The 56,152-nt window shown below is 59.7% G+C and carries 54 protein-coding genes, 1 pseudogene and 1 riboswitch (1 of these 56 cut by a window edge); of the genes and pseudogenes, 25 read left to right on the top strand and 30 right to left on the bottom strand.

Annotated features, from left to right (window positions below):
- On the top strand, positions 1-1,785 hold a 1,785-nt coding region (locus U5L73_RS08325), incomplete at its 5' end, for an AAA family ATPase (RefSeq protein ID WP_322561950.1).
- Positions 1,782-3,110 carry a 5-methylcytosine restriction system specificity protein McrC gene (locus U5L73_RS08330; protein WP_322561951.1) on the top strand — a complete coding sequence of 443 codons (1,329 nt, stop codon included), beginning with the start codon at positions 1,782-1,784 and terminating at the stop codon, positions 3,108-3,110. The genes U5L73_RS08325 and U5L73_RS08330, both read left to right, overlap by 4 nt.
- Before the next feature lie 292 nt (positions 3,111-3,402).
- Here the strand turns inward: U5L73_RS08330 and arfB are convergent, their stop codons facing one another.
- The gene (arfB, locus tag U5L73_RS08335) at positions 3,403-3,810 is read right to left on the bottom strand and encodes an alternative ribosome rescue aminoacyl-tRNA hydrolase ArfB (protein ID WP_322561952.1); all 408 of its coding nucleotides are present in this window, start codon (positions 3,808-3,810) and stop codon (positions 3,403-3,405) included.
- A gap of 62 nt (positions 3,811-3,872) precedes the next feature.
- Here arfB and U5L73_RS08340 point away from each other — a divergent pair, with 62 nt between their 5' ends.
- Positions 3,873-4,022, top strand: a complete 150-nt coding sequence (locus U5L73_RS08340) for a hypothetical protein (RefSeq protein ID WP_322561953.1) — start codon at positions 3,873-3,875, stop codon at positions 4,020-4,022.
- 19 nt (positions 4,023-4,041) lie between these two features.
- Here the strand turns inward: U5L73_RS08340 and U5L73_RS08345 are convergent, their stop codons facing one another.
- From U5L73_RS08345 to U5L73_RS08355, 3 genes are all read right to left on the bottom strand, one after another.
- Positions 4,042-4,959, bottom strand: a complete 918-nt coding sequence (locus tag U5L73_RS08345; RefSeq protein WP_322561954.1) for a PfkB family carbohydrate kinase — start codon at positions 4,957-4,959, stop codon at positions 4,042-4,044.
- Entirely contained in the window at positions 4,956-5,900 is a 945-nt protein-coding gene (locus tag U5L73_RS08350; protein ID WP_322561955.1) for an ABC transporter permease, read from the bottom strand. Before U5L73_RS08350 ends, U5L73_RS08345 begins: the two co-directional genes overlap by 4 nt.
- 87 nt (positions 5,901-5,987) lie before the next feature.
- Entirely contained in the window at positions 5,988-6,944 is a 957-nt protein-coding gene (locus U5L73_RS08355; RefSeq protein WP_322561956.1) for a sugar ABC transporter substrate-binding protein, read from the bottom strand.
- Positions 6,945-7,109: 165 nt separating this feature from the next.
- Here U5L73_RS08355 and U5L73_RS08360 point away from each other — a divergent pair, with 165 nt between their 5' ends.
- From U5L73_RS08360 to U5L73_RS08390, 7 genes are all read left to right on the top strand, one after another.
- The gene (locus tag U5L73_RS08360; RefSeq protein WP_322561957.1) at positions 7,110-7,898 is read left to right on the top strand and encodes an ATP-binding cassette domain-containing protein; all 789 of its coding nucleotides are present in this window, start codon (positions 7,110-7,112) and stop codon (positions 7,896-7,898) included.
- The gene (locus U5L73_RS08365; protein WP_322561958.1) at positions 7,892-8,329 is read left to right on the top strand and encodes an RbsD/FucU family protein; all 438 of its coding nucleotides are present in this window, start codon (positions 7,892-7,894) and stop codon (positions 8,327-8,329) included. Before U5L73_RS08360 ends, U5L73_RS08365 begins: the two co-directional genes overlap by 7 nt.
- 39 nt (positions 8,330-8,368) lie before the next feature.
- The gene (locus tag U5L73_RS08370) at positions 8,369-9,046 is read left to right on the top strand and encodes a transaldolase family protein (RefSeq protein WP_322561959.1); all 678 of its coding nucleotides are present in this window, start codon (positions 8,369-8,371) and stop codon (positions 9,044-9,046) included.
- A gap of 97 nt (positions 9,047-9,143) precedes the next feature.
- Complete coding sequence (locus U5L73_RS08375; protein ID WP_322561960.1) at positions 9,144-10,688, top strand: cryptochrome/deoxyribodipyrimidine photo-lyase family protein; 1,545 nt, start codon at positions 9,144-9,146, stop codon at positions 10,686-10,688.
- A complete protein-coding gene (locus U5L73_RS08380) occupies positions 10,685-10,825 on the top strand; it encodes a DUF2256 domain-containing protein (RefSeq protein WP_313875729.1) in 141 nt (46 codons plus the stop codon). The genes U5L73_RS08375 and U5L73_RS08380 overlap by 4 nt, the downstream gene beginning before the upstream one ends.
- 14 nt (positions 10,826-10,839) lie before the next feature.
- A complete protein-coding gene (locus tag U5L73_RS08385) occupies positions 10,840-12,171 on the top strand; it encodes a DASH family cryptochrome (protein WP_322561961.1) in 1,332 nt (443 codons plus the stop codon).
- A complete protein-coding gene (locus tag U5L73_RS08390; RefSeq protein ID WP_322561962.1) occupies positions 12,168-13,730 on the top strand; it encodes a cryptochrome/photolyase family protein in 1,563 nt (520 codons plus the stop codon). The genes U5L73_RS08385 and U5L73_RS08390 overlap by 4 nt, the downstream gene beginning before the upstream one ends.
- Positions 13,731-13,744: 14 nt before the next feature.
- Here the strand turns inward: U5L73_RS08390 and U5L73_RS08395 are convergent, their stop codons facing one another.
- Positions 13,745-14,335, bottom strand: coding sequence for a hypothetical protein (locus U5L73_RS08395; RefSeq protein ID WP_322561963.1), 591 nt, complete (start codon positions 14,333-14,335; stop codon positions 13,745-13,747).
- A 233-nt stretch (positions 14,336-14,568) separates the two neighbouring features.
- Positions 14,569-16,104: a DUF3369 domain-containing protein gene (locus U5L73_RS08400; RefSeq protein WP_322561964.1), complete on the bottom strand. Its 1,536-nt coding sequence runs from the start codon at positions 16,102-16,104 to the stop codon at positions 14,569-14,571.
- Positions 16,105-16,168: 64 nt separating this feature from the next.
- On the opposite strand from U5L73_RS08400, the gene U5L73_RS08405 reads away from it, so the two are divergent.
- The 7 genes from U5L73_RS08405 to ntrC all read left to right on the top strand — a co-directional run bounded on the left by U5L73_RS08405 (position 16,169) and on the right by ntrC (position 23,627).
- Complete coding sequence (locus U5L73_RS08405) at positions 16,169-16,918, top strand: 16S rRNA pseudouridine(516) synthase (RefSeq protein ID WP_322561965.1); 750 nt, start codon at positions 16,169-16,171, stop codon at positions 16,916-16,918.
- A gap of 4 nt (positions 16,919-16,922) precedes the next feature.
- Positions 16,923-17,777 (top strand): EI24 domain-containing protein, encoded by an 855-nt coding sequence (locus U5L73_RS08410; protein ID WP_322561966.1) that lies wholly within the window; start codon positions 16,923-16,925, stop codon positions 17,775-17,777.
- Entirely contained in the window at positions 17,774-18,580 is an 807-nt protein-coding gene (locus U5L73_RS08415) for a competence/damage-inducible protein A (protein ID WP_322561967.1), read from the top strand. The genes U5L73_RS08410 and U5L73_RS08415 overlap by 4 nt, the downstream gene beginning before the upstream one ends.
- 227 nt (positions 18,581-18,807) lie before the next feature.
- A complete protein-coding gene (gene glnA / locus U5L73_RS08420; protein WP_322561968.1) occupies positions 18,808-20,223 on the top strand; it encodes a type I glutamate--ammonia ligase in 1,416 nt (471 codons plus the stop codon).
- A 186-nt stretch (positions 20,224-20,409) separates the two neighbouring features.
- Entirely contained in the window at positions 20,410-20,922 is a 513-nt protein-coding gene (locus U5L73_RS08425) for a hypothetical protein (protein ID WP_322561969.1), read from the top strand.
- Between the two features lie 78 nt (positions 20,923-21,000).
- Positions 21,001-22,050, top strand: coding sequence for a nitrogen regulation protein NR(II) (gene glnL, locus U5L73_RS08430; RefSeq protein ID WP_322561970.1), 1,050 nt, complete (start codon positions 21,001-21,003; stop codon positions 22,048-22,050).
- Between the two features lie 29 nt (positions 22,051-22,079).
- Entirely contained in the window at positions 22,080-23,627 is a 1,548-nt protein-coding gene (ntrC, locus tag U5L73_RS08435) for a nitrogen regulation protein NR(I) (RefSeq protein ID WP_322561971.1), read from the top strand.
- Here the strand turns inward: ntrC and U5L73_RS08440 are convergent.
- From U5L73_RS08440 to U5L73_RS08455, 4 genes are all read right to left on the bottom strand, one after another.
- Positions 23,593-24,384 carry an exodeoxyribonuclease III gene (locus U5L73_RS08440; protein ID WP_322561972.1) on the bottom strand — a complete coding sequence of 264 codons (792 nt, stop codon included), beginning with the start codon at positions 24,382-24,384 and terminating at the stop codon, positions 23,593-23,595. The genes ntrC and U5L73_RS08440 overlap by 35 nt on opposite strands.
- Positions 24,385-24,543: 159 nt before the next feature.
- Complete coding sequence (locus U5L73_RS08445; protein WP_322561973.1) at positions 24,544-24,858, bottom strand: BON domain-containing protein; 315 nt, start codon at positions 24,856-24,858, stop codon at positions 24,544-24,546.
- Between the two features lie 55 nt (positions 24,859-24,913).
- Complete coding sequence (locus U5L73_RS08450) at positions 24,914-25,078, bottom strand: DUF1328 domain-containing protein (RefSeq protein ID WP_322561974.1); 165 nt, start codon at positions 25,076-25,078, stop codon at positions 24,914-24,916.
- 118 nt (positions 25,079-25,196) lie between these two features.
- Positions 25,197-26,552 (bottom strand): CHASE3 domain-containing protein, encoded by a 1,356-nt coding sequence (locus U5L73_RS08455; protein WP_322561975.1) that lies wholly within the window; start codon positions 26,550-26,552, stop codon positions 25,197-25,199.
- Positions 26,553-26,608: 56 nt separating this feature from the next.
- On the opposite strand from U5L73_RS08455, the gene U5L73_RS08460 reads away from it, so the two are divergent.
- Complete coding sequence (locus U5L73_RS08460) at positions 26,609-27,241, top strand: response regulator transcription factor (protein WP_322563471.1); 633 nt, start codon at positions 26,609-26,611, stop codon at positions 27,239-27,241.
- A 5-nt stretch (positions 27,242-27,246) separates the two neighbouring features.
- Here the strand turns inward: U5L73_RS08460 and U5L73_RS08465 are convergent, their stop codons facing one another.
- Positions 27,247-27,690: a response regulator gene (locus U5L73_RS08465; RefSeq protein ID WP_322561976.1), complete on the bottom strand. Its 444-nt coding sequence runs from the start codon at positions 27,688-27,690 to the stop codon at positions 27,247-27,249.
- Between the two features lie 140 nt (positions 27,691-27,830).
- Between U5L73_RS08465 and U5L73_RS08470 the strand changes: the two genes are divergently transcribed.
- Complete coding sequence (locus tag U5L73_RS08470) at positions 27,831-28,046, top strand: glycine zipper 2TM domain-containing protein (protein ID WP_322561977.1); 216 nt, start codon at positions 27,831-27,833, stop codon at positions 28,044-28,046.
- Between the two features lie 12 nt (positions 28,047-28,058).
- Here U5L73_RS08470 and U5L73_RS08475 read toward each other — a convergent pair whose 3' ends face one another.
- Positions 28,059-28,565 carry a dihydrofolate reductase gene (locus U5L73_RS08475; protein ID WP_322561978.1) on the bottom strand — a complete coding sequence of 169 codons (507 nt, stop codon included), beginning with the start codon at positions 28,563-28,565 and terminating at the stop codon, positions 28,059-28,061.
- 11 nt (positions 28,566-28,576) lie between these two features.
- The gene (locus U5L73_RS08480; RefSeq protein WP_322561979.1) at positions 28,577-29,425 is read right to left on the bottom strand and encodes a thymidylate synthase; all 849 of its coding nucleotides are present in this window, start codon (positions 29,423-29,425) and stop codon (positions 28,577-28,579) included.
- 164 nt (positions 29,426-29,589) lie between these two features.
- Here U5L73_RS08480 and U5L73_RS08485 point away from each other — a divergent pair.
- Positions 29,590-30,897 (top strand): annotated as a pseudogene (locus U5L73_RS08485) (malic enzyme-like NAD(P)-binding protein); the annotation flags it as partial.
- Positions 30,898-30,945: 48 nt separating this feature from the next.
- Here the strand turns inward: U5L73_RS08485 and U5L73_RS08490 are convergent.
- The 3 genes from U5L73_RS08490 to U5L73_RS08500 form a co-directional block, all read right to left on the bottom strand.
- Positions 30,946-32,103 (bottom strand): MFS transporter, encoded by a 1,158-nt coding sequence (locus U5L73_RS08490; protein WP_322561980.1) that lies wholly within the window; start codon positions 32,101-32,103, stop codon positions 30,946-30,948.
- Positions 32,104-32,188: 85 nt separating this feature from the next.
- Complete coding sequence (locus U5L73_RS08495; RefSeq protein ID WP_322561981.1) at positions 32,189-33,625, bottom strand: FAD-binding oxidoreductase; 1,437 nt, start codon at positions 33,623-33,625, stop codon at positions 32,189-32,191.
- Positions 33,622-34,035: a DUF2069 domain-containing protein gene (locus U5L73_RS08500; RefSeq protein WP_416221284.1), complete on the bottom strand. Its 414-nt coding sequence runs from the start codon at positions 34,033-34,035 to the stop codon at positions 33,622-33,624. Before U5L73_RS08500 ends, U5L73_RS08495 begins: the two co-directional genes overlap by 4 nt.
- Positions 34,036-34,127: 92 nt before the next feature.
- On the opposite strand from U5L73_RS08500, the gene U5L73_RS08505 reads away from it, so the two are divergent.
- Positions 34,128-35,366 (top strand): YihY family inner membrane protein, encoded by a 1,239-nt coding sequence (locus U5L73_RS08505; RefSeq protein WP_416221327.1) that lies wholly within the window; start codon positions 34,128-34,130, stop codon positions 35,364-35,366.
- 266 nt (positions 35,367-35,632) lie between these two features.
- Here the strand turns inward: U5L73_RS08505 and U5L73_RS08510 are convergent, their stop codons facing one another.
- The 4 genes from U5L73_RS08510 to U5L73_RS08525 all read right to left on the bottom strand — a co-directional run bounded on the left by U5L73_RS08510 (position 35,633) and on the right by U5L73_RS08525 (position 38,863).
- Positions 35,633-35,926 carry a hypothetical protein gene (locus U5L73_RS08510; RefSeq protein ID WP_322561983.1) on the bottom strand — a complete coding sequence of 98 codons (294 nt, stop codon included), beginning with the start codon at positions 35,924-35,926 and terminating at the stop codon, positions 35,633-35,635.
- A gap of 463 nt (positions 35,927-36,389) precedes the next feature.
- Entirely contained in the window at positions 36,390-36,716 is a 327-nt protein-coding gene (locus U5L73_RS08515) for an Mpo1-like protein (RefSeq protein WP_322561984.1), read from the bottom strand.
- Positions 36,717-36,725: 9 nt separating this feature from the next.
- Positions 36,726-37,547 carry an alpha/beta hydrolase gene (locus U5L73_RS08520; protein WP_322561985.1) on the bottom strand — a complete coding sequence of 274 codons (822 nt, stop codon included), beginning with the start codon at positions 37,545-37,547 and terminating at the stop codon, positions 36,726-36,728.
- A 2-nt stretch (positions 37,548-37,549) separates the two neighbouring features.
- Positions 37,550-38,863, bottom strand: a complete 1,314-nt coding sequence (locus tag U5L73_RS08525) for an O-acetylhomoserine aminocarboxypropyltransferase (protein ID WP_322561986.1) — start codon at positions 38,861-38,863, stop codon at positions 37,550-37,552.
- Positions 38,864-38,967: 104 nt separating this feature from the next.
- Between U5L73_RS08525 and U5L73_RS08530 the strand changes: the two genes are divergently transcribed.
- Positions 38,968-39,435 (top strand): CBS domain-containing protein, encoded by a 468-nt coding sequence (locus tag U5L73_RS08530; RefSeq protein ID WP_322561987.1) that lies wholly within the window; start codon positions 38,968-38,970, stop codon positions 39,433-39,435.
- On the opposite strand, the gene U5L73_RS08535 is transcribed toward U5L73_RS08530, so the two are convergent.
- Positions 39,432-40,649, bottom strand: a complete 1,218-nt coding sequence (locus tag U5L73_RS08535; RefSeq protein WP_322561988.1) for a polyhydroxyalkanoate depolymerase — start codon at positions 40,647-40,649, stop codon at positions 39,432-39,434. The genes U5L73_RS08530 and U5L73_RS08535 overlap by 4 nt on opposite strands.
- 144 nt (positions 40,650-40,793) lie before the next feature.
- On the opposite strand from U5L73_RS08535, the gene U5L73_RS08540 reads away from it, so the two are divergent.
- A complete protein-coding gene (locus U5L73_RS08540; RefSeq protein ID WP_322563473.1) occupies positions 40,794-41,450 on the top strand; it encodes a glutathione S-transferase in 657 nt (218 codons plus the stop codon).
- A 21-nt stretch (positions 41,451-41,471) separates the two neighbouring features.
- Here U5L73_RS08540 and U5L73_RS08545 read toward each other — a convergent pair whose 3' ends face one another.
- Positions 41,472-41,894 (bottom strand): cupin domain-containing protein, encoded by a 423-nt coding sequence (locus U5L73_RS08545; protein ID WP_313875764.1) that lies wholly within the window; start codon positions 41,892-41,894, stop codon positions 41,472-41,474.
- A gap of 119 nt (positions 41,895-42,013) precedes the next feature.
- Here U5L73_RS08545 and aroC point away from each other — a divergent pair, with 119 nt between their 5' ends.
- Both aroC and U5L73_RS08555 read left to right on the top strand, forming a co-directional pair.
- A complete protein-coding gene (gene aroC / locus U5L73_RS08550) occupies positions 42,014-43,108 on the top strand; it encodes a chorismate synthase (RefSeq protein ID WP_322561989.1) in 1,095 nt (364 codons plus the stop codon).
- On the top strand, positions 43,105-44,313 hold the full coding sequence (locus tag U5L73_RS08555; protein ID WP_322561990.1) for an MFS transporter: 1,209 nt from the start codon (positions 43,105-43,107) through the stop codon (positions 44,311-44,313). Before aroC ends, U5L73_RS08555 begins: the two co-directional genes overlap by 4 nt.
- On the opposite strand, the gene U5L73_RS08560 is transcribed toward U5L73_RS08555, so the two are convergent.
- The 8 genes from U5L73_RS08560 to gcvH form a co-directional block, all read right to left on the bottom strand.
- Positions 44,270-46,771, bottom strand: coding sequence for an EAL domain-containing protein (locus U5L73_RS08560; protein WP_322561991.1), 2,502 nt, complete (start codon positions 46,769-46,771; stop codon positions 44,270-44,272). The genes U5L73_RS08555 and U5L73_RS08560 overlap by 44 nt on opposite strands.
- A complete protein-coding gene (locus U5L73_RS08565) occupies positions 46,771-47,691 on the bottom strand; it encodes a phosphate/phosphite/phosphonate ABC transporter substrate-binding protein (RefSeq protein ID WP_322561992.1) in 921 nt (306 codons plus the stop codon). Before U5L73_RS08565 ends, U5L73_RS08560 begins: the two co-directional genes overlap by 1 nt.
- 76 nt (positions 47,692-47,767) lie before the next feature.
- On the bottom strand, positions 47,768-48,850 hold the full coding sequence (locus U5L73_RS08570; protein WP_322561993.1) for an ionic transporter y4hA: 1,083 nt from the start codon (positions 48,848-48,850) through the stop codon (positions 47,768-47,770).
- Positions 48,851-49,076: 226 nt separating this feature from the next.
- Entirely contained in the window at positions 49,077-49,664 is a 588-nt protein-coding gene (locus U5L73_RS08575) for an outer membrane beta-barrel protein (RefSeq protein ID WP_322561994.1), read from the bottom strand.
- A 231-nt stretch (positions 49,665-49,895) separates the two neighbouring features.
- The gene (locus U5L73_RS08580; protein ID WP_322561995.1) at positions 49,896-51,284 is read right to left on the bottom strand and encodes an L-serine ammonia-lyase; all 1,389 of its coding nucleotides are present in this window, start codon (positions 51,282-51,284) and stop codon (positions 49,896-49,898) included.
- Between the two features lie 33 nt (positions 51,285-51,317).
- On the bottom strand, positions 51,318-52,541 hold the full coding sequence (locus U5L73_RS08585) for a D-amino acid dehydrogenase (RefSeq protein ID WP_322561996.1): 1,224 nt from the start codon (positions 52,539-52,541) through the stop codon (positions 51,318-51,320).
- 170 nt (positions 52,542-52,711) lie between these two features.
- Positions 52,712-52,807: riboswitch (glycine riboswitch) on the bottom strand.
- 78 nt (positions 52,808-52,885) lie between these two features.
- On the bottom strand, positions 52,886-55,798 hold the full coding sequence (gcvP, locus tag U5L73_RS08590) for an aminomethyl-transferring glycine dehydrogenase (RefSeq protein WP_322561997.1): 2,913 nt from the start codon (positions 55,796-55,798) through the stop codon (positions 52,886-52,888).
- 99 nt (positions 55,799-55,897) lie between these two features.
- Positions 55,898-56,152, bottom strand: partial view of a glycine cleavage system protein GcvH gene (gene gcvH / locus U5L73_RS08595; RefSeq protein ID WP_322561998.1) — the 3' portion only. It continues 117 nt past the right edge of the window; only the last 255 of its 372 coding nucleotides appear in the window; its start codon lies beyond the right edge, outside the window — the gene reads right to left on this strand; the stop codon is at positions 55,898-55,900.

Here is a 56,152-nt window from a genome sequence, read left to right on the forward strand (position 1 = left end):
TACTCAGAACACGACACCAGCAAGATCTACGAAGCAGCGCAGACCTTCCGCGACAACTGCCTGCTCCGCGACGGCTCGCTCGTTTTTGAAGGCGCTGCACTTTGGCAAACCGACCTGTTGGAGCGCATCCACAAGGCGTTTGTGGCTACGCCAGACGAAGGTGATCGATCCTTTATCGACAAGTTCAGGGATCAGGTCAAACCAGCCGGGCAGGACGTAGTTCGCCTTGCTGGCGAACTTCTCTGCGTGTACTTCTTGTTCCCGTCGAGCGTAGGGGGCTTCCGAAAGCGGCAAGTTGTCAATGAAGTGTTCGGATGGGTCGGGGACAGTCTCCCCGACACCAACCTTGTGTCCAAGGCATTTGAGCGCGGCATCGGTAGTGGCGGTCAGGGCTACAACACCCGTCGCCCGTTCGAAATAGCTTTTCTTATCGAGTTCGCAATTGCCTGGAAGAAGCTCACCCCCGCCGAGCAGCAAGAAATAGCAGCTGATCCGTGGCGCTTCCAAGCGCTTGTCGAAGGCATCGATGATGCAGAGTCAAAGCAACTCCGGCACATGTTGCTCCACCTGCTGTTCCCTGACTCCTTCGAGCGCATCGCGAGTGGAAACCATAAGCGCCGAGTCATCGCTGCGTTCTCCGGACTGATCACAGATGAGTCGGACAATGAAGACCAGAACCTCTTGGCAATCCGGCGCGCCCTCGAGGCTTTGCTACCGAAACGCGATCTGGACTTCTATTGGGCACCACTGGAGGCCGCGTGGTACGACAACAGCGAAGGCGGCCCAGCGGAGGGTGCACCACTCGAGGTCATTCAGCACAAGAAGCAGATCGTGCTGTTTGGGCCGCCGGGAACTGGAAAGACGTTTCGCGCCAAGCGGCTGGCTGACAGGGTCATCCGTTCAGCGGCGCTATCAAAAATGGGCCCTGCGCTCTACTTTCAGTCGCAGACAGACATCGAGGTGGCCATCAAGAACAACGTACACCGTTTGCAGCTTCACCCCTCCTACAGCTACGAGGACTTCGTGCGCGGTCTGCATATCTCGGACACCGGAGCAACAGAGTACCGTGCTGGTTACCTGCCCCGGTTGATCGAGGACATCGAGAGGCAGCCCAGAGAGAATCGCTTGCCGCACGTACTGATCCTCGACGAGATGAACCGCACCGACTTGAGTCGGATGCTGGGCGAGTGCTTCTCGTTGTTGGAGGATCGAAACCAGACTATCGAATTGCCAGCGCGCAACGGGAACGGCGAAACCCTCAAGTTGCGGATTCCCGATGACCTATTTGTGATTGGAACGATGAACCTGATCGACCAATCCATTGAACAGATCGACTTTGCGCTACGTCGCCGCTTCCTGTGGCTGTTGTGTCCTTTTGATGCCGATGCGCTGCTGGGTGCTGCCGAAGCAAAGTGGAATGACCTCAAATGCGGCCTTGCTTGGGATCGAGTTGAAGCTGATTTTCGGCGACTGGCAGGAGCGGCCACAGCCTTGAATCGCGAGATTCACGACAGTCCCCTGTTGGGTTCGCAGTATGAAATCGGACACACCTACCTACTCGATGTGGTCGTGTTTCTCCGGAACTTCCTTGGCCTGCGTCCGACACGCAAGCAGAACTACCTGTGGAACAAGAAAGGCGATGCGCTTGATCCTGTCACTCAGGTCTGGAATCTGTCCCTGCGTCCGCTCTTGGAGCAGTACCTGGCCGGACTCGATGCCAACTCGCGCAACGCTGAACTTGAAAGGCTGGCCAAGGTGCTTCTCAAGCCTACGGTGGTTGAGTGAAACTGATCGCTAAGGATTGCTCGCCGTTGAACCCGCAACCAACGGCGGCAGAAGCTGATTGGCTGCGCAGGGTTGCAGCGAGCGTTCGCGCCGGTGATTTCGTCGTCCCGATCTCAGGCGACCGCGATGATGACGAGCCAATTGTGTACTGCTCGTGGGATGGTACGTGGTGGGCTGGCCGGTATGTCGGCTCTCTGTCGTTCGAAGGACGCAGTTTGGTAATTGAGCCACGCTTCGGGCTTGCCACCTTGAGGAACTGGTTGTTCGAAGCGACTTCGGTTGTACTGACCGAATCGCCAGGACGGTTGCGCCATGACGAGTCCTTCATCGCGCAGTTGTTGGCATCAGTCTGGGCGCACGGGTTTGTCGAAGCCGCACGGCACGGACTGCCCGCTCTTAGTCGGGATGTAGCGACCAAGGGCCCAACGATCCGTGGGCGACTGGATGTCGCCGCCTCGATTCGATTGATCGCATCTGCTAGCAGGGAAGTCGTCTCCGTCCGATCAGAACGGTCGTTGGATCATGCGGCATCAGATGCAATCATTGCTGCCTATGGAGTTCTGCGACGGTGGCTCGGCGTTCCTGACGAGCAGTGGATGCCCGCCCGGGCAAAGGAACTCATCCCTCATCTCATGGCTGTCACCGGCCCCCGCCCTCGTGTGCCCACGAAAGCCGAACTTGACCGGATTCGTTACACGCCGATCACAGCGGGATTCGCACCGATTGCTGAGTTGTCGCGCCAAATCGCGAATCGCCGGGGGCTGGCTGCCGATGTTGATGCCAGCGGTGAGACTAAAGGCGTTCTCCTTGATGTGGCCGAACTTTGGGAGATGTACGTTCTAAGCGTTCTCCGGAGGTCGGCGACTCCCTTGTCCGTGAAGCACGGAACGCGGGAGAGGGATGCGTCCAAGAAACTCCTCTGGAGTGACGTCAATGGTCAGGGGCTAGGCACGTTGATCCCTGACGCGATCCTCTCCGCAGGCAACGATGTCCAGGGCGTGGCTGACGCCAAATACAAATCCCTCCATCCGTCTGCGAATGCGCCGAACGGCCCGCAGCGCGAAGACCTGTATCAGATGGCGGCCTACCTAGGTCGATTTGCCCCTTTGAACGGCAAGGCGGCATGGGGCCTGCTTGCATACCCTGATGACCCGTCTCGACCAACCGTTGCACCAGCAGAGCAATACAGTCCGTGGGGCCTCGATCACGGGAAGAGGGTCGTTTTCACCTCACTACCCCACGACGCGGAACGGGCGACGGAAAAACTGCGGGGGCTGATTTCCCAGATGACATCCGAGCGATCCGCTTTGCGTACTCAAGCCTGACCATGGATATCCGGAACGATGTGCACTCAGTGTTGGCCGCAGGCGGAATTGAATTCGGCCAAATACTCAAATTCACGCCCTCAAGATCAAAACCTTGCTATCCTGTTCGGGATGCGGACGCGGGTTCGGTTCCGTATTCCACCACCACTCTCAATGAAAAAGCCGCTTGCTGGCGACAGCAGGCGGCTTTTTTCTGTTTGGATGTTTTGTCTAAAACCCGCTGCTAGCACCTATCGGATATGCACAAGCTGCTCCTGTTTTGATAGCGTCTCCGGGAGCCGACTATTGACGACTACTCATCTCCGCGATTGCTGCGGGCTCGCTTGATGCCACTGCGTCCGACTTTGTCTTCCCGTCTGCGCACGCGGGATCCGAAGGTGGGTCGCGTCGCCTTACGTAGCACTGGTTCAATGGCAGCGGCCTCCAGGATGGCGCGCAAGCGTTCGTAGACATCCTGGCGGTTGAGTTCGCGGGTCCGGTGCTGCTGGGCTTTGAGAATCAGGACTCCATCCCGCGTAATGCGGCTATCCGCGCTTTGCAGTAAGCGTTCTTTCATGGCGTCCGGTAGTGAAGAGCCCGGAATATCGAAGCGCAAATGGATGGCGCTGAAGACCTTGTTGACGTTCTGGCCGCCGGCGCCTTGAGCGCGGATGGAGATTAGCTGTGCTTCAGCGGCAAGGCGGTCAAAAAGAAAAGCCACGGTGGGGTGTTTAGGCGGTTAGACTGCCTCGCACCATACCACTCCCGAACAAGGACTCTCCCATGGCCAAAGGTCAACAAAAATCCAATAAAGAGTCCAAGAAGCCCAAGAAGGACAGTACTGCCCCTAAACCCTTGTCCAGTGGGGAACCGGTGCGCGCCGCGGTGACGACGGCGGTGATGCCACGTGGCAAGCTCAAAAACAAGACCTGACGAATCAGGCCTTTTAGGTTTACAGAAGCGCTTGAGTTTCTGAGTAAGTGGGGGGCTGGCAGCCCGCCCTCGAACAGTTGATGGCCGCAGCCTGCATAGCTTCCGTCAAAGTTTGATTCACTCGCCCTTCGCCATCGGCGTTGAGAACCCAGTCACCCAGGCAATTGCCCCAAAAAGTGTCGCCTGCGCCTACCGTGTCGACCACGTTCGTACGTGGCACGTCGGCATCTGCAGAAGCGCCGTCGACTTCCAGCCAGGCGCCTTGGCCGCCAAAAGTCAAAGCGATTCTGCTGGCACCCTGGTCGCGGAACAGAGCTGCAATTTGGGCACCTTGTGCGCGGCTCGGGGCGTGCACACCGAGCAACTCAAGGTCTTCGTCGCTGGCTTTGATCCAGTCTGCCAGCTTGGCGACTTGTTTTACGGCTTCCACATAGGCGGCAAGATCAGCAGCGAGCTTGGGGCGCAAATTCACATCTACGCTGATGGTCCAGCCCAAATCCTTGGCGCCTTGCAGGATCGCTAGTACCTTGGTGTGCTCTGGTGGCACCAAAAGCAGGGACCCGGTGTGGAGCACGCCGGGTGGATGGGCTTTGAGCATGGACAGCACGCTGTTGACGGTGTAATCCCGGTCCGCAATGCCTTCGCGATAAAAGCCATAGCTGGGTTGGCCGTCCGTAATCTGTACCACGGCCAGGGAGGTCGGCAGACGGCTCTCACCGGCCAGCACCTGGACGCCGTCTTTTTTCAGTTGCTGGCCCAGTTGCTGTCCGAAGTGGTCGGTAGAGAGCGGGTTTACATAGCCCACAGGTGCTCCCCGTAACGCCGCTGCGCGAGCCATGTTGTAAGGGCTGCCCCCCATGTAGGGGCGCAGTGTTCCATCGGGCTGCGAGAGGCAGTCCATCAGCGCTTCGCCGAGTACCCAAATAGATGCGGTCATTTTTTCAAGAGTCGTTGACGACGGATCACATCAATCCAAACAGCCAAAATCACCACCGCGCCGATGGCCATCATCTGCTTGAACTGCGAAATTTCCATCAAGTTCATGCCATTGCGGATCATGGTGATCAACACGGCGCCCAGAAGACTGCCCCAGATACTGCCACGTCCGCCAAAGAGTGAGGTGCCGCCCAAGATAACTGCCGCTATGGCATCCAGCTCGAACATCTGGGCCATCTTGCCGCTGGAGGAGTCCATGCGTGCCATCAGTACCAGTGCACCCAAGGCGCAGCTTAAACCCGACACCACATACACGCCTAACTTGTACCAGCGGATGTTGATACCCACTTGACGTGCACCCATTTCATTGGAGCCCATCGCGTACACATAACGGCCCAGTTTGGTGCTGGACAGAATGAAGGCCATCACCACGAAGAAGATTCCGGTGATCCAAATGGGCATCGGGACGCCTAGGAGCTGCCCGTAACCGATGAAGGGTAGGGGGTCCGGCATGCCGGAGTTGTCAAAGCCACCAGTGGATTCGAAAGCAAGACCCCGCCACAGAGTCAAGCCACCCAAAGTCACAATGAAAGAAGGGATGCCCACAAAAGCAACCAGATAGCCATTGAACAGCCCAACAGCAGCACCGATGGCAAAAGCGGCTGCGATACACAGGTAGGGGTCAACGCCCAATTTGACCATCATGTGGCCGGCAACAGCACCTGCTAGCGCGGTCAATGCACCCACTGCAAGGTCGACACCACCGGTCAAAATCACAAAAGTTTGGCCGCCCGCCAGCAGGGCGATTACCGAGGCCTGCACCAGAATGTTGGATAAATTGCCAGTGGTCAGAAAGTAGGGTGATGCTGCACTTAGCAAGGCCCCCAAAACCAAAACGGCCACTAAGGCTCCATACCATTCTTGGCGGGTGATGGACTTCATGAAATCAATTCCTCAAATAAAAAAATGACGACCGCTTTGCAGCGGTCGTCTGGGCCCGGTGGTCACCCACTGGGCGGGTGCAAAAACTTATTTCACTTTCATGAACTGCGCCACGCCAGAGTCTTTGGCGAACTGGTCCACGTTGGAAGGCAGCACCAGGAAGGAGCCAGTGTCGATGCGAGCGTCTACCTTTTTGCCTTCAGCAGCGGCAATCGCTGTTTCGACACCTACTTGGCCGATTTTGGCCAACATTTGCGCAGCGTTGGCAGACTGCCAGCGTTGCTTCATCATGTCCAGACCGCCGGGGGAGCCGTCAAAACCAGCGATCTTGACGTCGCCGGCTTTCTTGCCTGCAGCCATCAGGGCTGCTTTGGCACCGAGCGCGCCGCCGTCCCAAGCACAGGCAATCACCTTGACGCCGGGGTTGGCGCGCATGGCAGTTTCAACGCCGTTTTGCGCCATGGTTTGATCCCACGTTGTGGAGACCTCTACCACTTTGACGTTCTTGCGCTTGGCATTCAGGCCGTCGAGAAAGCCCTTTTTGCGCTCTTGACCTGTCGATTGACCCAAATCGCCTGTGATGTAGATCACGGTGTCGCCGTCTTTGACCTGCTCGGCAGTCCAGTCACCTTGCACCATTGCGGCCTTGATGTTGTCGGTTGCCACATACGAGGTGATTTTGGCGCCGGAGATGCCGGTGTCTACCGCCACCACTTTGATACCGGCCGCCAATGCTTTGTTGATGGCAGGGGCAATGCCTGCGCTGTCCACCGGAGCAATTGCAATCGCGTTCACTTTGCGCGTGATCATGTCCTCGACGATCGCCAGCTGCTTGGAGAGCTCGCCTTTTTCTGCTGCCAATTCAATGAATTTCACGCCGGCCTTTTGACCAGCTTTCTTAGCGCCACCGTTGATCAGGGTCCAACCTTCGTTGGTATTGCCATTGGTGATGTAGGCAATAGTGGTTTCTGCGGCAGCGGCAGACATCAGGCCGGCGGTGGCCATCGCGATGGCCAAGCGGCCCAGCATGCGTTTGGTGATCATTCGTTATCTCCGTTGTGGTGTGGATTAGCAGCTGTGGTGGATTCCATGGCTTGCTGGAGCCAAATTACAGCAGAGTTTTATTTAATTAAATCTAGTAGTTTTACTAATACGATTCCGTGTCGGGTTCTGGCATGCTTGCACCCAATTTCCTGAAACAGGTCCACCATGACATCCAAACAACCAGTTCTGCAGATTACCAATCTGACCAAGCATTACGGTGGCGTGAAGGCTCTGACCGATGCCAGTTTCCGCCTGCTACCCGGCGAGCACGCCGCGATCGTCGGGGACAACGGTGCCGGTAAAAGCACCTTTGTTCGCTTGATCACCGGCGTAGAGCAGCCCAACTCGGGCGACATCAATCTGGACGGCCAAAGCGTCCACTTCAGCTCTCCCTTGGATGCACGCGACCAGGGTATTGAAACGGTGTACCAGACACTGGCCCTCGCCGAAGACCTTGACGTTCCCGCCAATATCTTTTTGGGGCGTGAAATCACGCGTTTGGCGCTCGGCCCTTTGTCAGTGTTGAATCACAAGGCCATGCGCGAGCAGTCCGCGTCGATGTTGTCAACAACAGGCGTCAAGATTCAAGACATGTCCGAGAGCCTTCGGGGCATGTCGGGCGGCCAGCGTCAGTGTGTGGCGATTGCCCGTGCCGCCGGTTTTGCGAAGAAGCTCATCATTCTTGATGAGCCTACTGCTGCATTAGGGGTCGCGGAGACTGCACGGGTCGAACAGATCATCAAGGGCCTGAAGCAACAAGGCATACCGCTGATCATCATCAGCCACAACTTGCGCCAGGTGTTCGATTTGGTGGACCGGATATGGGTGTTCCGCCAGGGTCGCATCATTTGCAGCCGCTTGACCAAAGAGACCAATCCGGAAGAAATTGTGGGCCTCATCACAGGCGCCATTGATCCGGCCACACTGCAATCCGCGGAGGCCGTCGCATGCTGAAAGGTCTTGATTCCTTGTTGACCCCCGAGTTGCTGATGCACCTGTCTGCAATGGGGCATGGCGAGTGGGTTGCGGTGGTGGACGCCAATTTCACCGCAGATTTCTTGGGCAAAGGCAAAGCGCTAGTCCGCTTGCCCGGGCACAGCTTGGAGAGGGTAAGCAAAGCCGTTCTGTCGGTGTTCCCCTTGGCTGAAGACGTCGCTTGTCCCGCTGCTTATATGCAGGTTTGCCACAGCCCGGAAGGTCACCAGACCGCTGCACAGGCCTCGGTAGTGGCGCTGTTGTCGCACGAAGGGCTACCCGCCAGCAGGGTCGAAGCGGTAGAGCGCTTTGCGTTTTACGAGAAGATCAAAGGCGCCAGCGTCATCGTCCAAAGCGGCGAGGCCACTGCGTATGGAAATGCCATGTTCTGCAAGGGCGTTATCCTTTGAGTGCGAGCTGGCACCGCCAGCGCTCAGGGGAACAATCGTATGACTAAAATTTTTCTCGACTCCGCGCGCGTGGAGTCATGGGCTCTCCCGGCAGGCTGTCCACCGGTGCAAGGGGTCACTACCAACCCCAGCTTGGTGTTTCAAGCGGGGCTTCCGGTCACTCTCGATACTTATGCAGGTTTGATTTCAGCGGTCGCAGACCACGGTTTAGCGGAACTCATGGTTCAGTTGCCCTACAGCCAACCGGAGCAAGCAAGAGAATGGCTCAAAGTGCTACAGCCGGCGGCGAATGCCCGGGGGATTCAATTGACGATCAAGCTGCCCTGCGCACCGGATTGGGAGGCATGCATTGACGCAGTTCGGGCTGAGCAGCAAGACGTGTTGCTCACCGGGCTCTCCAATGCAGTGCAGTTGTTGTGGGCACAACACAAGGGTGTGCAATATGTGGCGCCCTATGTGGGCCGCCTTGCGAACGATGGCCGCAATGTGTGGGCGCTGATGGAGGCATGCGTGGCAGTGCAAGCCAAAGGCCCGCAGCTTCTGGCGGCGAGTATCAAAACGCCCGAAGTGTTGGGCCAGCTGGTAGCCGTAGGCGCAGCCGCAGTGACATTGCCTCCAGCGAGTCTCATTGCGTGGTGTACCGATGCACTGACCCAAAGCGCCGTAAAGCAGTTTGATCTTGATATCCAATCCAGTCTCAAAATCGGACAACACTGATTGCTTTAGTGGGGCATAGCCCCACAGCCTGCTCAATCGTGGGCGATTCGCGATACTCGCCACCCAGCTATGTTGCTGGGTCGCAGTATCTGGGCTTATGTCGTACAGCGTAGTTTGGTTCAAAAAAGATCTCCGCCTGCATGACCACGCCGCTTTGCGGCAGGCCTTAGATGCTGGCCCCGTATTGTGTGTCTTTTGCGTAGAGCCCCACCTATGGCGCCAAGCAGATGCCTCAACCCAGCACTACCGCTTTGTGATCGAGTGTCTGCGTGATCTCTGGTCCGAACTTCGATCCGTGGGTCTCAAACTCCATGTGGTGACCGCGGATGCTCCAGACTTCATGGAGCGACTTTTCGCGGCGTCGCCTTTCAAAAGGATCTATTCCCACCAAGAAACAGGCAACGGCGCGAGCTTCCAGCGGGATATCGCCGTCGCTCGTTGGTGCTGCGCACATGGAGTGGCATGGCACGAGGTGCCGCAGTTCGGAGTTCAACGCGGTAGCGCCAACCGTGACGCTTGGAGTCGCCACTGGCATGGCCACATGAGCCTGCCGCAGTCCACTTTGCCCACTGCGTCTGCGCATGACACTGTGCCATTGCCCTGGGTAGAGCCACCTCCGCCAGATGCTCTTACCCTAGGCTTGCAGCAACCCGATAAGCCCCGTCGTCAAGCGGGTGGCCGCGCTATCGCGCTGCAGTTGCTGCGCAGTTTCATTGCGGACAGGAGCCGGCAATATCGCGGGGGAATCTCTTCGCCACTCAGAGCCGTGGATGCTTGTTCCCGCTCGTCGCCCTACCTGACTTGGGGTTGCCTCAGTGTGCGCGAGGTGTGGCAAGCGGTGCAGTATCGCCGAGCCAGTGAAGCGCCACCAGCGCCCAAACACCTTGCGGGGCTGAATGCGTTTGGCAGCCGCCTGCACTGGCATTGCCACTTTATTCAAAAGCTCGAGTCTGAGCCTAGCATCGAGTTCCACAACATGCACCGTGGCTATGACGGGCTGCGCGAGAGCGAACATAAGCCCGAGCATTTTGCGGCGCTTGTCTCCGGGCGCACCGGCTGGCCATTGGTGGATGCTTGTGTTGCGATGCTTCGCGAAACCGGCTGGGTCAATTTCCGGATGCGCGCGATGCTGGTGTCCGTCGCAGCGTATCCGCTGTGGTTGCACTGGCGTCCGGTGGGCGAGTGGTTGGCTACCGAGTTTTTGGACTACGAGCCGGGCATCCACTGGAGCCAAATGCAAATGCAGTCGGGTACCACGGGGATCAACACTGCGCGCATCTACAACCCGATCAAGCAAGCGCGCGACCAGGACCCGGAAGGGCGCTTCGTCCGTGAGTGGTTACCGGCGATGCGCAAGGTGCCCGACACTTGGCTATTTGAGCCTTGGCGCATGCCTGCGGAGATGCAATTGCGTTGCGGGCTCCGTGTGGGCGGTCCGGACGCGGACATTCCGACCCCATTGGTCGACTTGGAGCGCGCTACCCGGTTGGCAAAAATCCGCTTGTTTGCGCTGCGTGCACAGCCGGAGGTTAAAGCTGCAAAAGCCGCCATTGTTCGACAGCACGGATCTAGGACGTTTGTTCGCAAACGGGCAGGCAAAGTGCCGCCGGTTGCGGTCCCTGCTCAATTGGAGTTGCTATGAAAATGCGAAAGAAAAGTGATCTGCCATCCAAGCAGTGCGCTACCTGTGGCCTGCCGTTTCAATGGCGCAAAAAATGGGAAAAGGTTTGGGCGGAAGTGAAGTACTGTTCTGAGCGCTGTAAGCGCGGCGGGCGGTGAGCACGGTGCAGCGTATGACTCCTTCTGCGCCTCTTGTTTATTGGTTTCGCAGCGATTTGCGGTTGCGTGACAACCCCGCCTGGGTCCAGGCCTGTGCCTTGAATCAGCCACTCTTGGCTGCTGTGTTCGAGCCGCACATGGCCTCGACTGAGCAGCGTTGGGGTAGCTTGCGCCCTGGGCCCCATAGGCTCGCGTGGTGGCACGCCAATGTGCGAGCTTTGCAGCTGGAACTCGCGCGGCATGGCGTAACGCTGTTGGTGTTGCGGGGCAATGTGGTCGAGGTTTTACAAACTGTCGCCAACAAGGTCGGGGCAACAGCCATTCACTGCGAAGAAATTGCCGCACCTTACGAGCGCGCAGAGGTGCAAGCGTTACGAAATGCCGGCTTTCAGCTGCACACCCAATGGAGCAGCACCCTGTTTGTCGAGCAAGAGCTTCCCTTCGCCGTGGACGAGTTGCCTGCTGTTTTTAGCCAGTTCCGCAATTTGGTGGAGCGTGCACACACACCGGTGCCCACGCCTTTGGAAGCTCCGCAGCGTGTTTGCGGTTTTTCCGTTCCATCGGAAATTGCGGCAGCATTTGCGCCATGGGCGGCAATCCCCCCTGCGGAGCAGCTCAGTGTTGACATCCGTTCGGCGTTTGTTTGGGGCGAGGATACGGGCTCAGCCGTGCGAGCCGGAAATGAGGGAGCTCTGGCCTATCTCGACGCCTATTTTTCTTCAAATCGAGCGGCGCAATACAAGGCTACGCGCAATGGCTTGATCGGGATGGCGTACTCCAGCAAGTGGTCGCCGTGGCTTGCTGTCGGTTCGGTGTCGGCTCGAGAAATTTTCGATGCGTTGCGGACTTATGAGCAGCGCCAAGGGGCAAACGACGGCAGCTACTGGCTCTGGTTCGAGTTGTTATGGCGTGAGTATTTCCGGTGGTTGCATAAGCAGTACGGCGAAGCACTGTACCGAGGTCGGGGCTTGTCGGAGGCAACCCGGCCGGTGGTCGCTATCAAGCACCAGCGCGCTTTTGCGCATTGGACCCAAGGCCGCACCGGCTGCGAACTGGTCGATGCCGGAATGCGGGAGCTGGCAGAGAGCGGCTATAGCTCAAACCGAATGCGTCAGATTCTGGCGAGCTATTGGATCTACGACCTGGGTGGGGACTGGCGTGCCGGCGCAGCTTGGTTCGAAGCAAATCTGCTGGACTATGACGTGTACTCCAACCAAGGGAATTGGCTCTATATCGCAGGTCTCGGCACCGACCCACGAGGAGGACGCAAGTTCAATGTAGCCAAGCAGGCGGCAGACCATGACGCTGACGGGCAGTATCGGAATTTATGGAGTGCCTCGCCATGATGCAAAACACTGAAGTGACACATACCGTCCGGCTGATTTTGGGCGACCAGCTCAACCCGTTGCACAGCTGGTTTTCTAACCCCGACCCCCAAACGCTCTATCTGATGATGGAGATGCGCCAAGAGACCGACTATGTGCGCCACCACGCGCAAAAGGTGATTGCCATTTTTGCGGCCATGCGGGCGTTCGCGACAGCATTGCGGGAGCGCGGTCACCGGGTGCACTACCTCCAGATTAATGAGGCCGACAGTAAGTTGCCAATGGTAGAGAGCCTCGATGCAGTGATGGCCCGCACGGGTGCAGCTGTGTTCGAGTACCAGGAGCCGGATGAGTGGCGGTTGGATGCTCTGCTCAAGGAGCACCTGGCGCAAGCCGAGGCATCGGGCAGCTACTCCGGGCGCATGGTCTCAAGCGAACACTTTTACACCGAGCGTCTTCAGGCGCAGTTCATGTTCAAGCCGGGAAGCCGTTGGCTGATGGAGACTTTCTATCGCCAGATGCGCAAGCGTCACGCTGTCCTGCTCGACGCCAAGAAAGAGCCCGAAGGCGGGCAGTGGAACTTTGACAGCGAAAACCGAAAGGCGTGGAGAGGCGTTCCGCCCGAGCCTGAAGACTTTCGTCCACAGCACGATCACACTGCCCTTTGGGAGCAAATTCAAAGAGCAGGGGTGCAAACTTTTGGCAACCCGTCGGCCCAGAGTTTCCGCTGGCCGCTAGGTCGCGCAGAGGCGCTGGCGCAGTTAGAAACTTTTGTCACACAGGTGCTCCCGCACTTTGGCGATTTTCAAGATGCACTGAGCAGCAAGGCGAGGCGGCTTTTTCATTCATTGCTCTCATTCGCGCTGAATACCAAAATGCTGTCGCCCCAAGAGGTCGTCGAGCGAGCAGCTCGCGCCTGGCGGGATGGCGGAGTTCCCTTGCCTGCGGCAGAGGGTTTCATTCGCCAGATACTGGGCTGGCGTGAGTATGTCCGGGGGGTGTATTGGGCGGCGATGCCCGGCTATGAGGCGCACAACTTCTTTGATCATCAAGCGGAGTTGCCTGACTGGTTCTGGACAGGCAAGACCCAGATGGCGTGTGTGTCTTCGGCCATCACCCAATCCCTGGACATGGCACACGCCCACCATATCCAGCGCCTGATGGTGATTGGTAACTTCGCTTTACTGGCCGGTCTTAATCCCAACGCCTTGCACCAGTGGTACCTGGGCATTTATATCGATGCCTTTGAATGGGTGGAACTACCCAACACGGTAGGAATGAGCCAGTTTGCGGATGGCGGCGGACTGGCCACCAAACCCTATGTATCCAGTGCCGCGTATCTCGACCGCATGGGCGATCATTGCGCGGGTTGTCGTTACGACAAAAAGCAAAAAACCACGGCTGACGCGTGTCCGTTCAATGCCTTGTACTGGGAGTTCTACGACCGGCATTCCCGATTGCTGAGTCACAACCCACGCATTGGGATGGCCTATCGGCAGCTCGAAAAAATGCAACCCGAGGCGAAAGAGGCGCTCTTCGAGAAAGCGCGCACATTGCGCGCCAACTTGAATGCGTTGTAGCTCTTAGGCCTGCATTACAGCTTGTCCATCCGGCTATCCAGCGGCGTGACAAAAGAGTTGAGTTCCCATCCGGAAGCGAGCCGGCTTTCCGGATGGCTTGATAGAGGGCTGCTAGCGGTGTCGCTCAAGTCCTGCCCCTTGCTCATCCGGCGGCGGTGAAAGGCGGCATGCAAATGCTCCCGCATATTTTGGAATCGGGTGTCGAGGGGCTTGTCTGCCGCCAGCATGGCTGCGTGTTCGCCTAGAAAAGCGGTCCTTATCTGCGTCAGGTGCGGCAGATTGTCGGGGTCTACCACCCAGTAACGCACATCACATTGCTCTAACAGCGAGTGTTTTAGTGTTTGATTGCCCAACGAGAGCCCGGATGCACCGGGGACATCCACACACCCGATGACTTTTCCATCCGGGCTACACACGGTAAACGTGCAATACACACCGTTCAACAAGCGGTACCAGTGTGCCGCTTCGGATTGCTCGGACGGAATAGTGAAGCGAGTCACCGGCAACTTGATCAGCACCTGTTGGTCAAACATGACTTTGGTAAGCCACAACCACACCTTGCGCTCTCTGCTGTTGACGAGGCGGCGCACCTGAAGCGGCCACACGGAAGGGATCCTGCGGCGTTGTTTGGCCCGGTAGTTTTGGAGCCCGTAAACGAAGCAAACCCCTAGTAGAAGCCCGCCAAGAAAATAAAGAAACATTGCTGCGCCCTGAATGTGTGGCCTCTGGATGGACCCTTTTTCACAAAGTTTATCGGGCTTTTGCAACGGGCGCTATGGCCCACACAGACCAACGGAGGGGCTGCTCAGACTATTGACCGGCGCTCATTCACTCTTTATCAGGGTTGCTGGTAAAGCGCTTTGACGGCTTCCACCTGTTCTTGGAGGCGTTGCACCAATTCCGGATCGAAGTGTTTACCTTGTTCGTGGAACACATAGTCCAAAGCCTGATGGAGCTCCCAGGCTGGTTTGTAGGGGCTGGCAGAAACCAGCGAGTCCAACACATCGGCCAGGGCTGCTATCCGGCCCACCAAGCTGATCTCGTTTCCTTTCAAGCCGGCCGGGTAGCCGTTTCCATCCCACCGCTCATGGTGTTCTTGGGCGATTTGGGCCCCCATGGCATGCAAGCGTGAACTCGATCGGGACAGCAAGGTGTGCCCTAGGGTCGGGTGCGTTCGCATGACCGCCCATTCCTCCGCCGAAAGCGGGCCGGGCTTGCTCAAAATCTGATCAGGGATGCCCGCTTTACCCACGTCATGCAAGGTAGACGCGCCCCGGATCATCTCAATCTCCGCATCGCTACAGCCACTAGCGCGAGCGAGCAGGGCCGCCAGTTCCCCCACACGCTCTATGTGGCGGTCGCTTTCCGTGCCCCGGCGTTCGATGGCGCCACCCAAAGTGGCGATCGTGTCCCGTTGGGTGTTTTGGGTTTCTTCCCGCAGCAGCAGGCTGTCGTAAGTACTGGCTACATTGCGCGAAAAGAGTTCGAGCAATTCGCGCGCCTGTTGCGTAATCGGCTCCGGAAACTCCATGTAAATCAAACTCTCGCTGCCCGCCTTGGTTCGAAAGTAACCCGCGTAATAACGCTCACCATGGCGGCTCACTTTTTCGCCCAGCGACTGCAATATGGCTGTTTTTACGACTTCTGGCAGGTTTTCTACTTCATCTTCGAGCATCAGCTCCGAAAATGCATCCGTTGCTGCGAGTACCTTCAGCTTGCCATGCCCTGCGTTGGCGGTGTAGGCCGACAAGCGGCTGGCGCACAGGCCTTCGCCCTTCAGATCCAGAAGGTGGTTTAACTGCGACAGCACGGCGGATGCGAAGCTGCGTAAATTGTGGGAGTCGCCCACCTCGCTGATGGCTTCAATTGACCGCACCAAGCCCCTTCGTGCGTTTTCCAGTCGCATCAGGTCCCGATAAGCCCTTAAACCCGCGTAAAAGACAGTAATCAACTTGCGACGGGTCAGGTCGGTTTTTTCTTTGTAATCGTTGATGTCGTAATCACGGATGACCTGTTCTTCGGGGGCCTGGCCGGGTTGGCCGGTGCGCAGCACGATGCGCACATTCAGGTTGCCCAAGTCCTCGCGAATGTATTTGGCGAGGTCCAAGCCTGCGTGCTCAGACTCCATCACCACATCCAGCAAGATCAGGGCAATATCGTTGCGCTGGCCCAGCAAGGTGCGGGCTTCGGCGGCGCTGTAGCAATGGGAGAACTCCAACCGGCGTCCGTCCATTTCGAAATCGGACATGACCAGCTTGGTGACTTCGTGAACCGCCGGTTCATCGTCCACCACCAGAACTTGCCAAGGCTTGGCGGTGTGGCTGCGCGTTTGCTCTGCCTCTTGTTCATCGCTGAAAACCAAATCATCTGTCATGACACGGGTCCCGGTTGGAATCGAATCATCGCAGTCTACTGGAAGTGACTGCGATACTACGTCCATGCAGTTACAGGAAATACTCTATACCCAAGGGTTTGGCACCCGCCGTGTGTGTGCTGGTTTGGTTCAGCAGGGCTTTGTGCAGGTTTATATGCCGGAACAAGGCTCAGCGCCCGTCACCATTACGCAAGCAGCTATGGAATTTGTAGCAGAAGGGTTGCGCTTCCGGGTGCAGGGCGTCGACTGGCCCTACGCTGAACGCGCCTATTTGATGCTCAACAAGCCGGCCGGTACCGAGTGCTCGCAAAAGCCCTCGACCTATCCCAGCATTTACACCTTGCTCCCCAGCCCGCTGCGCTTGCGGCCGCAAAAGGCAGCGGTGCAGGGCGTTCAGGCCGTGGGTCGACTGGATCAAGACACCACCGGCATGCTGTTATTGACCGACGATGGCAAATTCATTCACCGGATGAGTTCACCCAAGCACCATGTCCCCAAGGTGTACGAAGTCACGGTCAAGCATCCGCTTGATGAAAAGCAGGTCAGCAAGCTGTTGAGTGGTGTCGTGCTGGATGACGACCCCAAGCCCGTCCGGGCTGCTGCTTGCGAAGCGGTTAGCGAATTCCATCTGCGCATGACTCTCACCGAGGGCAAATACCACCAAGTAAAGCGCATGGTGGCCGCTGTCAGCAATCGGGTGGAGGGCTTGCATCGCTCCAGCATCGGTGGCGTGTCGCTGCCTGCGGACTTGCCCCTCGGCGGCTGGCGTTGGCTCACTGCCGACGAAATTGTGGCTGTGCAAACCAAGGTGTGATGCCATGAACGCCGTCCTCGATGCCTTCTGGCGTTCCGTGGCCTATTGCCTGCACCCCAAAGTCATCTTGTGGTCGTTTCTGCCACTAGTCTTGATGGTGGGGGTAACCGCCGGACTCGGGTATTTTTACCTTGACAGCCTGCTCAGCCAAGTGAACCTGCTGTTGGAGTCGATGGACTGGCTGCAAATGCTGTGGTCGTGGCTCGAATCCATGGGGGCTGGAAAGCTCAAGACGGTCTTGGTTCCGCTCTTGGTGATTCTGCTGTTGACGCCGCTTGTCGTGGTCGCGTGCTCATTGGTGGTAGCCACCTTGATGACCCCCATGCTGGTGCGCCTGGTCGCTCAGCGCCGCTTTCCCTTGCTCGATAAGCAAGGTTCCGGCTCTTTTCTGTTGAGTGCCGGATGGGCTCTGGGCTCGACAGTGGCTGCATTGTTCGCCTTGGTGGTGTCGCTGCCACTCTGGTTGATTCCGCCGCTTGTGCTGGTCATTCCACCCTTGATTTGGGGCTGGTTGACTTACCGGGTCATGGCTTTTGATGCCTTGTCCGACTTTGCCTCCCGTGCTGAGCGACAAGAACTATTCAAACGCTATCGCTGGCCCTTGCTGGCGATGGGCGTATTCGCTGGGTACCTCGGTGCGGCCCCTAGCCTGGTCTGGTCATTCGGGTTTGTTGCGGTTGCGCTTGCCCCTATTTTGGTTCCGGTGTCGATTTGGCTCTACACCCTGTTGTTCGCCTTTTCGTCGCTGTGGTTCACCCATTTCGGTTTGAAGGCCTTGCAAGATTTGCGTACAGAGCAAGCGGCAGCTGCCGAGGTGCCAAGCATTTCGCTTGATGTGGTTGACGTGGAGATCTTATGAAGTTTGGCGCGATCATCATTGGGGATGAAATCCTTTCCGGTAAGCGTGCTGACAAGCACTTGGCCAAAATCATTGAGCTGCTGGGTGCCCGTGGCATCCCGTTGGCCTACGCGCATTACGTTGGCGATGATCCACAGCGGATCACATCGACGCTGCGCGACGCATTCGCTTCGGGGGACACCGTCTTTTCCTTCGGTGGCATTGGCGCCACCCCCGACGATCACACCCGGCAATGCGCCGCATCGGCGTCGGGCAAGGCCTTGGTACTCAGTGACGCCGCACGGGATTTGATCCAAGAGCGCATCTTGGACGTCGCCCGGGAGCAAGGCCTGCCTTATGAGCCCGAGCGCCCAGACAATGTGCACCGCTTGCAAATGGGCATGTTCCCGGAAGGCTCTGCTCTCATACCCAATCCGTACAACAAAATTCCGGGGTTCAGTTATCCCGGTGTTGGACAAGGGCGGGTCCACTTTGTGCCCGGCTTCCCCGTGATGGCCTGGCCGATGGTGGAATGGGTTCTCGATAGCCAATGCGCTCAATGGTTTCAGCAGGATGTGTGGCGCGAGCAATCGGTGATTGTCTTTGGTGCCATGGAGTCGATGCTGACCCCACTTATGGAGCAGCTGGAGCGGAGTCATCCGGTCAAGGTCTTCAGCCTGCCGAGCGTGGACCATCCACAATACGGCCGGCATATCGAATTGGGGGTGAAAGGGGATCCCGCTGTGCTGCCCGCCGCATATGCGGACCTGATGGCGGGCCTCAAGGCGCTGGATATGTCGTTAGGCCCTGAATTGGTGCGATGACAAATTGCACCAATAAAGTGCACTTTCACTTGGCGCACCTTGGTGGTGCATTTTGGTGCGTTCGTTGGGCTCTCACCCGTGACTTTCCGGATTTCGTGCTCGAATTGCCCGTTTAACGATGCAAAATAGAGCGGTTTGCCGAAATGCCTTTTGGGTGCGTGCTTTGGCACAAAAGCTGCATTAACTGCAGCGCAAATCTTTTTACAACCGTGCAACAGGAGTATTTGATGGCCAAGACCGTCGCAGATGTGATGAAGATGGTGAAAGAAAACGAAGTCAAGTTTGTTGACTTCCGTTTCACCGATACCCGTGGTAAGCAGCAGCACACCACTGTGCCTGTCTCGCATTTTGATGAAGATAAATTCACCTCCGGCCACGCGTTCGACGGCTCTTCCATCGCCGGCTGGAAGGGAATCGAAGCTTCCGACATGTTGTTGATGCCCGATCCAGGCACCGCCAACATCGATCCGTTCTTCGAAGAAACCACCATCATCATGAACTGCGACGTGGTGGAGCCTGCTGACGGCAAGTCTTACGACCGCGATCCACGTTCCATCGCCAAGCGCGCGGAAGCCTACTTGAAGGCCTCCGGCATGGGCGACACCGCTTACTTCGGCCCTGAGCCAGAATTCTTCATCTTTGACGGCGTGCGTTGGTCTACAGAACCCAACAACACCTTCTACGAAATCGAAGAGTACGAAGCGCCTTGGAACACCGGTTCCAAGCTCGAAGGAGGCAACCGCGGTCACCGTCCCACTGTCAAGGGCGGCTACTTCCCCGTGCCCCCAGTGGACAGCACGCAAGACATGCGCGCTGAAATGTCCCTGATTCTCGAATCGTTGGGCATTCCAGTTGAAGTGTTCCACCACGAAGTGGCGGGCGCTGGTCAGAACGAAATCGGCACACGTTTCTCCACTCTGGTTGAGCGTGCTGACTGGACCATGTTGCAAAAGTACGTGATCCACAACGTGGCCAATGCCTACGGCAAGACCGCCACTTTCATGCCCAAGCCTTACCACGGCGACAACGGTTCCGGCATGCACGTGCACCAGTCCGTGTGGAAAGACGGCAAGAACCTGTTTGCTGGCGACGGCTATGCAGGTCTGTCTGACTTCGCGCTGTACTACATCGGCGGCATCATCAAGCACGCACGTGCCCTGAACGCCATCACCAACCCTGGCACCAACAGCTACAAGCGTCTGGTTCCTCACTTCGAAGCTCCGGTCAAGTTGGCATATTCCGCCAAGAACCGTTCCGCTTCGATCCGCATTCCTTTCGTGGCGAACCCCAAGGGCCGTCGCGTGGAAGCACGTTTCCCCGATCCATTGATGAACCCATATCTGGGCTTCGCGGCCTTGTTGATGGCAGGTTTGGACGGCGTGGAAAACAAGATTCATCCCGGCGAAGCCGCCACCAAGGACCTCTACCATCTGCCTCCCGAGGAAGATGCAAAGGTACCAACCGTGTGCCACAGCTTGGATCAAGCCTTGGAGCACTTGGACAAAGACCGCGCGTTCCTGACCAAGGGTGGTGTGTTCACTGACTCCATGATCGATGCCTACATCGACCTGAAGATGCAGGAAGTGACACGCTACCGCATGTCGGTGCACCCTGTCGAATACGACATGTACTTCAGCCTGTAATCCCGGCGCTGCAAAGCCCCGTGATGAGCAAAAAAAGGACGGCGCGAGCCGTCCTTTTTTTATGGAACACTTGGACACAAATCGCCACCCGAACCTCGGGGATACTCAGGGCCTTTGTTCCGGGGCACTTTTTGACGGATACTGAATCACAGCGCTTACCAAACCAAGCGTAGTTACTGACACAGCATGAAACCCACACTCCTGATTCTTTGCTTGACCGCCGGCACGACGCTAGGAGCCTCGGCGCAGGAGCGTATCTACCGGTGTGGCAATGAGTACACTAACACCGTGACCGAAGCGCAGGCCAAGACCTGCAAGCTTGTCTCGGGCGGCAATGTCACGGTGGTGCAGGGGCAAAAACCCGCAGCAGCGGCAGCAACAGCGCCCGGGGTGAAGGTGGCATCGACGCCGCCCGCAAGCAGCGCGCCGCGTATCGACAGCGCGGATCAAAAAGCCAAAGACTCTGATGCCCGTTTGATTCTCGAGGCCGAGCTCAAAAAGGCCGAGGCCCGTCAGATTGAGCTGAGCAAAGAGTACAACAACGGGGAACCTGAAAAGCTGGGTCCCGAGACGCGCAATCAGCAAAAATACCTGGACCGGGTTTCTGAGCTCAAAGCAGCGCTGTCCCGCAACGAAAGTGACATATCGGGCATCCGTCGGGAGCTTGGTCGTTTGCCGGGCAGTAGCTCCAAGCAATAAGGCCCGGGCAAGTGCTCGCCTTTGCGGGCGGAGCCATGGACTCGGTTACTCAATTTCCTTTTTCCGCGGACAAGCCTCATGGAGCGATTCCATTCTTTTGACCTGCTAGCAACCTTGGTGGCGGTGGTCGCAGCCGACGCGTCTGTGCAATTCTCCAATGCGGCACTGGAAGATGCCTTGGGCATTTCGCGCAGGACCATCATCGGCTCCAACTTTGCCGATGTCTTTACCGAACCCGCACAGCTGCACAGCGCTCTCGAGGGTGCGCTGGACAATGCTTTTGCAGCACTGCGCTACGACGCGTGGCTCAAGCGCGCCGGGCTGGAGTCCATGCCGGTGCACGTCATCGTGACCCGCACCGAGGCATCGAACCACATCATTGTGGAAATGGTGCCCCAGGAGCAGCAGACCCGCCAGGACCGCGAAGAGCGACTCGCCGAGCAGGCCCAGACCAACAAAGAGCTGATCCGTAACCTTGCCCACGAAATCAAAAACCCGTTGGGTGGCATTCGTGGCGCGGCGCAGTTGCTCGAGATGGAGATGGAGTCTCCCGAGCTCACCGAGTACACGCAGGTCATCATCCATGAGGCGGATCGCTTGCAGAGCCTGGTAGACCGCCTGCTGGCGCCGCACCGCCGGCCCCACTTGGTGGGAGATGTGAACATTCACGAGGTGTGTGAGCGCGTGCGCTCCCTGATCCTGGCCGAGTTTCCAAAAGGCTTGCGCGTGGTGCGGGACTACGACACCTCCATCCCCGAATTCCGGGGCGACCGCGAGCAGCTCATTCAAACCGTGTTGAACATTGCTCACAATGCCTGCCAGGCGCTGGCAGAGCGTATTGCAGCGGGTGACGGTTGTATGACGTTTAAGACCCGCGTGACACGGCAGATCACCTTCGGCAAACAGCGTTACCGGTTGGCATTGGAATTGCATGTCATCGATAACGGACCTGGCGTGCCAGATTCGATCAGAGACCGCATTTTTTACCCGTTGGTTTCGGGCAGAGAAGGTGGTTCCGGACTGGGGCTCACACTGGCGCAAACCTTTGTTCAGCAACACCATGGTCTGATTGAAGTGGACAGCGTGCCGGGCCGTACGGACTTCAAAATCTTGATTCCGTTACCGTAACAGACAAAGAATATAGGGTGCCGCACAACATGAAGCCGATTTGGATCGTAGATGATGACCAGTCCATCCGCTTCGTGCTGGAGAAGGCACTGCTGCGTGAGCATCTGCCTACACGCAGTTTTTCCAATCCACGCGATGTACTGACTGCGCTGAGCACCGCAGCAGACGATGAAGGCCCGCAGATCCTGGTGAGCGATATCCGCATGCCCGGGGGCTCCGGTCTGGACCTGCTCGAAAAAGTCAAGGCCAAACACCCCGGCCTGCCTGTCATCATCATGACGGCTTTCTCGGACCTTGACAGCGCGGTGAGCGCCTTCCAGGGCGGCGCGTTTGAATACCTGCCCAAGCCCTTCGACCTGCCCAAAGCAGTAGAGCTCATCCGCCGCGCAGTGGAAGAGAGCCAGCGCGAGGAAGTCGCCGAAGAGCGCATGGCCGAGTCCCCCGAAATGCTGGGCCAGGCGCCCGCCATGCAGGACGTGTTCCGTGCCATCGGCCGCTTGAGCCAGAGCAACGTCACGGTGATGATCACCGGCGAATCCGGCTCCGGCAAAGAGCTGGTGGCCCGTGCGCTTCACAAGCATTCCCCGCGCGCCGATGGCCCGTTTGTGGCCATCAACACTGCTGCGATTCCCAAAGATCTGTTAGAGAGCGAACTCTTCGGCCATGAACGCGGCGCTTTCACCGGCGCGCAAACCATGCGCCGTGGCCGCTTCGAGCAGGCCGATGGCGGTACGTTGTTTCTGGACGAAATCGGGGACATGCCGTTTGAGTTGCAGACCCGTTTGCTGCGCGTCTTGAGCGACGGCCACTTCTACCGCGTGGGCGGGCACAGTGCCGTCAAATCCAACGTACGTGTGATTGCTGCTACCCACCAGAACCTGGAGCAGCGCGTCAAAGACGGCGTGTTCCGTGAAGACTTGTTCCACCGTCTGAATGTGATTCGCCTACGCCTGCCCGCCCTTCGCGAGCGCAAGGAAGACGTGGCCATGCTGACCCGCCACTTTCTGCAGCAAAGCGCCAAGCAGCTGGGCGTGGAGCCCAAGCGTATTTCTGATTCCGCATTGGCCTGGCTCGAGGGCTTTGGCTTTCCCGGTAACGTGCGTCAGTTGGAAAACATCTGCCACTGGCTGACCGTGATGGCGCCGGCGCAGGTGATTGAGCGCAAAGACCTGCCGCCCGAGGTCAATCAGGGGCGCACCGAAGCCGGCGACTCACTGCTGGCCAAGCCGGTGTTTGCCGCCACGCCCGAGGCGCATCTCAAAGAGTTACCTCTGGATTCGCACGCCTCGGCGTCTTTGTCGCATGAGGGCAGTGAAGACCTGTCGCATGTATTGGCCCGTGCCGCAGCGGCTCAAGGCCCACTCGAAGGCTGGGAAGCCGAGCTTGAAACCGAGGCGATTGCGCTACTCGGCTCCGGTAAAGCGGATGTGTGGGACACACTCACCCGGCGGTTCGAGTCCCGCCTGATTCTTGCGGCCTTGGCCAATACCAAAGGCCGTCGTATTGAAGCGGCTCAAAAACTGGGTATTGGCCGCAACACAATTACGCGGAAGATTCAGGAGCTAGGGCTGGGCTGATCTCTACCACTACCGGCGCGTGATCGCTGGGGCGCTCGTTTTTGCGGGGCGTCTTGTCAATCACGCAGCTGGTAACCCGCGATTTGAGCGCCTGGCTCACCAGAATATGGTCAATGCGCAGCCCCCGGTTGCGCCGAAAGCCCGCATCCCGGTAGTCCCACCAACTGAAGCTTTTGGGCGGGTAGGGGAACAACCGGTAGCTGTCGCACAGGCCTAATGCCACTAGGGCGCGCAGGTGGTAGCGCTCTTCCTCGGTGCAATGGATGGTGCCTTCCAGGTTCACCGGGTCCCACACATCGTCCTCGTCAAAAGTGATGTTGTAGTCGCCCATCAACACCAGGTTCGGGTGCGCGGTCAGCTCGTCTTTCACCCAGCGGCGCAGGGCGGTGAGCCACTCCATCTTGTACTCAAACTTGTCGCTACCCGGCTCCTGCCCGTTGGGGAAGTAAGCGCCAATCACGCGTATCCTCTCCACCGTGCCGGTGATTACGCGGGACATGTCGTCGTCAAAACCGGGGATATTTTTGACTACGGCGTCCGCGGGAGATCGAGTAAGCAGGGCCACGCCGTTGTAGGTCTTCTGGCCAAACCACTGCGCGTAGTAGCCGATGGCTTCAAATGCATCCGCGGGGAATTTGTCGTCAGTCAGCTTGAGTTCTTGCAGGGCGAGCACATCGACCGGGTTGGCGGCCAGCCACTCCAGCACTTGCGACAGGCGCACGCCCAAAGAATTGACGTTCCAGGTGGCGAGTTTCATAGGTGATTCAGAAAAAATAAATGCTGCAGTGCAGAGACCCTGGATTTTCTCACTGCTCCTCGCCAATGACAGACCTTACAAGGCTGCGATGAACGCAAAAAAGCCCTGCGCTCCGGGAGAAGTGCAGGGCTCTTGTCTGACCGAGTCAGACGACGTGGCTTACGGGCGCACAGTGATCTCGTTCTTCACGGCCTTGACGCCCATGACGCTCCAAGCCAGCGTCGCTGCGGTGGATTTCTCATCCGGGCTTTTGGCAAATCCGGACAGCATCACGGTTCCGTTGAGGGTTTCCACGCTGATGGCGGCGGCATCCACGACTTTGTTTTCTACAAAGCGGCTCTTGATGCTGGCGGTGATGGCGGTGTCATCAACATAGGCCCCCACGGTGGATTGGCCACGCTGCACAGCGCAGCCGGTAGCCGTTAAGGCAAGAAGGGCGGCAAAAGCCAAGGCGAAGAGGGTGCGAATGTTCATGGTGAGTTTCCAGAAGTGAAGTGAATGGGAGGGGGAAGGAGAAGGGAGGCGCTGTTTATTTCTTCCGGAGAAATCCGAACAGGTAGCTCAGCACCGCGAGCACCAGGAAGACGAAAAACAAGATCTTGCCTATCTCTACGGCGCTGGCGGCAAGGCCACCAAAACCGAAAAGCGCTGCGATCAGGGCAATAACAAAAAAGACAACGGCGTAATGCAACATCAGGATTCCTTCAACAGATGCCCTAGTGTGCGTTTTCGCACACAGTGTGGCCATCAGTCACCTTGCCGTGTAGTCGTGGGTCAAAGGCGCGCCCGCTTGTAGGACGCCTCCGACACGCTCACCCCGCTGTGCTGGAGAGTGGTGGAAACTTGGCCAGAATTTGGGTGCCCTGCCCAGGGCGGGACTGCAGCTGCAAGCTTCCGCCCTCTGCTCCAACCCGGAAGCGCATGCCCACCAGCCCGTAGGCGGAAGTGGGCTTGGTGCTGGTGTCAAAGCCCACACCATCGTCGCGCACCGAGACCTCCACCTGGCCTGCCCGGGTGCAGAGTTCAATCCAAATGTTGCGGGCCTGCGCATATTTGGCGATGTTGGTGATGGCCTCTTGCACAAGCCGGTACACCACCAGTTCTGCGGAGGGCCGCAATGCCACCGGCTCCAGTTGGCAGTGAACGGCTACCCCGGACTGTGCCGCGTACTCGCGCGCCAGAATTTCAAGCGCAGCAACCAAGCCGAGGTTGCTCAGCGAAGAAGGGCGCAGGTCTTCAATAATGCGGCGGCCCAGTGCAATACCGGTATTGAGCGTGCCAACCAGGTGGGCCAGCAAATCTAGCGCCTCAGGTGCGGCTACCGTGATGCGTGATTTGATGCGCGCGGCGTCCAGCTTGGCGGAGGTCAGCAAGGAGCCCAGATCGTCATGCAGGTTACGGGCAAGGCGTTGGCGCTCGTCCTCGCGAGCGGTTTGCAAGTGCTGGGCGAGCTCGATCAGCTCTGCAGTTCGATTGGCCACTTCGACCTCCAGGCGGTCGCGTTCCAGCTGCACCACGCGTTGCAGCTCCATTTGCTGGAGCTTGAGCGCCTGCGACTGGCGCAGGTACAAAAACAACGCCAGCAAGCTCACGAGACTGAGCACTGCAACACCCAACCGGTCTAACACCAGGGTGCTGATCAGCGCAGAGCGGCTATCGCTGACCGCCCGGGTTTGATAGGCCAGCAGCTCGGCACTGGTCGCCCGAATGGCGTCCATCTTTTCGCGGCCGATATCGGTCATCAAAATCTCGCGCCCGGCTTTGCCGCGGCCTTCGTCAAACAGCTGCAGCGTCAAGGCCAACTCTGAGAGCGTGGTCTCCGTCAATGTGTGCAATCGCTGCAGCAGCGCTTGTGACTCTGGGTCGCTGCCGTAATACACATCCAACACCTTATAAGCATCTTCGATGCGAAGCAGCGCCGTGACATAGGGTTCGAGGTACTCCTTGCGTTGGGTGAGCAGGTAGCCGCGCTGGCCTGTCTCGGCATCCAGCATGCTGCGCTCCAGCGTCTGAATTTGGGTGCGCGACATGCCCATTTCGGTCAGTTCCTGCAAAGTGGTAGTCGACCGCCAGTAAGAGGCCTCGCTCACAAATAGCACGGCTCCCGCCGCCGCGAGCGCGCAGGCAATGACCAGAGGATGGCGCTGGAGGGCTGTGATTTTTTTCATGGGAAGGACCTGCAGAGAACTGTGGGATCATGGCGAATGACTATCTCTATGCGCCCATGATCAGGATTGCCATTGTTGATGACCACGCGATGGTGCGCGCTGGGCTGCGCCAGTTTTTTTCCGACCAGCCGGACTTTCAGGTCGTGGCCGAGGCGGTGAATGGCCGGGATGCGTTGGACATCGTGCGCCAGGGCGAAGTGGATGTGATGGTGATGGACATTTCCATGCCCGACCACAGCGGCGTCGATGCGCTGGTGGCCATCAAGGCGCGTGCACCTGACCTGCCGGTGTTGATTTTGAGTGGGTTTGCCGAAGTTCATTACGCCACCACCCTGCTGCGCCAAGGGGCCAGTGGGTATCTGAACAAAGATTGCGATCCCGAAGACATCGTCAAAGCCATTCGCACCGTGCACCGCGGGCGCAAATACATCACCCCCGGCGTCGCAGAGTTGTTGGCAGACGGGTTGGGCGATGATGCGGACAAGCCCTTACACACCCAGCTCTCTGAGCGCGAGTTGCAGGTTTTCCTGCGACTGGCCCGTGGTGAGACGGTGGGGCATATTGCGACCAGCATGTCACTCAGTGTGAAAACCGTGAGTACCTACCGCACCCGGGTGATGGAGAAAATGCGCCTCGAGTCGAACAGCGATTTGACCTATTACGGGCTCAAAAACGGCCTGATCCAGTAGCCACATCAAGCAGTTGGAGCAGGCTGCGTGCCGCTTGCAGCCAACGTTTGGCAGTAGAGAATCAGCGCGTCTATTTCTGTCGATTTATCAAACACCTGCTGTGCCCCCAGAGCCATACAAGTGGCGCGCACGTCAGGAGTGGCGTAGTTGCTCAACACCACCATATGCCGTGAGGGCTTGTTTTGTTGTGCGCCCCGCAGCACACCGACGCCGGAGCCGCTGCGTAAAAAAATATCCACGATGACCAGCTCTGCCTCGTGCGCAGGGTCCGCCAGCCATTGCAGCGCAGCTTGCTCGTCCGCTGCCATGCCAACGACGGCCACAGGGGTGAGTTCTTGCAGCGTGGCAATCAGGCTTTGCTGAATGACCGGGCTGTCTTCGACGAGATAGGTGGTGAGCACGGTCATATCGTTGGTGGTGGGGTTGGGTTGTAGTGTGCCTGCGAACACACGCGTTCGCCATGGGCCATCCACCCGAATGTATGTAGGACTGTACCTACACACCTTTGCGGCGCTGTCTGCTACCCAGCGCACACAAGCCTGCAGATACTTCGACCATCACATTTTGTTGATCAGAAAAAGGTCGTTCCATGAAAAACACATCCACTCCCCTCCGTAGCACCGCACTCGTGTTGGCCCTCTTGGTTTTGAGCGGCTGCGCCGGTATGACTACCCGTGAAAAGAACACCGCCGTTGGCGCGGTGATTGGTGGCGTCGCAGGCAACGTGATCGGTGGCGGTGTGCTGGGTACAGCAGCAGGCGCAGCTGCAGGTGGCGTGATCGGCCACCAATCCAGCAAGAAATAAGCGCTTGCCCGCTCAGCGGCGGGTGTAGGTCACCAGGCTGAACCCCAGCCCGCTGGCTGCCGTATGGCGCTCGCGGGCGGTTTCCAGCCAAGCCTCGCCCAAGTGGGGGGCGTAGGCATCCCCCACAAAGTCTTGCTCAATCTCCGTCACCACCGCGGTGGTGGCCAGTGGCTCGGCCAAAGCATAGAGCTGGGCACCGCCAATCACCCAAACGTCTGCAGATTGCTCACAAATTTGTAGCGCCTCGCGCATGTCAGACGCGCGCTGGGCACCGGTTTCGTTCCAATCCGGCTGGCGGGTGACAACGATGTTGGCACGGCCGGGCAGGGGGCGGAATTTGGGCGGCAGCGAGTCCCAGGTCTTGCGCCCCATGATGACGGGGCAGCCCAGCGTGGTCCGCTTGAAGTGGGCCAAGTCCTCGGGTAAATGCCAGGGCAGGGCGCCGCCCGCGCCGATCACGCCATTCGCAGCGCGGGCGTAAATCAAGTGAAGGCGGGGGAGTGTGACGGTGGTGCTCATCGTGCCTGCCATCACACCGCAACCGGTGCCTTGATGGCAGGGTGGCACTCGTAGCCCAGCACTTCAAAGTCTTCAAACTCGTAGTCGAAGATGCTCTCCGGCTTGCGCTTGATATGGAGCGTGGGGTAGGCCATAGGAGCGCGGCTCAGCTGCAGCTCCACCTGCTCAGTGTGGTTGCTGTAGATGTGGCAGTCGCCACCCGTCCAGATGAAGTCGCCCACCTCCAGGTCGCACTGCTGGGCCACCATGTGGGTGAGCAGGGCGTAGCTGGCAATGTTGAAGGGAACGCCCAAAAAGATGTCGGCGCTGCGCTGGTACAGCTGGCAGCTCAAGCGGCCCTTGCCGCCCGGCTCGGTGGCCGGCGCCACATAGAACTGGAAGAAGGCGTGGCAGGGCATCAGCGCCATTTTGTTGAGCTCGGCCACATTCCAGGCGCTCACGATGATGCGGCGGCTGTCGGGGTTGCTCTTGAGGGTTTTGATGACGTCGGCAATCTGGTCGATGTGGCCGCCATCCGGCGTGGGCCAGCTGCGCCACTGAACGCCGTAGACCGGCCCCAGGTCGCCGGTTTCGGGGTTGGCCCATTCGTCCCAAATGGTGACGCCGCGCTCTTTGAGCCAGTTGTTGTTGGCAGAGCCGGTCAGGAACCACAGCAGCTCCTGGATGATGCTGCGCAGGTGCACTTTTTTGGTCGTGACCAGCGGGAAGCCCTCATTCAGGTCGAAGCGCATCTGATAGCCGAACACGCTTTTCGTGCCGGTGCCGGTGCGGTCGGATTTGAAAACGCCCGTGGTGTGCACGTGGCGCATGAAGTCTTCGTACTGGCTGCGCACCGGGCGCTGAGGAGTAGGGCTGGTCATGGTCGAAATTGTAGGGTGGGTGGGGCATGTCTGCCCTGCATACGGTGAAGACATTTCCGCATGGAATTTGCCCACATTTTGCTGGCCGCGCGCGGGCAACACGCGCAGAATTTGGCGCTTCGCCGCCTTTGGCCTATTTTCACCGCGCTCATCGCGCCGCTTGCATGTCCCTCATCGAAACCCAGACGGCCGCCCCCACCGCAACGGGCGCCGAGCAACCACCGCAAGGCCAGGCTGCTGAAGCTGCTTTCAATCTGCACGAAGCCGCGCTGGCCTACCACCGCGCCCGTGATTCAGACGACATCGGCGGCAAGATTGAGATTCATGTGACCAAGCCCGTGGGCAGCCAGGACGATTTGTCGCTGGCCTACTCGCCCGGTGTGGCAGTGCCTTGCCTAGAGATTGAGCGCGACCCGGCACTGGCCTACGAGTACACCGCCAAGGGCAACCTGGTGGCCGTCATCACCAACGGCACCGCCGTGCTGGGCCTGGGCAACATCGGCGCGCTGGCCGGCAAGCCGGTGATGGAAGGCAAGGCCGTCCTGTTCAAGCGTTTTGCCGGCATCGACGCATTTGACATCGAGATCGACGAGACCGACCCACAAAAACTCATCAACACCATTGCCAGCCTGCACCCTACGTTTGGCGGCATCAACCTCGAAGACATCAAGGCGCCCGAGTGCTTTGAGATCGAGCGCGCGCTGCGGGCCCGCTTGTCGATTCCCGTGTTCCATGACGACCAACACGGCACCGCCATCGTGGTGGCCGCCGGCCTGATCAACGCGCTGCATCTGCAAGGTAAGTCGCTGGATGCAGTCACGCTGGTGTGCAACGGTGCGGGCGCGGCGGCCAACGCCTGCCTGGAACTGCTGGTGAGCCTGGGTGCTAAAAAATCCAACATTACTGTGTGTGACTCTAAAGGCGTGATCTACACCGGTCGTGGCGCCAAGGGCGATGACGGCGAAAAAGCCGCCTGGGCCCGCGATACCGCTGCCCGCACGCTGGCCGATGCCTTGCGGGATGCTGATGTGTTTCTTGGGCTGTCCGGCCCCGGCGTGGTGAGCCAGGAAATGGTGCGCGGCATGGCCGCCAAGCCCGTAGTGTTTGCGCTGGCCAACCCCGAGCCTGAAATCCGCCCTGAGCTGGTGATTGCCGCCTCGCGCGACGCCATCACCGCTACCGGCCGCTCGGACTACCCCAACCAGGTGAACAATGCGCTGTGCTTCCCCTACCTGTTCCGCGCCGCGCTGGACGTGGGTGCCCCACAGATCAATGAAGACATGAAGAAAGCCGCCGTGCTGGCGCTGGCGGATCTGGCGCGTGAAGACGCGGCCTTCAGTAAAGACAAGTTGCTGCCCACCTTGCTGGACAAACGCTTGCTACAAACCGTGTCCTTGCGCGTGGCGCAAGCAGCGGTGGACAGCGGCAGCGCCCGCCGTGCGTTTGATGCCGAGAGCTACAAGGCCCGGCTGGAGCAACTGGCCCGCAAACTGGCACGGACCTGATTGGCATTGGCCTGATCAGGTCATCCGGTCCAGCGCTGCGGCCAGTGCCAGTAGCACTAGCAGGATGACCACCACCAGTGGCATCACCGCGCCCAGCCCGGCCCAAGTCGCCAGCAGCCCGAAACCTGCGGGGATAACCGAGCCACCGGCATAGGCAAAGGTCATTTGCCGGCCGATGACGGCGCGGGCCACATCTTCCGGAAAACGGCGCGCGGTCTCGTGCATCAGCGACGGAAACACCGGTGCACAGCCCACGCCCATGAGCACCAGCCCGAAGCTGGCGGCGCTGCCGAACACCCCGGGCAAGACAAACACCAGCGCACCTAGCGTAGCCACGGCAATGCCCAGCCGCACCAGTTTGCGGTTACCCAGCCGGTTGGCGATCAGCCCCACCGCAAAGCGCCCGGCGGTGATGGAGCCAAAATACACCGACACCCAGATGCCCGCTTGCGCCTGCGTGAGGCCGCGGTCCGTTACCAAAATACTGGCTGCCCACAGGCCGGTGCCCATCTCGGCCGCCACATAAAACAAAAACAGTGTGGGCGCCAACCAAGTTGCGAGCGGGCGCACCGGTTTGAAGGAGGCAGCACCATACGCGTCTTCACCAGCAGGTGGTTTGGAGTGCTCTTTGGCCCAAAGTGACAAGGTCGCCCACAGTGCGACCGCCAGCGTCAGCTGCATCAGGCCGATGCTGCGCACCCCTAGCGCCCAGCCGCCACTGCTGGCCAGTGCCAAGCCCATAATCAGCGGCCCGGTGGTGGCGCCCACGCCCCAGAAACCGTGCAGCCAGTTCATGTGGCGGGAGGAGTAGTGGGCTGCCACAAAGTGGTTCAAGCTGGCGTCCACAGCGCCCGCACCCAAGCCCAGTGGCACCGCCAGTGCAACCAGCCAACCGAACGACGGGGCCACCGAGAAGCCCAAGAGCGCCAGCGCAGTCATCAGGCAGCTGGTGGCCACCACCGCGCCGGTGCCCATGCGTTTGGCAATCGGCCCTGCAAAGAAGCTCGCCGTGGCCGAGCAGATCGTCATGGTGATGGTGATGGCGCCCACTGCCGCCAGCGGCTGGCCCATATCGGCACGGATGGCCGGCCAAGCTACACCCAGAATGCCGTCCGGCAGGCCCAGGCTGATAAAGGACACATAGACGATGCCCAAGAGAATGAGGTGTGCCACAACGGGGTCCTGAAAAATAAGTGCGCAGAGTGGCCTGAGTCTACGTAAAAAAGACCTCTAGTCCTCGCGGAATAAGCGCAAGCAGCTACTCTATTGATAGCACTCTGCCTGGATTCATGAGATTTTTCGGATCCAGCGCGCCCTTGATGGCGCGCATGGCATTCAGGGCAACCGGCGATTTGTGGTGCGCCAGCTTCTCGCGTTTCAGGCTGCCAATGCCGTGCTCGGCGGAGATGGAGCCATTGAAACGGTCCACTACCTCGTACACCAGCGTGTTGATGGGGCCTTCCTGGTCGTGCAAAAAGGCTTCGGCATCCGCGCCGTCCGGCGCCTGCACGTTGTAGTGCAGGTTGCCGTCCCCCAAGTGGCCGTAGTTCACCAGCCGCACGCCGGGGAAGTGTTGCTCCAGCAACGCATCGACCTCAGTCACGAAGGTAGGAATGCGCGACACGGCAATTGAGATGTCGTGCTTGATATTCAGGCCCTCTTGGGCCTGCGCCAGCGGAATGCTCTCACGGATGTGCCACAGCGCGCGGGCTTGGGCAATGTTCTCGGCCACCACGGCGTCCAGCACGCAGCCTTGGTCGAGGGCCGCTTCCAGCAATCGCTCGAATTGTTCGCGGGCGTGGCCCTCGGACTCGTGGTCGGAGTTCTCGAGCACTACGCAGTAAGGACTCATGCCGCCGAATGGCACGTTTTGCTGCGGAAAGTGTTTGCGCACCAAGCCCAGTGCAAAGTCGCCCATCACTTCGAAGCCGGTAAGGCCGGCGTTCAGGTGCTGGTGCGCCAGGCCCAGCAGTTGCACGGCTGCGTCCAGCGAGGGTACCGCTGCAAAGGCGGTGAGTTGGGCCGCGGGCAGGGGGTACATGCGCAGAGTGGCAGCGGTAATCACGCCCAGCGTGCCCTCAGAGCCAATAAACAGGTGGCGCAGGTCGTAGCCGGTGTTGTCTTTTCGCAGGCCGGTCAGGCCACTCCAGACCTCGCCCTGCGCGGTCACCACTTCCAGGCCGAGGCACAGCTCGCGGGTGTTGCCATAGCGCACCACCTGGGTACCGCCGGCATTGGTGGCCAGGTTGCCACCAATAGTGCAGCTGCCCTCGGCGGCCAAACTAAGGGGGAACAAAAATCCTTCTTTCTCGCACGCCTCTTGCAGCGTCTGCAGCACGCAGCCGGCCTCAACGGTCACCGTCAGGTTGGCCGCGTCGATGGTGCGGATGCGGTTCAGGCGTTGCAGGCTCAGCAGCACTTGGGTGCCCGACGCATCGGGAATGGAGCCGACCACCATGCCGGTGTTGCCCCCCTGAGGCACCAGGCTCACGCCCGCTGCGGCACAGGCTTTCACTACAGCGGCTACTTCTTCTGTGGTGCCGGGGCGCACCACGGCCAAGGCGTGGCCGCGCTCGCGTTTACGCCAGTCTTGTTCGTAAGCGGTGAGGTCACCTTCGGTGAGTACGTGCGCTTCGCCCACGAGGGTGCGCAGTGTGGCGCGCAAGGTATCGCGCAAAGTGTCAGTGGCAGTCATACGGAGGGGGAAGAGGGTTGGGTCGTGTTGTCAGAGGCGGGCTGCAAGGCTTTGCCCGCCTTCAGCCGCAAGCGGATGTGAAAAGTGCAGGCTACAAACAGCACGATGCAAAGCGCCACCTCGATCAAGGCGAGCCAATTGCCCGGTGCCTTGTCGCTCCAGGCGCGCACCACGCCTTCGGTGAAATACAGCCACACCATCAGGCTGAGCCACCGGTAGGTGTACATGCGGCTTTTGAGCAAGCCTGCCAGCGGAATACAAAGGGGCAGCACCTTCAGGGCCAGTGTGCCGCGGCCGGTGGGAGCCAGCCAAAGCTCCCACACCAGCCCCAGCACGATCAGGCCGATCAGGCTGGCAACAGCCGCCCAGCGGGCAGCAACAACATAGGGGGCAGGGGTAGCAGCAGTCACGGGGCGCACCGGTTCGTGGGGAGGCGCGTAGCTTAAGCCAAATGCACATCCAACTCAGCCAGAGTGGCCTTGTGCTCACCCCGGGCGATGGCATGATTCGGCCCATGCAAGCCAAACCCCTGTTTACCTCTTGGTTGAAAGACATCGCCAGCATTCCGTGGCGGGACGCAGCCCTGATGCTGCGCGAGCGTTTTCGGGAGGACCGGCTCGGCCTCACCGCCAGCAGCCTGACCTTCACCACCACCATTGCCCTGGTGCCCCTGATCACAGTCGCACTAGCAGTATTTACCGCATTCCCGATGTTTGCCAAGTTTCAGGATGTGCTGCAGCGCTGGCTGATCGAAAGCCTGGTGCCCGACAACATTGCCCGCCAAGTGCTGGGCTACCTGAACCAGTTTTCCGGCAAGGCCAGCCGCCTAGGGGTTGCGGGGCTGGCGATTTTGCTGGGCACCGCGTTGGCCTTGATATTCACCATCGACCGTACCCTCAACAGCATCTGGCGCGTGAAAAAGCGCCGCCCGTTTGGCCAGCGTGTGTTGGTCTACTGGGCTGCTGTGACCTTGGGGCCCTTGTTGCTGGGGGCCAGCCTGTCAATTACCTCGTATGCCATTACTGCGTCCAAGGGGGTGGTGGGCGGGCTGCCGGGGGGCATCACGTTCTTGCTCGATAGCCTGCAGTTCGGGCTGGTGGCGGCTGGCACTGCGGCCATGTTTCATTACGTGCCCAACACCTATGTGCGCTGGGGCCATGCGTGGATGGGTGGCTTGTTTGTGTCGGCAGGCATGGAGCTGGCGCGCAAGGGGCTGGCCATGTACCTGGCCAAGGTGCCCACGTATTCGGTGGTGTACGGCGCGTTTGCTACCGTGCCGATTTTGCTGATCTGGATTTATGTGGCCTGGGTCATCGTACTGCTGGGTGCTGCACTCACCGCCTATTTGCCCAGCCTCTTGGCCGGGGTGCCGCGCCGCAAGCTGGGCCACGGCTGGCAGTTTCAGCTGGCGCTCGAAGTGCTGCAGATGCTGGACACGGCCAAAGGCGCCGAAGACCGCGGGCTGACCTTGTCCGCCCTGCGCTTAGCCCTGCGTGTGGACTCGCAACGCCTGGAGCCGGTGCTGCAAACCCTGCAAGAGCTGGACTGGGTAGGCCAGCTGCAAGAGTCGACCGACCGCGATGGGCAAGCCCGCTACGTGCTGCTGGCCGATCTGGGCCAAACCGTGCTGGAGCCCCTGATGCAGCGACTGCTGCTGACGCCCGAGCCTGCTACCGAAAATTTATGGAAAATAGGCTGCTGGCCCACATCTACTGTGCGTGAGGTGCTATGCAAAGAGTAGCAAATGGGCTATTTACTTGACCGTATTTGCTGCCAGATGCTGCTGGCTGGGCGCCTAGCTCAATCAGGATTTTTGACCGCTGGGGTTGCTTCGTTGACCCTGCTGCAGCAGACGTTACAAATTCCACCCGATTGGGGGGATGTTTAAGCTGACCCTGAAGTGTAAAAATCGCAAAGCTACCGGCTCACTCCATTGCTTGCAAAGAGCGGAGTTTGTCGTGATTCTTGTACCTAAAAAAACGCACATGAACATTTCAGAGATTGAGCCTACGAAAGCCATTTCAGCGCGACTTGCGCCCAGTTCATCCCGCAGTCGCCGGCATACGCCGCAGGTTTTGTAGGATGCATTGCGCTAACTTGCGGATGCGCTGCCCCAGCCCATACCTCAGCCTTATTTGCATCGTAGTTCTTGCTCTGTCGCATACAGGAGCAGCGGCGACGGGGTTCTCTGGCGAATGGCGAATCGATCTGCGAACGCCACAGGAAAAAAAGCAGCGTTCTGAGTGTGGGACGGCCAGTTTCAAGCTTTCGCAGCAGGGTGAGAAAATCAGTGGCGAGCATTCGATGGCCACTGTTGGTTGTGCCCGCCAAAACGAGGGGGGAGAAGGCACCGTTAGTGGCGTGGCGTACGGCAACACTGCGGTTCTAACAGTTAAGAGCGGGCGAAATGGGTAGGTCGTCCGCGGTACTGCCAAACTCACGGGCAGCGTGCCTTACTGGAGAACTCTGGGGGAAATCAAGGCTGGTGAGCCGGAGGGCGATTCAGGGCTTATTCTTGGAAGCGGCGTGTTGAAAATGGTAACGAAATGAGTGTCATGACACGAGTTAACAAGTCAAGCGAGGCTAACCGTTTACAGCAGGATCCGGCTTCGACGCTCGTGTGGGTAGTTCGGTCATCCTGATGTTAACGACTGCTTCTATCGCGGCGCTATACGAGAAAGCTGCTTTTGGTCCATATCTCGTCTGAGCAAGTAGCTATAGAAAATATAGCAATTCACCACTCGCGAGCAGACCCACAGTCAGTTCAAAACTTAATCTTCCCAGTCCAGATATCCGCATACATACGCCAGTCGCCCATGAGGCTGTAGACCGGGCGCTTGAAGCTGGCGGGCTTATTCTTTTCGAAGCCGAAATGGCCTAGCCATGCAAAGCTGTATCCGCACAGCAGCGCATACACAAAGTATTGAGGCTTGCCCGTGATAAGCAGCATCACCAAACACACCAGGCTCAGTGTGGAGCCCACGAAGTGCAGGCGGTGGCAAGTGGTGTTGCTGTGCTCGCCCAAGTAGAACGGATAAAACTCGGCAAAGTTTTTGAAATTGCGCGGGTCTATAGATGGTTCGGTTGGCATGGACGCTCCTCAGGTGGTTGCCAAAAACTGTCGTAGTGCCGACAAGGTTTCTTCGGGCGCCTCGGTCATCTGGTGGTGGCCCACCGCAATCCGCACGATTTCTGTGCATACGCCTGCGGCCTTGGCGGCTTGCACCAGCGTCTGTGCGGCTTTGGGCGATGTCATCTGGTCTTGATCGCCGAGTACAAACAGCACCGGGCATTGCACCTGTGCCATCGCCGCCTCGCCGCCTGCGTAGCTGTCGCACGCTTTGAAGCCGCGGTGGAATACGTTTACCGTGGTGTTGCTGGCCAAGACTCGGCGGCCCAATGCCATGCTGGCGCCATACACCCAGGTGCCCGGCCCCAATGCTGAGGGCGGTGCCGCCAAGGTGCTGCGCGAAAAAACGTTGATCATGGTCAGCGCTTTCATCGGCTCTTGCAGCGACGTCTCCAGCAGGGCGGGGGATACCTTCATCGGGTAGGCCGTGCCTACTAGCACCAGGTGGGTGGCGCGTGCGCCGAGCCAGCTGGCGGCCTCCAGCGCAATCAGCGAGCCCCAGCTGTGGCCGACCAAAGCGGCTTTTTCGATACCTGCTGCATCCAGCAGGGCCACGATGAAGGCGGCGGCTTGCTCCACGGTTTCCGGTGCTTCGCCGCCGCTGCGGCAGTGGCCGGGCAGGTCCACGGCCAGCACGTTGTAACGGTGGTGGGCGAGGTAGCGGCTTTGCAAAATCCAGACACTGTGGTCGTTGAGCACACCGTGGATAAAGACCACCGTGGGCTTGGCCGCATCGAAAGGTTTGCCGCCGGTGTAGCAATAGGTGTTGGCGCCGTTGACGAGTAATTGCATGGTCAGGCTCCTGCTTTCTCGGCGGCTTTGAGGGCTCGTTTGAGGTCGTCAATCAAGTCGTCTGCATCTTCCAACCCGATGGACAGGCGAATGGTGCCCTGCGTGATGCCGCCCGCAGTCAGCGCCTCATCGCTCATGCGGAAGTGGGTGGTGCTGGCCGGGTGAATGACCAGGCTGCGGCAGTCGCCCACATTGGCAAGGTGGCTGAAAACCTTGAGCGTTTCAATGAACTTCTTGCCTTGCTCGCGGTTGCCCTTCAGGTCAAAACTGAACACCGAGCCCGCGCCTTTGGGCAAGAGCTTTTGCGCCAGTGCGTGGCTGGGGTGGCTTACCAGCAGCGGGTGGCCCACGCGGCTCACAAAGGGCTGGCTGGCCAGGAATTGCACCACCTTTTCAGTGTTGCGCATATGGCGCTCCATGCGCAGGCTCAGGGTCTCAATGCCTTGCAGGATCAGCCAGGCGCTGTGCGGGCTCATGCAGGCGCCGAAGTCGCGCAGGCCTTCGCGCCGGGCGCGCAGCAAGAAAGCGCCCACGGTGCTTTCTTCGCTGAAGTTCATGTGGTGGAAGCCCTCGTAGGGTGCCGCCAGCTCGGCAAACTTGCCGCTGGCCTCAAACGCGTGCGCCCAGTCAAAGCTGCCGCCGTCCACCACCACGCCGCCAATCACGGTGCCATGCCCGCTCAAGAACTTGGTGGCCGAGTGGTAGATCAAATCAGCTCCTTGGGTAAAGGGCTGCACCAGCCAGGGCGAGGTGAGGGTGGAGTCCACCAGCAGCGGCACCCCGGCCTCGTGCGCAATCTGCGCAATAGTGGGGGTGTCCAGCACGTCCAGGCCGGGGTTGCCCACGGTCTCACCGAAAAACAGGCGCGTGTTGGGCCGCACCGCGGCTCGCCAGGCATCTACATCACCGGGCTTCACAAAGGTGGTCTCAATGCCGAAGCGCGACAGGGTGTAGTGCAGCAGGTTGTGCGAGCCGCCATACAAGGCGCTGGACGACACGATGTGCCCGCCCGCCCCCATGAGGGTGGCGATAGCCAGGTGCAGCGCGGCCTGGCCGCTGGCGGTGGTGATGGCGCCTATACCGCCCTCCAGCGCGGCAACCCGCTGCTCCAGCACCGCGTTGGTGGGGTTGCTGATGCGGCTGTAAACGTGGCCTGCGCGCTCCAGGTTGAAGAGGGACTGCGCATGCTCGCTGGACTCGAACACAAACGAGGTGCTCACGTGAATGGGCACGGCGCGTGCGCCTGTGGTGGGGTCGGGTGCGGCACCTGCGTGAAGCGCGAGGGTGTCGAAGCCGGGGTCTGCGTAACCAGCCATAGGTGTCTCCAGTGATGAAACCTTGATGAAACCGCGATGAAACCCGTGCATTGTGGGCTATATTTGCTGTACAAATTCAACCCCAGTGTCACGAGGAAGTCCCCATGAAAGTCAGCGATATCCTGCGCGTAAAAGGCGGAACGCTTTACACGACCACGCCGGAGGACTCTCTGGCCGATGCAGCCCAGCTGATGGCGGAGAAAGACATTGGCTCGCTGGTGGTGATGTCACATGGCCTGGTAGTGGGCATGCTGACTTTCCGTGAAGTGATCCAAGCCGCTGTCAAAAACGGTGGCACCTTCGGCTCCACCAGTGTGTACCGCGCCATGGACCCCGGCCCGCTGACCTGCACCCTGGAAACCGAGATGGATGAAGTGCGCCGCATGATGCTGGAGCGCCATGCCCGTTACATGCCGGTGATCGACAACCGCATGCTGCAAGGCGTGATCAGCTTCTACGACGTGGCCCGCGCCGTCGTGGACAGCCAGAACTTCGAAAACAAGATGCTCAAGGCCTACATCCGCGACTGGCCAGAGGGCGAGGCCGAAAAGCCGGAAGCTGAGAACACCTAGCCTTCGCTGGCGTGAATCATCTCCCGCACCCGCGGGTAGATTTGCTGGTTCCACTTGCGACCACTGAACACACCATAGTGCCCTACACCGGTCTGCACATGGTGTGTTTTTTTATAGGGGCGAATGCTGCTACACAGGTCTTGCGCAGCTACGGTTTGCCCCACTGCACAGATGTCATCCCGTTCGCCTTCTACCGTCATAAGGGCTGTACGCCGGATGGCCGCCGGGTTCACCAGCCTGCCGCGGTAGCTGAGCTTGCCCAGCGGTAAGTCGTAGGTCTGAAAGACCTTTTCAACCGTCTCCAGGTAGAACTCGGCGGGCAGATCATTCACGGCCAGGTACTCGTCATAAAACACGCGGATCACATTGGCCTTATCCACATCGCCATTTACCAGGTGCTGGTACAGGTCTTTGAACGATTGCTTGTGCCGCTCAGGGTTCATGCTCATGAAGGCGCTGAGCTGTACAAAGCCCGGGTACACGCGGCGCATATAGCCTTTGTGGGGCAGGGGCACATGGCTGATGAGGTTCCTCTCAAACCAGTCGATCGGCTTGCTGACCGCCAGCTTGTTCACCTCGGTGGGGTTCACCCGGCAGTCGACCGGGCCGGCCATCAGCGTGAGGCTGCGGGGCTGGGCCGGGTCGTCGTCCTCGGCCATCAGGGCGGTGGCAGCCAGCGCTGCCACGCAGGGCTGGCACACGGCCACCAGGTGAGCGCCGGGGCCAATCGTCTGGGTGAAGCGGATCATGTGGTCGATGTAGTCGTCCAACCCGAACGGGCCGTGGCGCAGCGACACGTCACGGGCGTTGTGCCAGTCGGTGATGTACACATCGTGATGCTGCAGCAGCGTGCGGGCTGTTTCGCGCAGCAGGGTGGCAAAGTGGCCTGAGAGGGGTGCTACCAGCAGCACTTTGGGCTGGGGTTCCGCCAGAGCCGCAGTTTTGCGGAAGTGCAGCAGGCTGCCGAAGGGCAGGCTCAAGACCGTTTCTTCTTCAATCGGGTAGACCTCGTCGTCCACCGTCACAGAGTCAATGCCGTAGTCGGGCCGGGAGTGCGTGAGGCGCATGCGTGAGATCACCTCCATGCCGGCCGACATTTTTCGTAGCCAACTGCCCTCGGTCTGGTTCATCCAGAGCATGGCGCTCATGCTCTGAGCCATGAGGCGCAAGGGGGAGCTCAGGTCGGCTTGGTTCTGGTAGGCTTGATACAGCATGGGAGTCCTGTCTTGGTGCGGCAAAAGCCTGGTGATGTTCTCTAGGCAATTTGCGCGCCAAGACCGCTGATCAGGCTAGGGCCACAGCGCTTGGCACAACCCTTGCACGGCATGGGGCACACCGACAACCCCGAAAGCAGCACCATGGCCAAAGCGATTCTCACGATTAGCAGCAAAAACTACGGTGCATGGGCCCTGCGCGGGTGGCTGATGGCCAAGCTGGCGGGGCTGGATTTCTCGGAAAAAGTGATTTCCCCCGACGACCCGGCCATGCGTGCCGAAATGCTCCTGCTCTCCAGCAGCATGCTGGTGCCGTTTTTGCAGCACAACGGCGTGACGGTGTGGGACACCCTGGCCATCGGTGAATACCTGAACGAAATCAAACCCAAAGCCGGCCTGTTGCCGGCCGACATCAAGGCCCGTGCCCATTGCCGCGCGGTCTGCGGTGAAATGCACTCCGGCTTTGCGTCGATGCGTGGAGCTTTGCCCATGAACATCAAGGCGCATTTCCCCGACTTCAAGGTCTGGTCCCGCGCGCAGGCCGATATTGACCGCGTGCTGGCCATCTGGAAAGACTGCCTGGAGAACTACGGCGGGCCTTACCTCTTTGGCAAGCAGCCTTGTATTGCCGACGCCATGTATGCGCCGGTGGTGACCCGATTCATGACCTATGACGTCAAGCTGGACAGACAGGCCGCAGCTTACTGCAAGCTCATGATGGCCTTGCCGGCCATGCAAGAGTGGGTGGAAGCCGCCCGGGCAGAGCCGGACGAGATTGACGAGTTGGACGCCGAGTTCTAAACCCCTGCGCGGAATTGCCGCTTACTTCCAAGGGGTGGGCGCAGGGACCTCGCAAACCGGCTCCACATCAATGGACTTAAAGTCCGCTGGCGACACGATTTCCAGGTATTCCATGTCGGGTGAATAGTCGAACAGGTAGTGGCGGATGCCGGGGCGCTGGTGAACCACATCGCCCGCTTGCACCAGGGTTTCTTTGTCCTCGTACATGAAGCGCGCCCAGCCTTTGGTCATGATGACGATTTGAAAGTCCGCCTCATGGCGGTGCCAGCCGGTGCCTGTTTCTGGTGCCATATTGGCTTTGACCAGGTGCGCAATCACCTTTCCGTGCGTGGCCTCGGCGATGCCCAGATCCCGGTACAGGAAAAAATCACGCAGCCCCCCGGACACAAATTGCGTGTCCTCAGGTTTGACATGGGAGAACTTGGTTGCAGTGCGGTCTAGCATGGCTCACTCCTGGTTCAAAAAGCGGTGAAACACTGAAATGGTGCACTGCAGCACGATGCATAAACTGTTCCAGCCCGGTTACCGGGTCCGGCAGTCGCGTCAGGGATAATCGGGGCACTATGAGCGGCAATACCTTCGGACACACATTCACGGTCACCAACTTTGGTGAATCCCACGGCTCGGCCATCGGCTGCATCATTGATGGTTGCCCCCCGGGCATGGAACTGTCAGAGGCGGACATCCAGATCGACCTGGACCGTCGCCGCCCCGGCACCAGCCGCCACGTCACCCAGCGCAACGAGCCGGATGCGGTGCAAATCCTGAGCGGTGTGTACCAGGGCAAAACGACGGGTACCCCCATTGCGCTGCTCATCCAGAACACCGATCAGCGCAGCAAGGACTACGGCAACATCCTCGACACCTTCCGCCCGGGGCATGCGGACTACGCTTATTTCCAGAAGTACGGCATTCGCGACCCGCGTGGCGGGGGCCGCTCCAGCGCCCGCCTGACGGCGCCCATGGTGGCGGCTGGTGCGGTGGCCAAAAAATGGCTCAAAGAAAAATTCGGTACCGAGTTCCGCGGTTGCATGACGCAAGTGGGCGAATTGCCCATTGAGTTCGAGTCTTGGGACCATGTGCCCAACAACCCTTTCTTCGCGCCAGTAGCTGATGTGCAGGCCCTTGAAGACTACATGGATGCCCTGCGCAAAGCAGGCGACTCCTGCGGTGCCCGCATCCGCGTGACCGCCAGCAATGTGCCGGTCGGCTTGGGTGAACCTTTATTCGACAAGATGGATGCCGACATCGGCTACGCCATGATGGGCATCAATGCCGTCAAGGGTGTGGAAATCGGCGCCGGCTTTGCCAGCGTGGCCCAGCGCGGCACCACCCATGGCGACTCGCTGACGCCCGAAGGCTTTGCCACCAACAACGCAGGTGGTGTGTTGGGCGGTATCACGACCGGGCAGGACTTGGAGGTAAGCATTGCCATCAAGCCCACCAGCTCCATCATCACGCCACGCGCCTCGATTGACTCTCAAGGCAACCCCACGGAAGTTGTGACCAAGGGTCGCCACGACCCCTGTGTCGGTATTCGCGCTACGCCTATCGCTGAGGCTATGTTGGCCCTGGTGGTGATGGACCATGCGCTGCGCCACCGCGCCCAATGCGGTGACGTGGTGCCCACGCTAACGCCTATTCCGGGTAGCGTTTGAGCGATACGCTGCAGCAGGCCGCCGCACCGGGTATGCGGCAGGTCCTGCCATTTGCAGCGCTGTCGGCCGTGTATTGCGCGCACGGCGCGCTGATGAACCCCTTTTTGCCGCTCTGGCTGAAAAGCTTGGGTCTGAGCTTGGTGACCATCAGTGTGCTCACTTCCATCCAAGCGGCGACCCGCATGTTTGCGCCCTATGCCTGGGGTGCTCTGAGTGACCGCACGGGCGAACGGGCCCGGCTGATGCGTTGGGGTGCGGTTTTGGCGCTTCTTGCGTCTGCCGGCCTGTGGTGGAACGGTGGCTTCTGGTGGTTGGGGCTGGTGTTGCTGGTGGTCTACCTGCAAACCAGCGGCATGATGCCCATGACGGAGGCGGCCGTGGCCCACGTGGTGAGCCGTGGCGGCGTGTTTGACACCAAGCTTTACGGCCGGGTGCGCTTGTGGGGTTCGCTGGGTTTTATGTTGGCTGTGATGGCCGCCGGCGCCTGGTATGAGCATGTGGGCATGACCAGTTTCCCGCTGATTGTGTCGCTGAGCTTGGCAGCGTTGTGGGTATTTGCATTGCGCATGCCGGACATCAAAGAGCAGCCTGTAGCCGGGCGGGCGCTTGCGTTGTCGATGGCACCGGTATTGGCCCAGCCGGCTGTGCGATGGTTTTTTGCTTCGGTTTTTTTTCACATCCTCTCGCACATGGGGATCTATAGCTTTTTCTCGCTGTACCTTGATTCGTTGGGCTACTCCAAGACCATGATCGGGTTGCTATGGGCGGTGTCGGTCACGATTGAGATTGCGTGGTTTTTCACCCAAAGCCGATGGATGCCCCGCTTGAGCTTGAGTGCGTGGCTGGTCTTGTGCGCCAGTGTGATGGCGCTGCGCATGGGGGTGACCGCATCGATGGCATCGGTGCTATGGCTTCTTGCCCTGATGCAAGCCCTGCACGCCCTCACGTTTGCCGCTCACCACAGCGCAAGTATTGCTTTGGTATCGCACTATTTTCCTGGGAGCTTGCGGGGGCGTGGCCAAGCGCTCTACACCATCATCGGCTACGGAGTGCCAGGGGTACTGGGTGGACTGGCCGGTGGGCAACCGAGCACCCATTGGGGCTTGCAAAGCGTGTTTTGGGCGACATCTGCCATGGCTGCTATGGCAGCGCTATGCGCCTTTAGAGTGTGGCGCTTGCACCAGACCGAGTCGCATCCACGGTAGCTGCGGAAGTGGTTCGGAGTGGCTCGATAAATCGCGATAACTCCTGCTCAAACTCCGCCACAGGCAACGGCTTGCTGAACAAATAGCCCTGAAAATTGTGGCAACCTTGCCGCGCCAAGTACTGCATTTGCTCGGTCGTTTCTACCCCTTCGGCGACCACGTTCAAGCCCAGGCTGTTGGCTAGCGCCACGATCATGTTGACGATAGCAGCATCGTTGCCATCTACCAGAACGTCGCGCACAAAGCTCTGGTCGATTTTCACAACGTCGAGAGGCAGGCGTTTGAGGTAGGTAAGTGACGAGTAACCGGTGCCAAAGTCGTCCATTGCAAAACCGACTCCGTGTTGTTGAAGCTCCTCCATGCGATGCACAACTTCGTCCACATTGGAGATCAACATACTCTCGGTGATTTCTATTTTTAGCCGGCTCGCAGGCACGTCTGCGAAGGCCAGTTCCTGCAAAACCTCTTGCACAAAGCTAGGTTGATGAAATTGCTTTGCGCTCACATTGATAGCGATGGTCGAGTCCGCCAACACCGGCACCTCGCTCCAACGTGCCAATTGCTGACACGCGGTATGCAGTACCCATTGCCCGATGGGAACAATCATGCCGCTGTCTTCCGCCACTCCGATGAATTCCACAGGGCTAATCAAGCCCTTGGTGGGGTGCTGCCAACGAATCAGAGCCTCCGCACCTGTGACCTTTGCCTTGTCTTGCAGACCTGACACTTGTGGTTGCAAGTACAGCGCGAATTGGGCCTTGTCCAACGCCATCCGCATTGCTGACTCCAGCTCGGAGCGCAGTGTGACAGCGGCCTGGGTCTGAGGGTCGAACATGCGAGAGGTATTGCGGCCCGCCGCTTTTGCCTGGTACATGGCTAAGTCGGCCCGTTTAAGGGGCTCATCGATCATTTCGTCTTGGTCTCCAAACAGCGTTATACCCACGCTGGGTGTGCTGTTGCGAACCGCAGTGCCTAGTTCGTATGGCTCGTTAAGGGCGACAATGATTTTGGTAGCTACCGCTTGGGCTTGTACTGCGGCATCAGGTCGGTCGTCGCTCAGGCCCTCTAACATCACCACAAACTCATCGCCGCCCAGCCGCGCGACGGTATCAGCCCCCCGGACGCAGCCCAGTAACCGCTCTGCAACCTGCTGCAGCAAGCGGTCTCCTTGGTGGTGGCCGAGAGTGTCGTTCAGGGTTTTGAAGTCATCAAGGTCTACGAATAACAATGCGCCAAGTCGCTGTTGAACCAGCGCGTTGCGCAAGGCGGTGGCGAGTCGGTCCATAAGCAAACGGCGATTCGGCAGCATGGTTAGTGCGTCGTAGTACACCAATGTTTTGATCTCGTTCTCGGCGGCTTTACGTAGGCTGAAGTCGGTGAGGTTGGCGACGTAATGGGTAAGGTCTCCCGCTTTGTTTTTGACCGCGGTGATGGTGCTCCAAGCCGGGAAAGTCTCGCCGCTGCTGCGCCGGTCCCATATTTCGCCCTGCCAGCTGCCATGCAACCGGATGGATTCGTTCATTGCGTCGTAAAAACTCTGGTCTTGCAGATTGCTGCCCAGCAGCTCCCGGGGCTTTTTGCCCATGGCGTATTCCGGGCTGTAGCCGGTAACCCGTTCAAACGCATGGTTGACCTGCAGGATCTGCCACTCGGCGTCACATACAAACATCACGTCGTTTGATTCAAACGCAGTGGCTGCAATGCGCAAAGCATCTTGTGATTGCAGAAGCTCGCTTTCACGCTTCTGCAGGGTGTCCAGCATGGTGTTGAACTCACGGGCCAGGCTGGCCGCCTCATCACTCCCGCCAATCTCTACGCGCCTGTGGGTGTCACCCGAACGCACCGCTTCGGCCACTTTGCTGATCGCGCTCAAACGGCGCGTGAAGTACCGCCCTGTAATTGAAGCAAAAAACACAATCATCAAAGCCCCGCTGGCCAGATAAAGCAGCCCGCTCAGGAGCAGCTGCTCAATGCGCGCATCCAGCTGGGTGCGGCCCAAGCCAATGCGCACCCACCCAAGGTGTTGGCGGTCCAGCATGACGGGGCTCGCAATATCGAGCAGGGAGTTTGCGTTTTGCATCACCTTGGTCCGGGTGCCGGCCGGGAGGTCGGTCATGTATTTGCCCAGAAACTCCGAGCTGGTGTGCGCCAGTACTTGGCCTCGTCGATCCATCAGGATTACGAAGCGCACATCCGGATAATTCAGCGAACTGTTCACAATCTCCTGCAAACCTGCAATATCGCGTGCGGCAACCCACACACTGGATGACAGTGCAATGCTCTCCGCCAGGGCTACTGCTTGTGCAGTTTGCTGTTCCTTGAGGTCGCTGTGCTGTCTGGATCCCCACTGCCACACAAGCATGATCATCATCAGGCTTACCACCAAGGCCATCCCCGCCACGAGCTGCCGCCGCAAATTGCCCAAAACGAGCTTCTTGATGGAGTAGCGGCTATTCATCAAGGCGCGCTCAGTTTGACGGGCCGCACTGTTTTCTCAAACCGATCGAGGTAGGTCCTGACCACTTCGTAGGTTCTATCGTCTGCTGCTGTGAATGCGGATGTTTCCAATGCTTGCAGGAGTTTCTTGCCTTCTGGGGTCTTGTTCAGGCCTGTCAGGAGTGACTGCACCTTGTCCCTCAGCGGCACCGGTACGTCGGCATGCACCATGACAGAGTTGTTGATAAGGGGCGGAGTCTCCCAAATTTGCATCAGTTGGGCAGCCTCTTCCGGGTAGTCTTTTTGAAACACGCGCCAAGGCGGAGGCCAGGTGGCCGCCGCTGACGAGTTACCCATGTAGGTATTCAAGATGGCGGACTCTTGAGAGCCGACATATTGGTTGTGGATGTCCGTTTGCAGGTTGATCCCTTTACTCTGCAAAAACGACTGAGGCATGATGGCGGCGGCCAGCGCGGTGGGCGAGGGGTAGCTCACCGTTTTGCCTTTCAGATCGGCGGGCGTGCGAATGTTGGAGTCTTTGCGGACGATGAAGATGCCCTTGAAATCTTGCGGATCTCCAGCCATGGCCACCACCCGATAGCCTGATTGCTGAGCCAACAGGGTTTGCACCGGGTTAGGCAACAAAAAGGCAGGCTCGGAGCGACGTATCTTCTCTTCGTAAGCGGCGTAATCGCGTGAGGCTTCGACTTCAAATCTCACCTCAGGCACCCGGCTGTTCAGGTAGTTCACCAGGGGCTGGTAAAGGTCTACCAGCTTGTGCGGGTTGTACAAAGGGTGAATGGCCAGGCGGTAGATCGGCTGCCCACCGGCAGCAGGTGTGTCTGAATAGCGCAAGGGCTGTTCAGGCTCCTGCGGGGCACAACCGAGCAGCGCCCCGAGCGCAGCAACAACGCTTACCAGCCAAATGGAAACCTTGCCCATGCAGACTCCTTGGAAGCTGACAACTCACCAGCGGCGGCCCACGCTCAGCGCCGTAATTTAACAAATTTGATTTTGCTCAGGGCACGATGGTGGTGAATAGATAGGTGGCCAGCAACACCAGGTGCACGGTTCCCTGTAGCACCGTGGTGCGGCCGGTGCTTAAGGACAGGCTGGTTACAAACAAAGACAGCAGCAACAGCACCGCTGATTTGGTGTCCAAACCGAGGGTCAGGGTCCAGCCGGTAGCCAGTGACACGACCGCGACTGCGGGGATCGTCAGTCCGATACTGGCCAGCGCCGAGCCCAGGGCCAGGTTCAAGCTGGTTTGCAAGCGGTTGGCCTGTGCTGCCCTGAACGCCGCAAGCCCCTCCGGCAACAACACCACCATGGCGATGATGATGCCCACTACCGCTTTGGGCGCACCGGCATGGGCCACAGCCGCTTCGATCGTAGGCGCCAACCCTTTTGCGAGCAGCACCACGGCTACCAGACCGACAACCAGCAAGACACCGCTGGCGATCGCGGTACGCCCTGCAGGGGGGGGCGCATGGCTGTCAAGGTCTGCCTGCGCAGGTAAGAAATAGTCGCGGTGACGCACCGTTTGTACGAGCACAAACGTGCCGTACAGCACAAGGGAAACGATGGCCACAAACGCCAATTGGCTTGCCGTGTAGACGGGCCCTGCAAGGCTCGTGGTGTAGTTGGGTAGCACCAGCGTGAGCACCGCAATCGCAGCCAAGGTAGTAAGCGATGCGCTCACGCCCAACTGACCGAAGGTTTGCTCGCGGTGGCGGCTACCACCGGCCAACAAGCACAGCCCAACGATGCCGTTCAGAATCAGCATCACCGCAGCAAAGACAGTGTCTCTGGCCAAAGCGGTGGTTTGCGGGCCGCCCGCGAGCATCATGGACACGATCAGCGCGACCTCGATGATGGTGATCGCCAACGCCAGGACCAAAGTTCCGTAAGGTTCGCCCACTTTGTGCGCGACCACCTCCGCATGGTGCACAGCAGAGAGCACCGCACCCACCAGGCCCAAGGCCATCAGCGCAAGATAGACGGCACCTTGTAATCCCCCCGCTTGGCCCGCAAGCAGCCCCCAGGCCGCCAAGGGCCAGGCAATCGTCCAATAGGGCAAGGCAGGGGTACGGGTGGGCATGGGTGATTAGCGCGTTCAAAAAGCAAAACAGATGCTTCGAATTTAACTGCTAATGGCCGCCCCCTTTCAACAACGCACTAAAGCAGCCGACGGCCAAGGCCAAAGCGCACCGTCGCTGCGCTACTCAAACCCGGTTGGCAAGAGCAAGTTTTGCCACTTTGAAAGAAAAAGAGCTACCCGCCCCTGTTGCGTAAACGCAGGCAGCTCCTATTTTTATAGCAAAGACTTAGCGGAACTTGTAGCCGATGCCAATGCTGTAGACGTTCTCTTGCAGGCTGGCCGTGGTGCCATTGCTGTAAGTGACATCGCGGAATTTATTCAAGTCGTAGCCTGCCTGAACAAAAAGGTTCTTGTCGAGCATTTTCCGCACGCCAATGCCATAGCCCACGCCTTGCGCATCAGTGGTGTTGACCCCATCGCTCGATGATGCCGTGCCGTAGATGGAAGACACCTTGCCGAACAATTGGTACCCATTCGAAAGTGCTACGGTTGGAATCAGATCGATCGAGTAGCGGTTGTTCACGCCCGCTTGGCTGCCATTGGTGTAGTTGCCATGCAAGTGGTTGCCACTGCTATAGCTCGCACCCAAGCCCAACGCGAAGGTCGGAGTCAATGCCCAGTCGTAGCGCGCTTGCAGGCCTGCGCCGGTGGTGGCGCCACCATCCGAGCTACCGTCAGTGGCGTTCACCGCACCGCGCGAAAACTCGACATTGGTGCCGATGCTGAAGCCGGAGAGGTCGGTGACGTCGGCTGCAAATGCAGACGTGCCAGCCAGAGAAGCCACAGCTACGGAAGCGAGGAGAAGTTTTTTCATTGGATGATTTCCAAGTTAAGGGACCTCCATGGTGCAAGCGAGCTGTAAAGCCGGATTGCGGCTTGTGCAAACCTTCGTAAAGCTTTGTTGCAAGCCCGTAGGCAGTCAGGCAGGCTCGCACACGGCGTCGAGCGCTCTCGACAAACACCTGGCCTTTCGCGAGGAATATGCGGCCGAGGTTTTGGCCGCTGTCAGTCGCGTGTTGGCGCAGCTGCGCGACATAAAGACCGATCAGCACTCCACGATGTTTACCGCCAGCCCGCCGCGGGCCGTTTCTTTGTATTTGGTTTTCATGTCCGCGCCGGTTTCTCGCATGGTCTTGATGACCTTGTCCAGGCTCACGAAGTGGCTGCCATCGCCGCGCAGTGCCATGCGGGCGGCGTTAATGGCTTTGACCGATGCAATCGCGTTGCGCTCGATGCACGGAATCTGCACCAGCCCGCCGACCGGGTCGCAGGTCAATCCCAGGTGGTGCTCCATGCCGATTTCGGCGGCGTTTTCCACTTGCTCGGGCGTGCCGCCCATCACCGCGCACAGAGCGGCGGCGGCCATGCTGCAGGCCACGCCTACTTCGCCCTGGCAACCCACCTCGGCGCCGCTGATGGAGGCGTTTTCTTTGTACAAGATGCCGATGGCCGCTGCGGTGAGCAAGAAGTCGATCACACCGGCATCACTCGCGCCCGGCACAAAACGGCTGTAGTAGTGCAGCACGGCGGGGATGATGCCGGCCGCCCCGTTGGTAGGTGCGGTGACGACGCGGCTGCCGGCGGCGTTTTCCTCGTTCACGGCCAGGGCATAGAGGTTGACCCAGTCCAGCACCTGCAGCGGATCACGCAAGGCCTCCTCAGGTTTGGACACCAGCGCATCCCGCAGGGCCTTGGCACGGCGCTTGACCTTGAAACCGCCCGGCAGCACGCCCTCGGTCGCACAGCCGCGCCTCACGCAGTCCTGCATAACCTGCCAGATGCGCAGCAGGCCGGCGTCGATCTCGGCATCGCTGCGCCAGTGTTGCTCGTTACGGCGCATGACCTGGGCAATGCTCAGGCCCTCGCTGCGGGCCACCTCCAGTAGCATTTCGCCACTGGTGAAGGGCAGGGGCAGCACCGTCGCGTCCGGCGCGATCACCTTTTGGCGGCTGCCGTCGGCGGCCACCCCGTCACTCACGATAAAGCCGCCGCCTACCGAGTAGTACACCCGGTTGGCCAACTCCTGATCCGCAGCATCCAGCGCCAGCAGACGCATGCCGTTGGCATGAAAGGGCAGGGGCGCACGCATGAAGAGCAGGTCCTCTTTTTCGTTGAATGCGACCGTGTGCTGGCTAGCCAGCCGGATGCTTTTGCTGCTGCGGATAGTGGCCAGTGTGGGTGCAATCTGCTCCACTTCCACCGTGTCCGGCTCCAGCCCGGAGAGGCCCAGCAGCACCGCCACATCGCTGGCGTGGCCCTTGCCGGTGGCGCCCAATGAGCCATGCAGCCAGCAGCGAACGGTGGCCGTGCGCGCCAGCAGCCCCTCGTGCTGCAGGCGGCTCACAAACAAGCGTGCCGCCCGCATGGGCCCCACAGTGTGCGAGCTGCTGGGACCGATGCCGATTTTGAACAGGTCGAAAACAGAAACTGCCATGGTGAAGTCCTTGGTGCTTAGTGAAATGGTAGATCAGGCCGGCAGGTGCTGGTGCACATGCCCGGCCAACTGGTGGGCGGTGATGGCCGAGAGCGTCCAGCCCAAGTGGCCGTGGCCGGTGTTGTAGAACACGTTGTTGCGCTTGCCGCGGCCCACGCGCGGCATCATGTTGGGCATCATGGGGCGCAGGCCGGCCCAGGGTTCGCAGCGGCGCGTGTTCACGCCGGGGAAGAGCTGGTTCACCCAGGCAATCAGCGGGCGGATGCGGTCGGCGCGGATGTCGTAGTCAATGCCGTTGTACTCGGCGGTGCCGGCCACGCGGAAGCGGTCTACCCCGAGGCGGCTCGTCACCAACTTGGTCTCGTCGTCCAGCAGGCTGACCCAGGGTGCGGCTTGCTGGCTGGCTTCGTCGTTGAGCTGTACGGTGATGGAATAGCCCTTGACCGGGTAAATGTTCAGCCGGTCGCCCAGTTGTGCGGCAATGCCGCGGCCGTGCACACCAGCGCACACCACCACGCCGTCAAAGCGGTGGGTCTCAGCTCCGCCCTCGTGTTGAAGCTCCAGAGTCGCGACGGTGCCGTCGGTGCTGGCGCTGGCGACCTGGTGGCCGTAGAGCGTGGTCACGCCCAAGCGCGCACAGGCTTGCGACAGGCCATGGGTGAACTTGTGGATATCGCCGGTGGAATCGCTCTCGGTGTAGTAGCCGCCGTAATACGTGCCTTGCAGGGTGGGCTCGATGGCGCGCATCTCCTCAGGGGTGACGGTGCGGCGCGAGAGACCACCGGCTGCCAGCATGGTGGAGACCTTGCCCGCATGCTCAAAACCCGCCTTGTTGCGGTAGATGTGCAAGATGCCCTTGCGCTGGTGGTCGAAGTCAATGCCCTCTGCCTGCGCCCAGGCAAACAGGTGTTCGCGTGCCGCAATGGCCAGGCGGGTGGTGGCTTCGGTGTTTTCGCGGTACTTGGGGATGGAGGCCACAAACTCTGTCATCCAGCTCAGCTTGTGCCAGGTGGGTGCGGGGTTCATGAGCAAGGGCGCGTCCTTGGTGAACATCCACTTCAGGCCCTTCACCAGGGTGCTGGGGTGGGTCCAGACCTCGGCGTTGGAGGCCGAGAGTTGGCCGCCGTTGGCATAGGACGTTTCCATGCCCGCGTAGCGGTTCTTCTCGATCAGGGTGACTTGGTAGCCGGCCTTGGCCAGGGTGTAGGCGCTGGTTACGCCAGTGATGCCGCCGCCGATGATGGCTATGTGTTTCATGAGAGCTCTTTCAGATGTGTCGCAAACAAGGGAACACGCCTGTGCACACTGCGTGCCAGGCGAGCCCCCTCTGTTTGAGACCTGAGAGATTCACCCCCTGCCGGGTGGGCAAGGGGCTTGCTCCTGCGGTGTGCCGGGTGACAAGTCCACGGCAACTCTTCAGAGTGCAAACGATCGCAGCGGTCCTTTTGCCTGAGAGTTTCCGGGGTGGTTGCTCCTTCGGCGCTGCTGCCCGAGTGGGCGGCAGGCTCTCCCGCTGCGATGCCGGGGCGGGCCCGGCGAGGGCGGCGGCATGCAATGCACAGCCGCCCTGAAAACCTTTTTTTGTGGTGTGAGACCTTCCTTTATGCGCTGGCGTAATCCGCCACAGGTACGCAGCTGCAGAAGAGGTTGCGATCGCCATACACGTTGTCCACCCGGCCCACCGTCGGCCAGTACTTGGCCGCCTTCAAGGTCGCTTCAGGGAAGGCGCCGACCTCACGGCTGTAAGGCCGGTCCCACGCGCTGCCGATCACACTGGCAGCGGTGTGGGGAGCATGCTTCAAGGGGTTGTTGTCCTGTGGCCATGCGCCTGCCTCGACTTGCGCAATTTCGCCACGGATGGCGATCATCGCGTCGATAAAGCGGTCCAGCTCGGCCAAGGTCTCGCTCTCGGTGGGCTCCACCATCAAGGTGTTGGGCACGGGGAAGGAGAGCGTGGGCGCGTGGAACCCATAGTCCATCAGGCGCTTGGCCACGTCTTCGGCCATTACGCCGCAGGTGTCCTTGAAGTGGCGCAGGTCCAGGATGCACTCGTGGGCGACGTGCCCGTTGGCAGATGCGTACAGGGTGGGGTAGTGGTCGGCTAGGCGCGCGCTGATGTAGTTGGCGCTCAGGATGGCGACTTCAGTCGCTTGTTGCAGGCCGTCCGGGCCCATCATGCGGCAGTACATCCAGCTGATGGGCAGCACCGCTGCGTTGCCCAGGGGCACCGCACTGACTGCTCCTGTGCCGGGGACACCGCCGGTGGCATGGCCGGGCAGGTAAGGCACCAGGTCTTCCACCACGCATACCGGGCCCACACCGGGGCCGCCACCGCCGTGGGGGATGCAGAAGGTCTTGTGCAGGTTCAGGTGGCTCACATCGCCGCCAAATTCGCCGGGGGCTGCGGTGCCCACCAATGCGTTCATGTTGGCGCCGTCCACATAGACCCGGCCGCCGTGCTGGTGCACCAAAGCGCACAGCTCTTTCACGGACGTTTCAAACACGCCGTGGGTGCTGGGGTAGGTGATCATCACCGCGGCCAGGTTGGCGCTGTGCTGCTCGCACTTGGCTTGCAGATCGTCCATGTCTACGTTGCCGTTGTCATCGCACTTGGCGACCACTACTGTCATACCGACCATCATGGCGCTGGCGGGGTTGGTGCCGTGCGCGCTGCTGGGGATCAGGCAGATGTTGCGGTGGCCCTGACCACGGGCTTCGTGGTAGGCCTTGATGACGAGCAAGCCGGCGTATTCGCCCTGGCTGCCGGCGTTGGGCTGCAGGCTGATGCCCGCGTAGCCAGTCGCGGCGCACAGCCATGCGCGCAATTGCGCGTCCAGCTCGGTGTAGCCCTCGCGCTGGTCCGCAGGTGCAAAGGGGTGGATATTGGCGAACTCAGGCCAGGTGATGGGAATCATCTCGCTGGTCGCGTTGAGCTTCATGGTGCAGGAGCCCAGCGGGATCATGCTGCGGTCCAGCGCCAAGTCCTTGTCACTGAGTGCGCGGATGTAGCGCAGCATGCCGGTCTCGGAGTGGTGGGTGTTGAACACCGGGTGGGTCAAGAAGGCACTGGTGCGGCGCAGGGCGGCGGGGATCAACGACCCGGCTCCGGCTTCCAAAGCTTCCACGGTGGGCAGGGCCTGGCCTTCGGCGGCAAACAGGCTCCATAGCAAAGCAATGTCCGCACGGGTAGTGGTTTCGTCCAGAGAGATGGCGATGTACTCTTCAAAGTAAATTCGCACGTTGGCGCCCATGGATACTGCGCGAGCAGCTATCGATTTGGTAGCAGATCCGGTCTTGATGGTCAGCGTGTCAAACGCCGTGTCGCTGCTGGGCACATGGCCCAAGGCGCGCAGACCCGCCGCCAGGATGGCGGTGAAGGTCGCGACCCGCTGGGCAATGCGGGTCAGACCGGCAGGGCCGTGGTACACGGCGTACATGCTGGCCACTACGGCTGGCAGCACCTGTGCGGTGCAGATGTTGGAGGTGGCTTTCTCGCGGCGGATGTGCTGTTCGCGGGTTTGTAAGGCCAGGCGGTAGGCGGGGTTGCCATGTACGTCCACACTCACGCCGACCAAACGGCCCGGCATGGAGCGTTTGTATTCGTCGCGGCAGGCCATGTAGGCAGCGTGCGGACCACCATTGCACAGCGGCATGCCGAAGCGCTGGGTGGTGCCGACCACGATGTCCGCATCCCATTCACCGGGTGGGGTCAGCAGCGTCAAGGCCAGCAGGTCAGCCGCCACGATGAAGGCCGCTTGCTTGCCGTGCACGGTGGCTACGTCAGCGCGCAAGTCGTCGATGCGGCCGCTGGTGGCGGGGTACTGGGCCAGCACCGCGAAGTAGTCGCCCGCGAGTGCAGCGTCCCACTCCGCAGCAGAGTTGGCCAGCTGCACAGTGATGCCCAGCGGCTTGGCACGGGTTTGAATCACTTCGATGGTTTGCGGATGGCAGTCGCCGGCCACCACAAAGGTGTTGCTCTTGCTCTTGACCGAGCGCTTGGCCAGCGTCATGGCTTCAGCGGCGGCGGTAGCTTCGTCCAGCATGGAGGCGTTGGCCATCGGCATACCGGTCAGGTCGCACACCATGGTCTGGAAGTTCACCAGCGCTTCCATACGGCCTTGGCTGATCTCGGCCTGGTAGGGCGTGTACGCGGTGTACCAAGCGGGGTTCTCCAGGATGTTGCGCAGGATCACGCCGGGGGTGTGGGTGCCGTAGTAGCCCTGGCCGATAAAGCTTTTGAGCACCTTGTTCTTGCCCGCAACCGCTTTCAACTCTGCCAGTGCAGCCGCCTCAGTAATGGCCGCCGGAATCGTCATGGCGCTTTTGCGCGCAATGCTGGCAGGCACGATGCTGGCAATCAGGTCGCTGCGCGACTTTTCACCGATGGCTTGCAGCATGACGGCTTCATCATCCGCAAAGATGCCGATGTGGCGAGCCTGAAACTCGCTGGCATTTTCCAGCTGGGCCAAGGTGGGCGTGGAGGTAGACGAGGAAGTTGGGGCAGAGGTGGACATGGCGGTGGCGTTCGGTGGTGGGCAGTTCACACAAACGGGTAGCCTGCTGGTTCAGGGCGGGCTCCCGGAGACTTTGCAGGCTGGGCCTGCGCAGCGGCTTTAAGCGTTGGCGGAAAACGCTGTGTAGCTGGTTTCGTCCATCAGGCCGTCGAGCTCGGCCGGGTTGGACAGCTTGACCTTGAAGAACCAACCGGCGCCCAGCGGGTCGGTGTTGGCCAGCGAAGGGTCGTCGCGCAGGGTTTCGTTGACCTCGGTGATTTCACCGGTCACGGGCATGTACACGTCAGCCGCGGCCTTCACGGACTCGACCACGCCGGCCACGGCCTTGGCGTCAATGCTGGCGCCCACGGCGGG

Origin of the sequence: Rhodoferax sp., from assembly GCF_034520025.1 — a bacterium.
GTDB lineage: Bacteria > Pseudomonadota > Gammaproteobacteria > Burkholderiales > Burkholderiaceae_C > Allorhodoferax.

Coding starts and splice junctions, on each gene's coding strand:
- U5L73_RS08535 (WP_322561988.1), bottom strand. CDS start 40,649: ATGCTGTATCAAGCCTACCAGAACCAAGCCGACCTGAGCTCCCCCTTG.
- U5L73_RS08455 (WP_322561975.1), bottom strand. CDS start 26,552: ATGAAAAAAATCACAGCCCTCCAGCGCCATCCTCTGGTCATTGCCTGC.
- ntrC (WP_322561971.1), top strand. CDS start 22,080: ATGAAGCCGATTTGGATCGTAGATGATGACCAGTCCATCCGCTTCGTG.
- U5L73_RS08415 (WP_322561967.1), top strand. CDS start 17,774: ATGAAGTTTGGCGCGATCATCATTGGGGATGAAATCCTTTCCGGTAAG.
- U5L73_RS08440 (WP_322561972.1), bottom strand. CDS start 24,384: ATGAAACTCGCCACCTGGAACGTCAATTCTTTGGGCGTGCGCCTGTCG.
- glnA (WP_322561968.1), top strand. CDS start 18,808: ATGGCCAAGACCGTCGCAGATGTGATGAAGATGGTGAAAGAAAACGAA.
- U5L73_RS08560 (WP_322561991.1), bottom strand. CDS start 46,771: ATGAATAGCCGCTACTCCATCAAGAAGCTCGTTTTGGGCAATTTGCGG.
- U5L73_RS08480 (WP_322561979.1), bottom strand. CDS start 29,425: ATGACCAGCCCTACTCCTCAGCGCCCGGTGCGCAGCCAGTACGAAGAC.
- U5L73_RS08585 (WP_322561996.1), bottom strand. CDS start 52,541: ATGAAACACATAGCCATCATCGGCGGCGGCATCACTGGCGTAACCAGC.
- U5L73_RS08545 (WP_313875764.1), bottom strand. CDS start 41,894: ATGCTAGACCGCACTGCAACCAAGTTCTCCCATGTCAAACCTGAGGAC.
- U5L73_RS08460 (WP_322563471.1), top strand. CDS start 26,609: ATGATCAGGATTGCCATTGTTGATGACCACGCGATGGTGCGCGCTGGG.
- U5L73_RS08400 (WP_322561964.1), bottom strand. CDS start 16,104: ATGACAGATGATTTGGTTTTCAGCGATGAACAAGAGGCAGAGCAAACG.
- U5L73_RS08520 (WP_322561985.1), bottom strand. CDS start 37,547: ATGCAATTACTCGTCAACGGCGCCAACACCTATTGCTACACCGGCGGC.
- U5L73_RS08510 (WP_322561983.1), bottom strand. CDS start 35,926: ATGCTCGCCACTGATTTTCTCACCCTGCTGCGAAAGCTTGAAACTGGC.
- U5L73_RS08495 (WP_322561981.1), bottom strand. CDS start 33,625: ATGACTGCCACTGACACTTTGCGCGATACCTTGCGCGCCACACTGCGC.
- U5L73_RS08360 (WP_322561957.1), top strand. CDS start 7,110: ATGACATCCAAACAACCAGTTCTGCAGATTACCAATCTGACCAAGCAT.
- U5L73_RS08370 (WP_322561959.1), top strand. CDS start 8,369: ATGACTAAAATTTTTCTCGACTCCGCGCGCGTGGAGTCATGGGCTCTC.
- U5L73_RS08470 (WP_322561977.1), top strand. CDS start 27,831: ATGAAAAACACATCCACTCCCCTCCGTAGCACCGCACTCGTGTTGGCC.
- U5L73_RS08565 (WP_322561992.1), bottom strand. CDS start 47,691: ATGGGCAAGGTTTCCATTTGGCTGGTAAGCGTTGTTGCTGCGCTCGGG.
- U5L73_RS08365 (WP_322561958.1), top strand. CDS start 7,892: ATGCTGAAAGGTCTTGATTCCTTGTTGACCCCCGAGTTGCTGATGCAC.
- U5L73_RS08530 (WP_322561987.1), top strand. CDS start 38,968: ATGAAAGTCAGCGATATCCTGCGCGTAAAAGGCGGAACGCTTTACACG.
- U5L73_RS08540 (WP_322563473.1), top strand. CDS start 40,794: ATGGCCAAAGCGATTCTCACGATTAGCAGCAAAAACTACGGTGCATGG.
- U5L73_RS08405 (WP_322561965.1), top strand. CDS start 16,169: ATGCAGTTACAGGAAATACTCTATACCCAAGGGTTTGGCACCCGCCGT.
- U5L73_RS08445 (WP_322561973.1), bottom strand. CDS start 24,858: ATGAACATTCGCACCCTCTTCGCCTTGGCTTTTGCCGCCCTTCTTGCC.
- U5L73_RS08575 (WP_322561994.1), bottom strand. CDS start 49,664: ATGAAAAAACTTCTCCTCGCTTCCGTAGCTGTGGCTTCTCTGGCTGGC.
- U5L73_RS08345 (WP_322561954.1), bottom strand. CDS start 4,959: ATGACCGCATCTATTTGGGTACTCGGCGAAGCGCTGATGGACTGCCTC.
- U5L73_RS08355 (WP_322561956.1), bottom strand. CDS start 6,944: ATGATCACCAAACGCATGCTGGGCCGCTTGGCCATCGCGATGGCCACC.
- U5L73_RS08350 (WP_322561955.1), bottom strand. CDS start 5,900: ATGAAGTCCATCACCCGCCAAGAATGGTATGGAGCCTTAGTGGCCGTT.
- glnL (WP_322561970.1), top strand. CDS start 21,001: ATGGAGCGATTCCATTCTTTTGACCTGCTAGCAACCTTGGTGGCGGTG.
- U5L73_RS08380 (WP_313875729.1), top strand. CDS start 10,685: ATGAAAATGCGAAAGAAAAGTGATCTGCCATCCAAGCAGTGCGCTACC.
- U5L73_RS08450 (WP_322561974.1), bottom strand. CDS start 25,078: ATGTTGCATTACGCCGTTGTCTTTTTTGTTATTGCCCTGATCGCAGCG.
- gcvP (WP_322561997.1), bottom strand. CDS start 55,798: ATGTCCACCTCTGCCCCAACTTCCTCGTCTACCTCCACGCCCACCTTG.
- U5L73_RS08385 (WP_322561961.1), top strand. CDS start 10,840: ATGACTCCTTCTGCGCCTCTTGTTTATTGGTTTCGCAGCGATTTGCGG.
- U5L73_RS08505 (WP_416221327.1), top strand. CDS start 34,128: ATGATTCGGCCCATGCAAGCCAAACCCCTGTTTACCTCTTGGTTGAAA.
- U5L73_RS08390 (WP_322561962.1), top strand. CDS start 12,168: ATGATGCAAAACACTGAAGTGACACATACCGTCCGGCTGATTTTGGGC.
- U5L73_RS08525 (WP_322561986.1), bottom strand. CDS start 38,863: ATGGCTGGTTACGCAGACCCCGGCTTCGACACCCTCGCGCTTCACGCA.
- aroC (WP_322561989.1), top strand. CDS start 42,014: ATGAGCGGCAATACCTTCGGACACACATTCACGGTCACCAACTTTGGT.
- U5L73_RS08375 (WP_322561960.1), top strand. CDS start 9,144: ATGTCGTACAGCGTAGTTTGGTTCAAAAAAGATCTCCGCCTGCATGAC.
- U5L73_RS08475 (WP_322561978.1), bottom strand. CDS start 28,565: ATGAGCACCACCGTCACACTCCCCCGCCTTCACTTGATTTACGCCCGC.
- U5L73_RS08570 (WP_322561993.1), bottom strand. CDS start 48,850: ATGCCCACCCGTACCCCTGCCTTGCCCTATTGGACGATTGCCTGGCCC.
- U5L73_RS08515 (WP_322561984.1), bottom strand. CDS start 36,716: ATGCCAACCGAACCATCTATAGACCCGCGCAATTTCAAAAACTTTGCC.
- U5L73_RS08580 (WP_322561995.1), bottom strand. CDS start 51,284: ATGGCAGTTTCTGTTTTCGACCTGTTCAAAATCGGCATCGGTCCCAGC.
- U5L73_RS08425 (WP_322561969.1), top strand. CDS start 20,410: ATGAAACCCACACTCCTGATTCTTTGCTTGACCGCCGGCACGACGCTA.
- U5L73_RS08340 (WP_322561953.1), top strand. CDS start 3,873: ATGGCCAAAGGTCAACAAAAATCCAATAAAGAGTCCAAGAAGCCCAAG.
- U5L73_RS08410 (WP_322561966.1), top strand. CDS start 16,923: ATGAACGCCGTCCTCGATGCCTTCTGGCGTTCCGTGGCCTATTGCCTG.